Below are 55,193 nucleotides of genomic sequence, written 5' to 3' on the forward strand. Positions count from 1 at the left end.
CGATCAGCGAACCGAAGGTGATGACCAGGACGACGGCCGCGATGGCGATGCCGATGACCTCGGTGGCGCCCTCCTCGGGCACCGCCGACAGCGCGTCGCCGCCGATCTCGACGGTCAGCCCCGCGTCACGGGCCTCCTGGACGGTGTTCTGCAGGGTGTCCTTCGCGGTGTCGTCGAGCTCCATCGACGAGACCTTGTACTTCACCTGCGAATAGGCGATCGTCCCGTCCTTGCTCACCGTCTTCCCGGCGAACGGGTCGGCCGCGGAGTCCACCTGGGAGCCGTCGGCCAGCTCCTTGACGGTCTTCTCGACGACGGCCTTGTTGGCGGACGCCGTCACCTTCTGGCCGGAGGGGGCCTCGAAGACGACACGCGCGGTGGCGCCGTCGGCGGCCATACCGGGGAAACGATTCGCCAGCAGGTCGTAGGCCTTCTGGGCCTCCGTGCCGGGGATCGAGAAGGAACTGGAGGTCGCGGTGGAGGCACTGGCCGCGCCGAAGCCCGCCAGCGCCAGCAGGGCCACCCACAGCAGGGCGACGTAGCGCCGGCGCCTGAAGGCGAACCGGCCCAGCTTGTAGAGGATCGTTGCCACGAGGGCGTACTCCCGGTCAGGTCGTGGGGTGGTTCTGGCAGGGGTGATCAGCCCGGCGGGGAGGCACGGCTGACCGGCCCGACGACGTGAGCGGTGCGCGTCAGGTGGTGATGACCGAGGGGATGTCTCAGTCGGTCTGCACGCCGAGGGCGGGGAGCACCACGGCGTCCACGTACGAGGTGATGAAGGCCACGGTGGGCGGCTGGTCGTCGATGAGCGCGCGGGTGGCGAAGCCGCCGATCATCATGTGCACCACGAACTCCAGCGCCGGGTTGTCCGCACGGACCTCACCCCGGTCGATGGCGCGTTGCAGCACGCGATCGAACTCGGCCATCTCGGGCTCGACGAGCAGTTCCCTGAATGCCTTCAGGAGGTCCGGGTTGGTGTGCATCGCCATGGCCAGACCCCGCATCAGCGCGGAGTTCTGCTCCATCCGGCAGTCGTCCTCACGCGTCGCGAGGGCGTGGAAGTCGCCCCGGAGCGACCCGGTGTCGATGTCGGAGAAGCCGCCCGGCTTGCTGTGCCGCATGGCACGTACCACCAGCTCGGCCTTGCCGCCCCACTGGCGGTAGAGGGTGGCTTTGCTGGACCGGGTGCGTGCGGCGACGGCGTCCATGGTGAGAGCGTCGTAGCCGACTTCCCGGAGCAGGTCGAGCACGGCCTCGTAGAGCTCGGCCTCGCGCTCGGGGGTGATACGACTGCGACGCGCCGTTGCGACCTCAGTCATCCCGCTTCACCTTCCCGGACCGTCCCGCGCGGCGCCTCGGCCGCCCGGTCTCGTACACGTCGAATGTAGCGCACCCCCGAACGAAACGAAACCGTTTCGTACGTGTCGAGGATCACGCGGGACCCTGTCAGGCAACACGCCGGGGCGGCGTCACGAGTTGCCCGGCACCTCCGCGCGGAAAAGCATGAGGGGGTGAGCGACGTGAGCGAGGAGCGCGAAGAGCGCCGGGAGCACGAGGGGCACGGCGGCCGGACGGGACGGGAAGGGCGGGGAGAACCCCGGCGGGAACGGGAGGGCTATCTGCGCCTCCCGCACCTCAATGGCGACCGGCTGTGCTTCGTCGCCGAGGACGATCTGTGGCTGGCTCCCCTGAACGCGGCGGGCACCGGCACCGCGGGCCGCGCCTGGCGGCTGACCGTGGACCGCACCAAGACCGGCCACCCCCGCTTCTCGCCGGACGGCCGCCACATCGCCTGCACGAGCTGGCGCACCCTGGTCCCCGAGATCCACCTGATCCCCGTGGACGGCGGCCCCGGCCGGCAGCTCACCCACTGGGGCAGCGCGGACACCCGCGTGTGCGGCTGGACGCCCCCCGACGCGGACGGCCGCAGCGACGTCCTGGCCGTCGCCTCGCACGGCCAGCCCTTCTCCTACTTCACCTGGGCCTACCGGGTGCCCACCGACGGCGACCCGGGCGGGCGGCTGCCCTGGGGCCCGGTCAGCGACATCCAGACCGCCGACCTGGACGGCGAGCGCCGCAGCCTGCTGCTCACCGGTACCCCGCCGCACGAACCGGCCGCCTGGAAGCGCTACCGCGGCGGCGCCACCGGCAGGCTGTGGCTGCACGGGCACCGCCTGCTCGCGGGCATCGGCGGCCATCTCGACTCCCCGATGTTCGTCGGCGGGCGCATCGCGTTCCTCTCCGACCACGAGGGCGTCGGCAACCTGTACTCGTGCGCGTACGACGGCTCCGGCCTGCGCCGTCACACCGACCACGACGCGTTCTACGCCCGGCACGCCTCCAGCGACGGCGACCGGGTCGTCTACCAGTGCGCCGGTGAGCTGTGGATGGTCGACGACTTCTCCCCCGGTGGCCGGCCGCACCGCCTGGACGTGCGGCTGGGCGGGCAGCGGGCGGGCCGGCGCACCTACCAGGTGCCCGCCGCGCAGCACCTCGACGGCCTCTCCGTCGACGAGACGGGCCGGGCCGGGGCGGTCGTGGTGCGCGGCAGCCTGTACTGGCTCACCCACCGCGACGGTCCCGCCCGCACCATCGCCGACACCCCCGGCGTACGGGCCCGGCTCCCCGAGATGCTCGGCACCGGCGGCCGGGTCGCCTACGTGACGGACGCCGACGGCGAGGACGCGATCGAGATCGCCCACCTGCCGCGCGCCACCGGGGAACGCCCGACGCGCCGCCTGGCCTCCGGCGAGGTGGGCCGGGTCCTGGAGATGGTCTGCGACCCGCAGGGCGAACGCCTCGCCGTCGCCGCGCACGACGGCCGGCTGCTGCTGCTCGACGTGTCCGACGAGACGGACGTGCCGGACGTCTCCGCCGACGACACCGACGGCCCTGACGGCCCCGACGACACCGCCGGCCCCGCTCCGGCCGAGGTGCCGGACGGGGCCGGCGCCACGGAGGAGGCGGAGGAGGCAGAGGCGGCGGAGGAGCCGGAGGAGGCGGGTGCGGCCTCCGGCGGGGCGGCACCCGCCCCTGCCGTCACCGAGCTGGTGCGGTCCGCCAACGGGCCCGTGCGCGACCTCGCGTTCTCCCCGGACGGGGCGTGGCTGACCTGGTCCCACCCCGGGATCGGCCGGTCGCTGCGGCAGATCAGGATGGCGCGCATCTCCGGGCCGGGCGCACCGCTGGTCGTCGACGTCACCAACGGCCGCTTCGAGGACGAGAACCCGGTGTTCACGCGGGACGGCCGCTATCTCGCCTTCCTGTCCTGGCGCGGCTTCGACCCCGTGTACGACGTGCACACCGGGGACCTGTCCTTCCCGCTGGGCTGCCGCCCCTACCTGGTGCCGCTGTCGTCGGCGACCCCGTCCCCGTTCGCGCTGAGCCCCGACGGACGGCCCGCGGCCGGCGGACTCGACGCCGCCGAGGACGACTTCGGGGACGGCTCCGCCGTGACCGTGGAGGTGGAGGGGCTGGCGAACCGGGTCACGCCGTTCCCGGTGGCGGCGTCGAAGTACTCCGCGATGTACCCGGTGGCGGGCGGCGGTCTGGTGTGGCTGCGGTGGCCGATCTCGGGCGCGCTCGGCGAGACGTTCGCCAACCCCGCCGACACCAGCGGACGGCCCACCCTGGAGTACTTCAACATCAGCAAGGCGAAGAAGTCCGAACTCGTCGACCACCTGGACTGGTTCGCGCTCAGCGGCGACGGCACCCGGCTCGTGGTCGTCGACGACGACGAACTGCGCGCGGTGCCCTCCACCGAGGCCGGTGACGGCGACAGCACCGTGTGGATCGACCTGCGCCGCATCCTGCACGACGTCGACCCCGCCGCCGAGTGGCGGCAGTCGTACGCGGAGGCGGGCCGGCTGATCCGCGCGTACTTCTGGGACCCGGGCATGTGCGGCATCGACTGGGACGCCGTGCTCGACCAGTACCGGCCCCTGGTCGAACGGGTCTCCTCCCCCGACGACTTCGCCGACCTGCTGCGCGAGGTGCTCGGCGAGCTGGGCACCTCGCACGCGTACGTCTCCGCCGCCCGCCGCAACGAGGGCCCGCCCCACTACCGGCGCCGGCAGGGGCTGCTCGGCGCCAACCTGGCGCGCAGGGAAGGCGGTTGGACGGTGACCCGCATCCTGCCGGGCGACTCCTCCGACTCCCGGGCCCGTTCGCCGCTGGCCGGCACCGGCATCCGCGAGGGCGCGGTCCTCACCCACGTCGACGGCCGGCCCGTCGATCCGCTGACCGGGCCGTTCCCGCTGCTGGCGGGCGCGGGCGGCACCACGGTGGAACTCACCTTCACGCCCGCGGGCGGCACGGGCCGCTCCCGGCGCGTCGCGGTGATCCCGCTGGTCGACGAACGCCCCCTGCGCTACCAGGACTGGGTGGCCAAACGCCGCCAGGTGGTACGGGAGTTGAGCGGCGGGCGGTGCGGTTACCTGCACATCCCGGACCTCGGCGGCTCGGGCTGGGCGCAGTTCAACCGGGACCTGCGCATGGAGGTGTCCATGCCCGCGCTGATCGTCGACGTCCGCGGCAACGCCGGCGGCCACATCAGCGAACTCGTCGTCGAGCAGCTCACCCGCGTGATCCTCGGCTGGGACCTGACCCGGAACGCCCAGCCCGTCTCGTACGCGTCGAACGCCCCGCGCGGTCCGGTCGTCGCCCTCGCCGACGAGGCGACCTCGTCCGACGGCGACATGATCACGGCCGCCTTCAAGCTCCTGAAGCTGGGGCCCGTGGTCGGCCAGCGCACCTGGGGCGGCGTGGTCGGCATCACCGGGCGGCACCGGCTGGGCGACGGCACGGTGATCACCGTGCCGATGAACGCGGCCTGGTTCGACGCGTACGGCTGGTCCGTCGAGAACCACGGCGTCGCCCCCGACCTGGAGATCCTGCGCACTCCGCTGGACTGGGCCGAGGGCCGGCACGCGCAGCTCGACGACGCGGTCGACCTGGCGCTGAACCTGCTCGCGGCGAAACCGGCGGCGGTCCCCCCGGACTACCGCGACGTCCCGGACCGCTCCCGCCCGACGCTGCCGCCCCGGAGCTGACCCGGGCACGGGCACGCGGCGACACGTGCCCGGGGCCGCGGCCGCGCGCCTGCCCGCGAACGCGGAGAAGGGGTGCCCCCACGGGGGCACCCCTTCTCACCGGGCGCAGCGCGTCAGGCGTCGTGGTCCTGGTCGAACCGGTCCTGAAGCTCGTCCTGCGCGTCGTCCATGCGCTCGCGCACGGACGTGCCGCCGTGCTGCTGCTGGCCGCGCTCGGCGGGACGCTGCGCGCCGCGCTCGGCGGGACGCTGCTGCCGGCCGTGCTCGGGCGCCTGGTCCTTGCCCTGGCCGAGCTTCTCCTTGGCCTGGTCCTGCAGACGCTCGGCCTTGTCCTGGAACTGGTCCTTCATGCTGCTGCCCATGTGGGTTCACTCCCGTAGTGGGTGGAGTCGGCCGGTGCGGCCTCGACCAGGCTGACACGGGCCGTGACAGTGCGCATGTCGGTCAGTCACGCAGCGTGTTCCGCCGTTGTTCGTCGGCCTCTCCGCCCGCTCCCACCAGCCCCGTCCGCATGCCCTGGAGCCGGGGCGCGAACCGCCGCATCTCGCGCTGCCCCACGGTTCCGATGAGCGCGGGCAGGTAGCCCCGCACCCCCTGCATGCCGCGCAGCCACCACTGCCCGTAGACGTGGCTGGAGCGGCGCTCGATGCCGGCCACCATGCGGTCGACGGCCGGGCCCAGCGGATACGTCTTGTTCGAGGGCCAGGGCAGCCGCTGCCTCAACTCCCGCATGACGTCGTCCTGGTCGGCGCCGCGCACCATGTCGGTGTCGGTCCACGACAGGTAGGCGACACCGACCCGCACCCCCTGGTGGCCCACCTCCGCGCGCAGGCTGTGCGCGTACGCCTCGACGCCGGACTTGGAGGCGCAGTACGCCGTCATCATCGGGGCGGGCGTGATGGCGGCGAGGGAGGCGACCTGGAGGAGGTAGCCGCGGCTCTCGGCCAGCGCGGGCAGGAAGGCGCGCGCGGTGACCGCCGAGCCGATCAGGTTGACCTCGATGACGCGGCGCCAGGACACCGGGTCGGAGTCGGCGAACGGACCGCCGTTGGCCACACCGGCGTTGGCGATCACGATGTCGACCTTGCCGAAGCGCTCCTTGACCTCACGGGCGACCTCCGCCATCGCCTCGTGGTCGGTGACGTCGGCGTACCACTGGTCGGCCTCGCCGTGCAGCCGCTGCGCGACCTGCTTGAGCCCGTCCGGCTCCAGGCCGACCAGCGCGAGCGTGGCACCGCGCGCGGAGAGCTTGCGTGCGAGCAACTCGCCCACGCCGCGCGCCGCTCCGGTGACGACGACCACCTGGCCCTCGAGACTCACCCTGTTCATGCGCCCTCCTTGACGGTTGCGTACGTGGCGGCGAGTGCCCGTATCCGGGCGGTCACCAACTCCGGCGCCTCGACGGGCGTCATGTGTCCGAGCCCCAACAGCTCATGGCTGCCAATGCAGTTGGGAAGCGCGGCGACGAGCGCACGCGCGTGCACGGGCGGGGTCATCCGGTCGGCGGTGCCCACGATCACCTCGACCGGCATCCGCAATTCCCTTACGGCGTGGTCGAGTTCGAGCGTGTCGAGCACGCGCGACCAGGCGTGGCGCACGGCGCGCGGGCAGGTGTGCACGATCCGCGCGCAGGCCTCGACCATGGCGGGCGACGAACCGGGGCCCATCGTCGCGTACTTGAGGATGCGGCGGGCCACGGGCGTGACCGGTCCGAGCGGGGCGCGCGAGCCGAGGACGCGGCCAGTGAGCCCGGTGCGCAGACGTCCCGCGCGCAGCGGCACCACCGTCGACTCGGCGACCAGCCGCGAACTGCCCGTGCTGCACAGCAGGACAGCCGCGGCGTGCTCCTGGAAGGCGGGCCGGGAGGCGGCCGCGAAGACGGTCATGCCGCCCATGGAGTGCCCCGCGATCACGGCCTTCTCACCGGGCGCCAGGGTCGCGGCGAGCACGGCCTCCAGGTCGTCGGCGAGGGCGTCGGCGGAGCACAGCGGGTTCGCGGGACTGCGGCCGTGGCCGCGCTGGTCGTAGGCGACGACCCGGTGGTCGGCGGCCAGCGCGCGGATCTGCGCCGCCCAGAAGGCGGTCGAGCAGGTCCAGCCGTGCGCGAGGACGACGGTCGGCACGGGCGTGCCGTCGGCCGGCCCGTGCACCTCGACGTGCAGCCGGGCGCCGTCGGCGGAGACGGCGGTGAGTTCGCGTGCGGCCACCGGCGGGGCGTACGGGCCCGACGTCACGTGCAGGGGGACGCTCACGCCTCCACCTCCGCGGGGGTACCGGACGACGCGGCGCGCGGGGCGTCCGCGTCCGCGCGGACGCGCAGCACCTCGTACTCCCCCAGGTCCACGTGCCGGGTCGCGCGCCGGAACTCGGTCGTGGTGCCCGGCCAGATGGTGGTGTTGCGCCCGCTCGCGTCGAGGTACCAGCTGGTGCAGCCGCCGGTGTTCCACACGGTGCGGCGCATGCGCTCCTGGACGCGGTCGTTCCAGGCGTCGACGGCGGCGGGGCGGGCGTCGAGGGCGGTCCGGCCGCCGATGACGTTCAACTGGCGCAGGTAGTCGGCCATGTAGTTCAGCTGGGACTCGATCATGAGGATCATCGAGGAGTTCCCGAGCCCGGTGTTGGGCCCGATGATCGTCATCCAGTTGGGGAAGCCGGCCGCGGTGGCGCCGCGCAGCGCCTGCATGCCGCCCTTCCAGGTCTCGGCGAGGGTGCGTCCCTCGGCGCCCACGACGCGTTCGGCGATCGGCATGTCCGTGACGTGGAAGCCGGTGCCGAAGATGATCGCGTCCGCCTCGGTCTCGGTGCCGTCGGCGGCCACCAGGGTCGATCCGCGCACCTCGGTGAGGCCGCCGGTGACGACGTCCACGTTGGGCCGGGCGAGCGCCGGGTAGTACGCGTTGGACAGCAGGATGCGCTTGCAGCCGATGCGGTAGTCCGGGGTGAGTTTCGCGCGCAGCGCCGGGTCCTTGATCGCGCGGGCCATGTTGCGGCGGGCGATCTTCTCGACGAAGCCGAGTTCCTCGGGGTGCTTGGTGAACGCCTGGACCTGGAGTTCGCGGATGCCCCACAGCAGGCCGCGGCGCAGCCGGGTGGTGGCGGGCAGCGCGCGGTGCAGTCCGCGTTCCACGCCGCTGATGGGGCGGTCGACGCGGGGCATGACCCAGGCGGGGGTGCGCTGGAAGAGGCTGAGCCGGGCGACCTGCGGCTGGATCGCGGGCACGATCTGGATGGCGGAGGCGCCGGTCCCGATCATGGCGACGCGCTTGCCCGCGAGGTCGTAGTCGTGGTCCCAGCGCGCGGAGTGGAAGACCTTGCCGGGGAAGGTGCCGAGGCCGGGGACGTCGGGCACCTTGGGGTCGGACAGCGGCCCGGTGGCGGAGACGACGACGTCCGCGGAGAGCCTCCCGGAGGAGGTCTCGATGTCCCAGCGCAGCTTCTCCGTGTCCCAGGTCGCCCGCCGCACCTCGCTGTTGAAGCGGAGGTGCCCGCGGAGCCGGAAGACGTCGGCGACGTGCTCCAGGTAGGCGCGGATGTGCTCCTGCCCGGAGAAGGTGCGCGGCCAGTCCGGGTTGGGCGCGAAGGAGAACGAGTACAGGTGCGACGGCACGTCGCAGGCGCATCCCGGGTAGCTGTTGTCGCGCCAGGTGCCGCCGACCCCTCCGGCACGCTCCAGGACGACGAAGTCGGTGATCCCTTCGCGGCGCAGCCGCACGGCCGCCCCGAGTCCGCCGAACCCGGACCCGATCACCGCCACCCTCACGTGTTCGTGCTCGGCCATCCCGACGCCCCTCCATGCCTCGTCCGCCACACCCCGCGGGGTGTGCCGTGTGCGACGTTTCGTGACTCTGCCAGTGAACACTGGCGCAATTGGAGGGTAGAGCAGCCCCGTACTGATCGGTAGGGGTCTGCGCCAGGAAAGTTACCGGCGGTACAACATAGGCTGCCGACGTGGCAGACGACGCGGACGAGGGTGGACCCCACGAGTACCGGATGGCGGAGCTGGCCGACCGGGCCGGCATCACGGTGCGCACCCTGCGCTTCTACCGCGAACGCAAGCTGATCCCGCCGCCCCGCCGCGAGGGCCGCATCGCCTGGTACGACGACAGCCACCTGACCCGCCTGCGCACGATCTCGGCACTCCTGGAGCGCGGCCACACCCTCAACGGCATCGCCGAGCTGGCCGAGGCGTTCGACCACGGCCGCGGCGTCGGCGAACTCCTCGGCGTGGGCGCCCCGACGGAGGAGACCCCGGTCCGCCTGACCCCGGAGGAGCTCGCCGACCACTTCGCGGGCGAGGTCACCCCGGAGAACCTCGCCGCCGCGATGGACCTCGGCTACCTGGGCACGGACGGCGCCGAGATCGTGCACATCAGCCGCCGCCTGCTGGACGTCTCCGCCGCCCTGGTCCGCGAGGGCATCCCGCTCTCGTCCGTCCTGGAGGCGGGCAGGCGGGTCCGGGAGCACGCGGACGCCCTCGCCGGGCTGTTCGCCGGCATGGTCCTGGACCACGGCTCCGAGAGGGACGTGGACCGCCTGCGTCCGCTGGCGCGCAGCGTGGTGGAGGCGGAACTGTCCCTGGCCCTGGACCGCCGCCTCCGGAAGGAACCGCGTCGGCCCTGACGACGGCCGGAGCCGGGCCCCACGCCCCTACAGCTCGTAGGCCACGGTGACGGGCGCGTGGTCCGACCACCGCTCCGCGTGCGTGGCGGCGCGCTCGACGAGACCCTTGACCGCGCGGCCGGCGAGACCGGGCGTCGCCATCTGGTAGTCGATGCGCCAGCCCGTGTCGTTGTCGAAGGCCCGCCCGCGGTACGACCACCACGAGTACGGGCCCTCGGTGTCGGGGTGCAGGGCGCGCACCACGTCGACGTAGCCGCCGTCGGCGGGGTCGAGCACCCGGTCGAGCCAGGCGCGCTCCTCGGGCAGGAACCCGGAGCTCTTCTGGTTGCCGCGCCAGTTCTTCAGGTCGGCCGGCCGGTGCGCGATGTTCCAGTCGCCGCACACCACGACCTCGCGCCCGTCCGCCGCGGCCTTCTCGCGCAGCTCCCGCAGGTGCGCGAGGAACTCGTCCATGAACCGGACCTTCTCGTCCTGCCGCTCGGTGCCGACCTCCCCGGAGGGCAGGTAGAGGCTCACGACCGTGACTCCGGGCAGGTCCGCCTCGACGCAGCGCCCGGCGCCGTCGAACTCCGCGGAGCCGAACCCGACGCGCACGGCGTCCGGTTCGCGCCGGGTGAGGAGGGAGACGCCCGCGCGCCCCTTGGCGGCGGCCGGGGCGTGCACGACGTGCCAGCCCTCGGGGGCGCGCACGTGCCCGGGAAGCTGCTCCGGCTCGGCGCGCACCTCCTGGAGGCACACGACGTCGGCGGAGCTGCCGGCCAGCCACTCCACGAAGCCCTTCTTCGCGGCGGCCCGCAGCCCGTTCACATTCACACTGGTCACAATGAGCACGCGGGCACGATACGACACTCGGCCCTTCCGACCAGAAAAGCATTCATATACCATGTATCACATGAATATCCGCCGGGTCCCGTTCGACCACCCCGACGCAGTCAAGCTGAACGACCAGGTCCAGGCCGAGTACCACCGCCGCTACGGCGACGGCGGCGACGCCACGTACCTGGACCCGGCCATGTTCCTGCCGCCGACCGGCCTGTACCTCATCGCGTACGACGAGGCCGACGCACCGGTCGCCACCGGCGGCTGGCGCCTCCAGGACAAGAACGACGAGGGCTACTCGGACGGCGACGCCGAGCTCAAGCGCATGTACGTCATAGAGGAGGCACGCGGCCGGGGCATCGCCCGCCGGGTGCTGGCCGCCCTGGAGGAGGACGCCCGCGCCGCCGGCCGGGTCCGCATGGTCCTGGAGACCGGCGACCAGCAGCCGGAGGCCATCGGCCTGTACGCCTCCAGCGGCTACGAGCCGTGCGCCAAGTTCGGCCACTACCGCTTCCACGAGTCGAGCATCTGCTACGCGAAGCCGCTCTGACGCGGAGCCGACGGGCAGTCAGGAAGCCCGCATTCATGGTGCGGCGTGCCGGACGGGCACGCCGCACGCGCACACCCGGCGCCAACGCCCCGCGCGCACACGAAAGATCCCGCCCGATCTTGCGATCGGACGGGATCTCGTCACCGTCTCCGAGCGAACTCCGAGACCGTGCTGCGTGGACCTGAGGGGATTCGAACCCCTGACCCCCTCGATGCGAACGAGGTGCGCTACCGGACTGCGCCACAGGCCCTTGCAACGAGTGAAACTCTAGCATCCCGGTCCCGGTGCCTGGAAATCCGTTCCCGGCTGGTCAGGACCGGGGCCCCCGGGGGCCCTTGGCAGGAGCCCGGAGGCCCCTGCCGTACCCGCCTCACTCGTTGGCCGCGCGCGGCCGGCCCTCTTCGTCGTACTGGTCGAAGAGCGGCGTACGGCCGCGCTCGCGGGAGCGCCGGGCGGAGGCCGCGCGGCGGGCGTCGCTGCGCCCGTCCTCCGGCGCCCGGTCCGCCGCCCCGTCGTACTCGTCGTCCCCGGCGCCCGCCGCGTCCGCCCGCGCCGCGGCCGGTTCGGCGTCCGCGTCCCGTTCGGGGGCCACCGCGCTGGACCGGGCCGAGCTCCAGGCGTCCGGTGCGCCGAGGTCCACGTCGGACGTGGCGCGGGGGGCGACAGGGGCGGTCACGTACGTGGGCAGCGGGACGGGCACCGGGTCCCAGCTGTCGCCCTGCTCGGGACGGCGCTGCCGCTCGCGCTGCTGGTCGACCCATTCCGCGTGGTCGGTCTGCTCCACCAGGGCACGCCGGTCGGCCGCGAGCGCGGAGAGGCCGGCGTCACCCTCGGGCTCGGCGTCGGGGACGTCGTGCGCGGCGGTGTCCTCCGACGCGCGCCGGCGGGGCTGGCGCTCGCGCAGCCGCCGTGCCGCGTCCTCCGCCCTGCGACGGTCCATCTGGTAGGTGAAGCGCCGCCGTTCCTGCGAACGCAGGTGGGCGATGTAGCCGCTCAGCAGTACGGCGGGCGCGGCGGGCGCCCACAGGAACGCGAGACCGCCGACCGCCGCGACGATCGCGCCGAGCGTGAAGACGAGGAAGAGCACCACGGTCGTGCGCCGACGGCGGGCCAGCACCTTCGTGCGCCGCGCCCGCGCCGCCGCTGCCTCCGCCTCGGCCGCCCGCCGCGCGCCGCCGGGGCGCTCGCGGTCGGCCGGCGCGGACGGGGACCGGGGCGCGGGCTCGCGCTCCGCCGCCTCGCGTCCGGCGCCTTCGCGCGTGCCCTGTTCGCGCGCCGCGTGTTCGCGCGCACCGGACGGCCGCTCCGCCCGCACCTGGGCGCGCGCCTGCGGGCGGGCGTCCTGGGCGGCGGGGTGCGCGTCCTGTCTGCGGCGGGGCTCCTGGCGCCGGGAGCGGTCCTCCCGGGGGTGCGCGCGGGAGGCGTCGGACCGCGGGTGCTCCGGAGGCGCCGGGGTGCCGGCCGCGGTCGGGGGCGCGGCGAAGGACCGGACGTCCACCGAATCGGTGACCGCGTCCGGTTCGCCGGCGTCGCCCTCTCCTTCTTCGAAGGAGCGCGCCTGCAGGTCCTTGGCGTACCGGCGCTCCATTCCCGCCCGTCCGGACAGCAGCCGGATGGCGGTGCTGAAGCGTTCCGTCGGACGGGCCTCATTCAGCTCGTCCTGCCTACGGAGCCACATGGGCACCAGGTAGGCGGCCCAGGCCCCGACGATGACTGCGTAGATGAGGCCGCTGCTGCTCACGCCTCACACGGTAGAGGGGTTTCCTTGGGGCCATCCGCCAATTGAGCCGGTGTGTCGCACGATCCGGCTGATATTCCGACCTTTTTTTGTGATCGATGCGATCAGTGAGCCGCCGGAGGGGTGAATTCAGTACTCCAAGACGGTCGTTCGGCGATCATTTTCGAACAAGTATTCAATTCCAGGGGTCGGTCGGATTCCCCGGGGCGTTGGTCGAGTTCCGCGGCGGACGTGCCGCCCGCCCGGATTCGGGTGCGCTCGCGGCGCGCCTGCGGCGCCACCGGGCGAGGAGCCCGTCGGGCACCTCCTCGGCGGTCAGGGCGAACACCAGATGGTCGCGCCAGCCCCCGTCGATGTGCAGATAACGCGGGCGCAGCCCCTCCTCGCGGAATCCGAGTTTCTCCACGACCCGGCGGCTGGGCCGGTTCTCGGGGCGAATGCAGATCTCGATGCGGTGCAGGCCGACGTTGCGGAAACAGTGGTCCGTCACCAGCGCGACCGCCGTCGGCATGACCCCGCGGCCGGCCACCGACTCGTCGACCCAGTAGCCGATGTGGCCCGAGCACATGGAGCCCCAGGTGATCCCGGCGACCGTCAACTGCCCCACCAGGCGCCCCTGGTACTCGATGACGAACGGCAGCATCCGGCCGGCCTTCGCCTCGGAGCGCAGGTGACGCACCATCTGCCGGTAGGTGGGCCGGTGCGTCACGGGCCCGTGCGGCGTCGGGGGCGGAATGGTCGCCTCCCAGGGCCGCAGCCAGTCCCGGTTGCGCCGGTTGATGTCGCGCCACACGCTCTGGTCGCGCATTCTTATCGGCCGCAGGGAGACCTCACCGTCGCGCAGGACGGCGGGCCACGACGTGCTGTTCAGAGCGCACCCCCGGCATGTCTGGAGCGCTCGCCGCCCGCCGGGGCGTGCCCGCCCCCGGGCCGCGTGTGGTCGCCGCCCCCGATCTGGTCCACCGCGTGCGTCAACAGGGGCGCCAGAACGGCCAGTCCGTCCTTCACCCCACCGGTGGAACCCGGCAGGTTGACGACCAGGGTCCCGCCCGCGACGCCGGCCAGCCCACGCGAGAGCGCCGCGGTGGGCACCTTCTCCCGGCCGAAGGCGCGGATCGCCTCCGCGATGCCCGGCACCTCGCGGTCGAGCACGGCGCGGGTCGCCTCGGGCGTGCGGTCGGTGGGCGAGATGCCCGTGCCGCCGGTGGTGACGATGACGTCGTACCGGGCGGCGACGCCGTCCCGCAGCACCGCCTCCACCGGGTCCCCGTCGGCGACGACCCGCGGGCCGTCGACGGTGAAGCCGAGGTCGCGCAGCCCCTCCGCGACCAGGGGGCCGCCCCGGTCCTCGTAGACACCCGCGGCGGCCCGGTTGGAGGCGGTCACGACCAGGGCGCGGTACGGACCCGTGCTCATGCCCTGCTCCAGTCGCCCGAGCGCCCGCCCGACTTCTCCTCCACGCGCACGTCCGTGATGACCGCCTGCTTGTCGACGGCCTTCACCATGTCGACCACGGTGAGGGCGGCGACGGAGACCGCGGTGAGCGCCTCCATCTCCACGCCCGTGCGGTCCGTGGTCCGCACGGTGGCCACGATCTCCACGGCGTCGTCCGCGACCGACAGGTCCAGGCGCACGCCGGACAGGGACAGCGGGTGGCACAGCGGGACGAGGTCCGGGGTGCGCTTGGCGCCCATGATCCCCGCGATGCGCGCGGTGGCCAGGGCGTCGCCCTTGGGGACCCCCTCGCCGCGCAGCAGCTCGACCACCCGGGCGGACACCAGGACCCGTCCGCTGGCACGGGCGGCGCGCGCGGTCACGTCCTTGTCGGACACGTCGACCATGCGGGCGGCGCCCGCCTCGTCGATGTGCGTCAGTCGGTCCTGCGTACTCATGCTCGTGCGGCGCTCCCGGTCCGGGCCCCGCCGGGGCGTGGCCTGTTGTGCGCGACACGGTACCGCCAAGTCGGCGCGCGCAGCGGAGCAGGTACCCGCCGTCGCGCGCCGTGCGGAGGGTCAGCCGAGGAGGATCACGTCGACCTCGGTGCCGGGCTCGACGGACTCGACGTCCTCGGGGACGACGATCAGGGCGTCGGCCTGCGCGAGGGCGGCGACCAGGTGCGAGGACGCGCCGCCGACCGGGACCGCCGTGCCGTCCGCGCAGGTGCCCCGCAGGAACTGACGGCGGCCCTTCGGCGAGATCAGCGCCTTGTCGATGGCCAGCTTCGCGCGGACGGTGGGCCGGTGGACGTCGGCGAGCCCCATCATGGTGCGGATCGCGGGCCGCACGAACAGTTCGAACGAGACGTACGAGGACACCGGGTTGCCGGGCAGCGCCAGCAGCGGGGTGTGGTCCGGGCCGACGGAACCGAAGCCCTGGGGCTTGCCCGGCTGCATGGCGAGCTTGCGGAACTCGACACCCGCGCCGTCCTCGTCCGCGTCGCCGACGGACGACAGCGCCTCCTTGACGACGTCGTAGGCGCCGACGCTCACCCCGCCCGTGGTGACCATCAGGTCGGCCCGGACGAGCTGGTCCTCGATGGTGGAGCGCAGGGTCTCGGCGTCGTCGGCGACGGCACCGACCCGGTACGCGATGGCGCCGGCGTCGCGCGCGGCCGCGGTGAGGGCGAAGCTGTTGGAGTCGTAGATCTGACCCGCCGCCAACTCCTCGTCGGGCTGGACGAGTTCACTGCCGGTGGACAGGACGACCACGCGCGGGCGCGGGCGCACCCGTACCGTGCCGCGGCCGATGGCGGCGAGCAGCGCGATCTGCGGCGGGCCCAGGACGGTGCCCGCCGCCAGGGCGCGGTCACCGGCGCGTACGTCGCTGCCCAGCGCGCGTACGTGCGCGCGCTCCTGCGCCCCGCGGTGGACGAGCACCTGCCCCGCCGCGCCCTCCGGGCCGAGGCTGCGGGCGCGCATGCCGCTGACCGGGCCGCCGCCGAGTCCCCCGTCGGTCCACTCGACGGGGACGACGGTCTCCGCGCCGGGGGGCACGGGCGCGCCCGTCATGATCCGCGCCGCCTGGCCGGGTCCCACGTGCACGGTGTCGGCCGAGCCGGCCGCCACGTCCCCGACGACCTCCAGGGCGGCGGGGAACTCCTCGCTCGCGCCGGCGACGTCCGCGACCCGTACCGCGTAGCCGTCCATCGAGCTGTTGTCGAACGGCGGCAGGGAGAGCGGCACCGTGACGTCGTCGACCAGTACGCACCCCTGGGCGTCGAGCAGTTGGAGCTCGATGGGGTCCAGGGGGCGGACGGTCGCGAGGACGTCCTCCAGGTGCTCCTCCACCGACCAGGTGCGGTCCGGGTCGGCGGTACGGGTCACGGCGCTGCTCAAGACTGCTGCATCTCCTCGGCTACGTAACGGCGGAGCCAGGTCCGGAAGTCCGGGCCCAGGTCCTCACGTTCGCACGCGAGTCTGACAATGGCACGCAGATAGTCACCCCGGTCGCCGGTGTCGTAGCGGCGGCCCTTGAAGACGACACCGTGCACCGGGCCGCCGATCTTCTCGTCCTGCGCGAGCTGCTGGAGGGCGTCGGTGAGCTGGATCTCGCCGCCGCGGCCGGGCTCGGTCGTGCGCAGTATGTCGAAGATGTGGGGGTCGAGGACGTAGCGGCCGATGATGGCGTAGTTCGACGGCGCGTCCGCCGGTTCGGGCTTCTCGACCAGGCCGGTCACCTTGACGACGTCGCCGTCCGCGGTGGGTTCGACGGCGGCGCAGCCGTAGAGGTGGATCTGCTCCGGCTCGACCTCCATGAGCGCGACGACGCTGCCGCCGCTCTGCTCCCGCACCTCGACCATGCGCGCGAGAAGCGGGTCGCGGGGGTCGATCAGGTCGTCGCCGAGGAGGACGGCGAAGGGCTCCTGCCCGACGTGGGGGGCCGCGCACAGGACCGCGTGGCCGAGGCCCCGCGGGTCGCCCTGGCGGACGTAGTGCATGGTCGCGAGGTCGCTGGACTCCTGCACCTTGGCGAGGCGTGCCGCGTCGCCCTTCTTCTGAAGTGCCGACTCCAGCTCGTAGTTGCGGTCGAAGTGGTCCTCGAGCGGGCGCTTGTTGCGGCCCGTGATCATGAGGACGTCGCCGAGGCCGGCGGACACGGCCTCTTCCACCACGTACTGGATCGCCGGCTTGTCGACGACAGGCAGCATCTCCTTGGGAGTCGCCTTCGTCGCCGGCAGGAACCTGGTGCCGAGACCTGCGGCGGGGATGACAGCCTTGCTGATCCGGGGGTGCGACTGAGTCATGTCCGCAACCATATCCGGTGCCTTTGACTGGAATCCGTGGCTCCGGTTAATTCGTTCTCATATGAGCACATCAGGAAGGATGCGTGGATTACCCGTGGGTCACAGCGGACACAGGGCCGAGCCTGACAAGCGAATGTTGCGCCGGGAGTTCCTTTCGGTGAGGAACAGGTTGACAGCTCATGACGTGCGGGAGGCCGCAGAGGCCCTTGCCCGACGCGCCCTGGAACTGCCCGAACTGGCCGCGGCCCGCACGGTCGCGGGATACGTCTCCGTGGGCGCGGAGCCCGGTACCCGCGTCCTGCTCGACGCGCTGCGCGCACGGGGCGTCCGGGTCCTCCTCCCCGCGCTGCTGCCCGACAACGACCTGGACTGGGCCGAGTTCGACGGCGCGCAGAGCCTCGCACCCGTCCGGCACTCCGGGCGCATGGAACTCCTCGAACCCTCCGGCGCCCGGCTCGGTCCGGACGCCGTCGTCGCCGCCGACGCCGTGCTGCTGCCCGGCCTCGCGGTGGACGCGCGCGGGACGCGGCTGGGGCGCGGCGGGGGGTCGTACGACCGGGCGCTCGCGCGACTGGCGGACGCGGGCGCACAACCGGCGCTCGTGGTCCTGCTGTACGACGCCGAGGTGGTCGACGAGGTGCCCGCAGAGCCGCACGACCGCCCGGTGCACGCGGTGGTGACGCCCGGGGGCGTGCGCCGCTTCCGCGCCGGCGCCTGAACTCCCGTACGGCGCCCGCCGTGCACGCCGGGACGCCCGCGCACCCGCCGGTCGCCCGCGGACGCCGACGGCCCCTCCACGCGCGCGTGGAGGGGCCGTCGGGCTACCGGCTCACGGTTTCAGCGTGAGGGTGTCGCTGGTGCTCCCGTCGACCGCCTTCTTCGAGAAGGACCACGTCAGCAGTTCGCCCTTGACCCACTTGCCGGTCTGGTCGGTGTAGTGCGCGCTGAACGCGTGCCCGGAGGCGCCGGTGAGGTTGATCCACTTCGACTTGTCGAAGTCGGCGAGGTTGACGACCATCCGCATCGACGGCACCCACACCACGCCGTACCCGCCGGCCGCGTTCCAGCCGGTGGCGTCCACCGCCGCCTCGCCGCCGCCGAGCTTCCACGGGCCGCGGTTGAGGAGGTACTTGATGACCGTCGGGCCGTCGGTGCCGAGCGTCTGGTTCTTCAGGAACAGGCGGTGCAGCCTGCCCCAGCTCCAGCTGTCGATGTCCTTGCCGAGCTTGGAGGTCAGCTCCCACCGCGCGTCGATCATGGCGCGCTTGAACAGCTGGTCCTCGTTGCTCGCGCCGGGACGGGTGCCCGACGCCGGCGTCTTCCACCAGTCGCTGTTCGGATCGTCGAGGAGGTTGCGGACCACCTCGAACCAGCGGTCGCCGCCGTCCGGCTGCGCCTGGTCCGCGTCGCGCTCACCGCACTCGCGGACCTTCTTGTCCTCGTCGGCGGGACCGGTGTCGTCGGCCGGTTCGACCGTCAGGCACTGCCCCTTGACCCGCAGCTCCTTGGGCAGCTTGTTGCCGAAGGCGAGCTTGAGGACGTTCCTCCAGATCGCGTTGAAGTAGGCGGCGGCCGCCGAGTCGGCGTCCTGGGTGTAGTCCCAGCCCTCCAGCAGCTTCTGCGCCTGGCGCACGTCCGGGTCGTCGACGTCGATCTTCAGCAGCTTGGGCACGAGCAGCTTGGCGATCTCACTGCTGTTGTCCAGCTGCATCTGCCGCATGTCGTCGGTGGAGATCTTGCCGCCGCCCTTGATCTTCTGCTTGATCAGGTCGGTGATCCGCTGGCTTCTGGTGCCGTAGCCCCAGTCGGTGGTCAGCGTGAACGGGTAGTCCTTGTCGACCACCGCCTGGTTCGCGGTGACGATGTAGCCCTGTTTCGGGTTGTACTCGTTCGGCAGGGCGCTCTGCGGGATGTAGCCGGTCCAGTCGTACTTGGAGTCCCAGCCCGGGGCGGGGATCGATCCGTCGTCGCCGGAGGCGCGGGTGGGGATCTTGCCGGGCAGCGTGTAGCCGATGTTGTTCTTGGTGTCCGCGTAGATGAGGTTCTGCGACGGCACGTCGAACTTCGCCGCGGCGGCGCGGAACGAGTCCCAGTCGCTCGCCCTGTCCATGGCGAAGACGGCGTCCATGGAGGTGCCGGGCTCCAGCGCGGTCCATCTCAGCGCGATCCCGTAGCCGTCGGACCTGTCCGGCGCCGCGCTGTCGACGGTGGCCTTCTTGCCCACCTTCACGAGTTCGTCGTCGCGGTCGGAGAGCAGGGGCCCGTTGTTGGTCTCGCGGACGACGATGGTCTTCGTCGAGCCGCCGGCGACCTTGATCTTCTCCGTGCGGGTGGTGAAGGGCTTCACCTTGCCGTCGACCAGGTATCCGTCGCCGGTGAGCTTCTCCAGGTAGAGGTCGGTGACGTCGACCCCGGAGTTGGTCATGCCCCACGAGATGTTCTGGTTGTGGCCGATGATCACGCCCGGCATGCCCGCGAAGGTGTAGCCGGTGACGTCGTACTGGCAGGTGCTGGAGACGGTCCGGCAGTGCAGACCCATCTGGTACCAGACCGACGGCAGCGACGGCGACAGGTGCGGGTCGTTGGCCAGCAGAGGCTTGCCCGTGATCGTGTGCTCGCCGCCCACGACCCAGGAGTTGGAGCCGATGCCGTTGCCGTTCACCCCGACGGCGGTGGGCACGTCGTCCAGGACGTTGTAGAGGCTCGACAGCTGTGTCGTCAGCGCCGTGCCGGAGGAGTCCGACGTGGTGTCCGTCGTCCCGCCCGCCGGCGTGCCGTCCGTCGTGCCCGTGCTGTCGTCGTCCTGCTCGAACGTCTTGGTCAGCTCGTCGTACTGACCCTCCTGGACGATCGTCTGGTTGCGGCTGTAGGGGTACTCCGGGTAGAGGTCGGCGATCTGCTTCGGGCCGAGCCGGCTCGTCATCAGCGCGCGGTCGATCTCGTCCTGCATGTTGCCCCGCAGGTCCCAGGCCATCGCCTTCAGCCACGCGAGCGAGTCGACCGGGGTCCACTTCTGCGGCGCGTAGTCGTTGGTGAAGCCCAGGGCCGCGTACTCGACGGAGATGTCCTTGCCGTCCTTGCCCTTCAGGTACGCGTTGACACCCTTGGAGTAGGCCTGGAGGTACTTCTTCGTCGAGGCCGACAGCGTGGTGTCGTACTCCTTCTTGGCCACCCGGTCCCAGCCGAGGGTGCGCAGGAACTCGTCGTTCTTGACCTGGCTCTTGCCGAACATCTCCGACAGGCGCCCGGAGGTCATGTGGCGGCGCACGTCCATCTCGTAGAACCGGTCCTGGGCCTGGACGTATCCCTGCGCCATGAACAGGTCCTCGTCGGAGGACGCGTAGATCTGCGGAATGCCGTAGCTGTCGCGCTTCACGTCCACCGGGCCCGACAGCCCCTGGAGGGTGGCCGTGCCGGTGGTCTGCGGCAGCGAGGCGCGGACGGTGCTGATCGACCAGTACGCGCCGTAGGCGATGCCCCCGACGATGGCCAGCACCAGCACCAGCACGAGGAGTCGGGCTTTGCGCCCCTTCTTCCTGCCGGGCCTGCCGGGCTGCTGACCGGAAGAGGCGGTGGTGTTGGGGGGCATCGCTGTCCTTGCTGTCCTTACGCGAGCGGCAGGGCGGGCTGTGCTTTCTACTGAGCGCTGGAGCAACCATAGGCGCAGGGCCTGACGGCACTTGACGCGGAGTCGGCTTCAAACGCAGACAGATGTTCGATCTTGACGCGCTCCGCGTCAAGAAAGCGTCAAGAGTTAGGTAAGGTAATGAATTACTTGGGTGCGCTCGCCCGGCACCCTCGTTCCTGATGAACGCGGGTGCCGCGCGGCCCCGCGCGAGGCTCTAGGAAGGGAACGGCCGCTGACTGTCCACCACCTCAACCAGGTCCTGCTGCTCTGCTCGCTCGTGCTGCTCGTCGCCGTCGCGGCCGTCCGGATCTCCTCGCGCAGCGGGCTCCCCAGCCTGCTCGTCTACCTGGGCATCGGCATCGCCATGGGCCAGGACGGCATCGGCGACATCCAGTTCGACAACGCCGAGCTGACCCAGGTCATCGGATACGCGGCCCTTGTCGTGATCCTGACCGAGGGCGGCCTGGGCACGAAGTGGAAGGAGATCAAACCGGCCCTCCCCTCCGCCTCCGTGCTGGCGCTCGTCGGCGTCGCCGTGAGCGTCGGCGTGACGGCCGCGGGTGCGCACTACCTGGTCGGGCTGGAGTGGCGGCAGGCGCTGATCATCGGCGCGGTGGTGTCGTCCACGGACGCGGCGGCGGTCTTCTCCGTACTGCGCAGAATCCCGCTCCCCGCGCGCGTGACGGGCACGCTGGAGGCCGAGTCCGGCTTCAACGACGCCCCTGTCGTGATCCTGGTCGTCGCCTTCTCGACCGCGGGCCCGATCGAGCACTGGTACGTGCTGGTCGGCGAGATAGCCCTGGAACTGGCCATCGGCGCCGCCATCGGACTCGCGGTGGGCTGGCTGGGCGCCTGGGGACTGCGGCACGTGGCACTGCCCGCCTCCGGCCTCTACCCGATCGCCGTGATGGCCATCTCGGTCACCGCGTACGCGGCCGGCGCCCTCACCCACGGCAGCGGCTTCCTCGCCGTCTACCTGGCCTCCATGGTGCTCGGCAACGCCCGGCTGCCGCACTGGCCGGCCACCCGCGGCTTCGCCGAGGGCGTCGGCTGGATCGCGCAGATCGGCATGTTCGTACTGCTCGGCCTGCTGGTCAGCCCGCACGAATTGGGCGACGACGTCTGGCCCGCGCTGGTCATCGGCCTGGTGCTCACCATGGTGGCGCGACCGCTCAGCGTGCTGCTGAGCCTGGCGCCGTTCCGGGTGCCCTGGCAGGAGCAGACACTGATGTCCTGGGCGGGTCTGCGCGGCGCGGTCCCGATCATCCTGGCGACGATCCCCATGGTGAACGGGGTCGACGCCAGCCACCGGATCTTCAACATCGTCTTCGTGCTCGTCGTCGTCTACACCCTCGTGCAGGGGCCCACCCTGCCCTGGCTCGCGCGCACACTGCGGCTGGGCGGCGACGCGGGCGCGGCAGACCTGGGGATCGAGTCGGCGCCGCTGGAGCGGCTGCGCGGGCACCTGCTGTCCGTCGCCATCCCCGAGGGCTCGAAGATGCACGGCGTGGAGGTCGCCGAACTGCGGCTGCCCGCGGGCGCCGCCGTGACGCTCGTCGTGCGCGACGGCACCTCGTTCGTCCCGGCACCGACGACCGTGCTGAACCGCGGCGACGAACTCCTCGTGGTCGCCACCGACCCGGTCCGGGACGCGGCGGAACGGCGGCTGCGCGCCGTCGGCCACGGCGGCAAGCTCGCGGACTGGCTGGGCACGGACGGCACCGCCGGCCGCGACGGCGACGACGCGACCACACCCGCGCGCGTACGCAGATGACGACCGCCGTACGCGCGCGGGGCAGCACGCCCCACGCGCGTACGGCGCACGTTTCGCGGTCGTTTCGCACCGTTCACAAGGGTGCCGATCCCAGGCGGGCCGGGCCCCCTTGCCCCTTTTCACAGGCGGACCGTGCGGCTCCGCCTGTACGATGAAGGCGCACTTGATCGGACCAACTCTGCCTGACGCAGAGCTGGCGCGACCGTATGGCGGTCGGGCCGCCCGCACGACGGGCGCCGGCATCTACCGCAGTTCCGCGCGCGAGGACAGCTCTCGGCGCCCCCGCACGGGCGCGCTACCAGGCGGCAGAAAGGCACGGGCCGTGGTCTCCACGGACACCGTCACAGAGCCGTCGGCGGACCCGACGGCACCCGCCCGCCCCGGCTACGGAGCACTGCTGCGCACCCCCGGCGCCTGGCGGTTCCTGCTGCCAGGCTTCTCGGCACGCCAGCCGTTCGCGATGCTCACCATCTCCATCGTGCTGCTCGTGCAGCACACCACCGGCTCGTACGGGGCGGCGGGCGCCGCCGCGGCCGTCACCGGCGTCTCCATGGCGCTCTGCGCCCCCCTGGGCGGCCGTCTCGCCGACCGCTACGGCCAGCGCGCGGTCCTGATGCCCGGCGTCCTGCTGCACGTCCTGTCGGGCCTCGCGCTCACGGCGCTCGCGCTGGCGCACGCGCCGGTGTGGTCGCTGTTCGTGGCGGCCGTGCCCACCGGCGCCTCGGTGCCCCAGGTGGGGCCGATGGTGCGCGCCCGCTGGGGCGTGAAGCTCCAGGACTCGCCCCTGACGGCCACGGCCGCCGCCTTCGAGTCCGTCACGGACGAGCTCACGTTCGTCCTCGGCCCGCTGCTGGCGACCGCGCTGTGCACCGGCGTGAACCCGGCGGCCGGCCTGGTCACGGAGGCGGCGCTGACACTGGGCGGCGGCCTGCTGTTCGCCGCGCAGAAGGACACCCAGCCGCCCGTCGCCCCCGCCGGCCACACGCGCGTACGGGCGGCGTCCGCCCTGCGGGTGCCCGGCGTGCGCGTGCTCGCCATGGCGTTCCTCGGCATCGGTTCCGTCTTCGGCGGGATGCAGGTCTCGCTGGCCGCGTTCACGGAGTCCATCGGCGAGCCCGGACTCAACGGCGTCCTCTACGGGACGTTCGCGGCGGGCAACATGCTCTCCGGCATGGTCTGCGGCGCGCTCGCCTGGAAGGCCTCCCCGCAGCGGCGCCTGGTCGTCGGCTACACGGCACTCGCCCTGACGGCGTCCGCCCTGTGGACCGCGCACTCGGTGCTGCTGCTCGCCGCGCTCGGACTCCTGGTCGGGCTCTGCGTCGCGCCCGCGCTGATCACCGCGTACACGCTCGTCGACGGACTCGTCGCCCCCGGCGCCCGCACCGAGGCGTTCACCTGGCTGACCGGCGCGGTGGCGCTGGGCCAGGCGGCCGCCGTCACGGTGGCCGGGCAACTGGAGGACCGCTTCTGGGACGGGGCCGGTTTCCTGGTCCCGATGGCCGGCACCCTGCTGGCGCTGGCGACCCTGCTGACCTTGCGCTCACGCCTCGCGGGACCCCCGCGAAGCCGTACCGTCGCACGTGGCGTCGGTCACCGCGCAACGGTCACGGTGGACTGATCCCGCGGAATACGTCACTATGGACCGTCGTTAGCACTCATCGAGTCAGAGTGCCAGGAGGAAGACAGTGCCCACCTATCAGTACCAGTGCACCGAGTGCGGCGAGGGCCTCGAGGCGGTGCAGAAGTTCACCGACGACGCTCTGACCGAGTGCCCCAACTGCGGTGGCCGCCTGAAGAAGGTGTTCTCGGCGGTCGGCATTGTCTTCAAGGGTTCCGGCTTCTACCGGAACGACAGCCGCGGCTCCTCTTCGAGCAGCAGCCCGGCGTCGTCCTCCTCGAAGTCGTCGTCCGAGTCGTCGAAGTCGTCCTCCGACTCCTCCTCGGCGTCGTCGAAGCCCGCGTCCGACTCCTCGAAGGCGTCGAAGCCCTCCCCGAGTTCGGCCGGCAACTCCGCCGCCTGACCCACGCACCACAAGGCCCCACCGTCACCGGACGGCTGGGGTCTTCGGTGTGTCCGGGGCCAGCTAATCTGCTCGTCATGGCGAACGCAGACATCGGCGTGATCGGCGGTTCCGGCTTCTACTCGTTCCTGGAGGACGTGACCGAGGTCCAGGTCGACACCCCGTACGGGCCACCCAGCGACTCGCTCTTCCTCGGCGAGGTCGCCGGCCGCAGCGTCGCGTTCCTGCCCCGCCACGGACGCGGCCATCACCTGCCGCCGCACCGCATCAACTACCGGGCCAACCTCTGGGCGCTGCGCTCCGTGGGCGTGCGCCAGGTCTTCGGACCGTGCGCCGTGGGCGGGCTGCGCCAGGAGTACGGGCCTGGCACCCTGCTCGTGCCGGACCAGTTCGTCGACCGCACGAAGAACCGGGCCCAGTCCTACTTCGACGGCCTCCCGCTGCCCGACGGCTCCGTGCCGAACGTGGTGCACGTGTCCCTGGCGGACCCCTACTGCCCCGTCGGACGGGCGGCCGCGCTCAAGGCGGCGCGCGGACGGGACTGGGAACCGGTGGACGCCGGCACGCTGGTCGTGGTCGAGGGGCCGCGCTTCTCGACGCGCGCCGAATCGTTGTGGCACCAGGCCCAGGGCTGGTCCGTGGTGGGCATGACCGGCCACCCGGAGGCCGCGCTCGCCCGCGAACTGGAGCTCTGCTACACGTCGTTGACCCTGGTGACGGACCTCGACGCGGGCGCCGAGAGCGGGGAGGGCGTCTCGCACGACGACGTGCTGACGGTGTTCGCCGCCAACGTGGACCGGCTGCGGGGCGTGCTCTTCGACGCCGTCGCCGCCCTGCCCGCGTCCGGCGAGCGGGACTGCCTGTGCACGAAGGCGCTCGGAGGAATGGACCCCGGCTTCGAACTGCCCTGACGCGGGGCGGGGGTTGGCGGGCGGAGCGGCCGGGCGGGCGGCGAGAGGGCCTCGGCGGAGCGGCGGGGCATGGCGTGGGTGCGGCGGGCGGCGCCCCGGCCGGTCGGCAGAGTGGGCGGGACGGGCGGGCGGGCTTCGCGGTCGGAACGCCCCCTTCGGGTGAGCGAGTTGTCCACAACCGGTGGGCTGTCCACGGGCACCGACGGGGTCGGCTGAAAAGCCTCATCGTGAGATCACGAACCCGCCCTCCGACGCAGGTGGTGATCCCGTTGTCCGTCTTCCCGCTCCCCTCCCACTCCCCCTCCCCGGTCCCGCTTCCGCCTCGCTCCCCGGTCCCCACCCCGGCTCCGGCCCAGGGTCGGATCCCGGGCCGAACCCCGGACCCGGCCCAGCACCAACCCCTCCCCTCCGGACCGGTGCCGCACGATGCGGTGCCATACGGTCCGGTGGGACACGGCCGGGCGCCGGACGCCTCGGTGCGGCGTGTTCGGGTGGCGCACGGGCCGGTGCAGCCGCACGGCCCGGTGACGCGAGGCTCGGGTCCGCACGGCCCGGTGGCGCACGGCCCGAGGCCCGCTCCTCCGCTGCCGACTCCGTCCACGTCGGCGTTCTTCACGGCACCGGCAGCGGCTGCGGCGGCGGCGCCACCGCGGCCGCAGCACCGCCCTCCCCTGCCGCAGCCCGCGACCCCGCGGCCACCGGCGGCCGGTGCGCCGTGGCCGGGGCTCGCGCCGCCCGCGCCGCCGCCCGGTCCGCCGCGGGCACCCTCGTGCGCGGCCACGACGCCTCTGTCCGTGCCGCCGGGTGCACACGGCTCCGACGCACCTGCCACGCGTGAGGTGCCGCTCTTCGATCCGGTGCGGGTGGGCGGCGCCCGCGAGCAACTGCGACGACTCGTGCGGCACCGGAGGCGGGCGGTCGCGCTGGGCCTCGTCGTGACGGCCGCCGCACTCGTCGCGGCCGGCCACGGCACCTCCCAACAGCCCGGCGGGCAACGGGAGTCGGCGCCCCACGCCAGGACCGGCGCGGCACCGGGAGCCGCCCTGCGCGAACACCGCAGGGCGCGAACGGTGACGGCTCCGGTGCGCATCGCCGACGCCGCGACCGTGCGGCTGCTGCGCCCCGGCGACCGCGTGGACGTCATCGCGTCCGAGCCGTCGGCGGCGGGCGGTGCCGCCCGGGTGGTGGCTCACGGCGCCCGGGTCACCCGGGTACCCGAACTCCTGGACGGGACGGCCGGGTTGGGGGCCCTGGTGCTGCTGGCGGTGCCCCGGGCGGACGCCGCGGGCCTGGTCGGCGCGGGTGCGACGGCACGGCTGGCGGTGACGTTGTGCTGACGGAAATGATCCACTTCCGGGGCCCAACAGCCGGTGCTATCTTGTCAAGTCCCTCGTTCAAGCTGCCTAATTGGACACGGCCACCTCGCCCTGACGTAGGTTGCGGAACGACAGATTCCACGACCCGCGAGGAGAGGCTCCCAGGTGAGCGACAGCAAGGAAACCGGCGTTCTCCAAGGCTTCAAAACCTTCTTGATGCGCGGGAACGTCGTCGATCTGGCAGTCGCGGTGGTCATCGGCGCGGCCTTCACCAACATCGTCAACTCGGTGGTGAACGGCATCATCAACCCGCTGGTCGGCGCGTTCGGCACGAAGAACCTCGACCACTACAGCTCCTGCCTCAAGGCTCCCTGCACGGGCACCGGCGACGCGGCGACGGGCGTGCGCATCCTCTGGGGCTCGGTGCTGGGCGCGGCGCTCAGCTTCGTGATCACCGCGGCGGTCGTCTACTTCCTGATGGTCCTGCCCATGTCGAAGTACCTCGCCAGGGTCGCAGCGCGCAGGAAGGCGCAGGAGGACACGAAGGAGATCGTCCAGGTCAGCGAGCTGGAGGTGCTGAAGGAGATCCGCGACGAGCTGATCGCCCAGCGCGGCTCCGGCCCCGGCCCCGCCTCCGACCGTCCCGTCGAGCAGTAGCGGACAACAGCCCCGGGCACCTCGCGGGAAGCGGGACGCGCGCCCCGTCACGATCACCCGACGTTCGGCGCGGGCGGGGAGGGCGGTGCGAGAGGGCAGGGCGGCCGTCCCCGACCGGGGCCGGCACGCGCGTGGAGCCGTCGACTCAGATGTGGTGCGGCGGCTTCTCGTCGAGGAAGCGCTTGAGGTCCGCGGCGCTGTCGCGCTCGCGGTCGCCCCGCTCGCCCCAGCCGTGGTCGGTGTCGTCGGAGGACTGCTGGTCCAACGGATCGTCGAAGATGAGGGCGGCTCTGGGGTCGCGCGGCTCGGGAGCCGGGTCCGGGCTGGTGGTCATGGATCCAGGGTACGGCTCCGGCTCCGGCCACCGCCCCCGCGCGGGCCCCACCCGAGGACGGCCGCGCGGAGACACCCCCGCACCCGCCCACAGCCGCGGCGGCGCCACCTCGTCGAGGAGCCTCGCGGTCGGAGCCTGGGACCCCCTCCCCCCTTGTGAAACCATTCACAAGAATTTCCACGGGTTTTCTGATCTCCTTGGGCGCATGACGTCCGGCTCCTCACCGTCGCCCGCCGCTCCCGGCGCGCCCGACGGACACCGTCCTCTGCGCAGGCTCGCCGCTCGCGGGAGGCACGAGGCGCATCGCGTCTCCTCGCCCCTGGAACTGCTCTTCGACCTCTGCTTCGTCGTGGCGATCTCCCAGGCGGGCACGCAACTGGTGCACTTCGTCGCCGAGGGGCACGCGGGCGAGGGCATCCTCAACTACGCGATGATCTTCTTCGCGATCTGGTGGGCGTGGATGAACTTCACGTGGTTCGCCTCCGCCTACGACAACGACGACGTGCTGTACCGCGTCGTCACGCTGGCGCAGATCGCGGGCGTGCTCGTCCTGGCGGCCGGGGTGTCCCGGGCCTTCCAGGACCACGACTTCGTCGCTGTGTGGCTGGGTTACGTGATCATGCGGGTGGCGATGTCGGCGCAGTGGCTGCGCGCGGCGCGCAACAGTAGGGGCGCGGAGAGAACGACGGCCGTGCGCTACGCGGTCGGTGTGCTGCTGTGCCAGGTCGGCTGGCTGGGGCTGTTCCTGCCGGAGGGGGCCCGCCCGTGGGTCTTCCTGGTGATGGCCCCGCTCGAAATGTGCGTCCCCCTCTTCGCGGAGCACGGGCACACCACGTCCTGGCATCCGCATCACATCGCCGAGCGGTACGGGCTGTTCACGATCATCGTGCTCGGCGAGACGGTCGCCGCGGCCACGGTGGCGGTCAAGTCCGGCATCGACGAGCACGACGCGCTCGGAGAGCTGCTGCCCATCGCGGTGGGCGGGCTGCTGATCGTCTTCGCCGCCTGGTGGGTCTACTTCGTGGTGCCGGCCCACGACCACCTGCGCTCCAGCCGCCAGGCCTTCGTCTGGGGCTACGGCCACTACCTGATCTTCGCCTCGGCGGCCGCCGTGGGCGCGGGCCTCGAAGTCGCGGTCGAGCAGGCGACCGGTGAGTCCGACCTGACGGTGCTCGCCGCCTCGGCCGCGGTGACGCTGCCCACGGCGCTGTTCTTCCTCACGGTGTGGGCGCTGCACGCACGGCACTTCAAGGCGGGCATCGCACAGCAGTTGGTCCTGCCGTCCACGGCCCTTCTGATCATCCTGTGCACCTTCCTGGACGACTGGGCGGTCCTCGCGACCGGCATCGTGTCCGCGCTCTCCGTGGCGACCGGGGTGATCCTCACCGCGCGCGCGAACATCCGCGGGAGCACGACGCCGGCACCGGCCGCGGCGGACTCGACGGGGGGACGGGAATCCTGATCCACGGATCGCCCTGCCCGCCTCCTCGTCACGTTCGACGACGTGAATCCTGCACCTGACGCGGGCGGCAGCAGGGGTGGGGCTACGGCTACGGCTACGGCTACGGCTACGGCTACGGCTACGGCTACGGCTACGGCTACGGCTACGGCTACGGCTACGGGCGCGAACGCTTGTGGCCGGGCGGAGGGAGCGGGCGGAGACGGCCCGGACCGAGGAGGGGCGCCGAGGGGGCCGGAGCGAGTGGCTGCGGGTGCCGAGGCGGGCCGGGGTGAGCGGTGCGGGGTCCCGAGGCGAGGCGGAGCGAGCGGCTACGGGGTCCCGAGGTGGGCCGGACAGAACCGGGGCCTGGGGCAGATCGCAGTGGCGGCCGGGCGGAGCCGCCCGCGCGGGCCGTGGCGAGCCGAAGTGCGACCGGCCGGGCCAAGGCGGATCGGGGAGGGGTGGGGCGGGGTGGGGGCGGGGGGAGGGGGGAAGCCCCCCAGGTCGGCGCAAGCGGCCCGCCCCCGCCAGGCGCGAGACTGGGGCCATGACAGTTGACGCTCTGACGGACGTCGCCGGTCTCCGGGTCGGGCACGCAACGCTCCGCGGCGGCGGCCGGCTCACCGGAACCACGGTCGTGCTCGCCCCCGAGGGCGGGGCGGTGGCAGCCGTGGACGTGCGCGGCGGCGGTCCCGGCACCAGGGAGACGGACGCACTCGACCCGCGCAACGTCGTACGCGCGGTGGACGCGATCGTCCTGACGGGCGGCAGCGCCTACGGGCTGGACGCCGCGGCCGGTGTCATGGCCTGGCTGGAGGAGCGGGGGCGGGGTGTGTCCGTCGGGCCCGAGCCCGCGCAGGTCGTACCGGTGGTGCCGGGCGCCTGCGTCTTCGACCTCGGGCGCGGTGGCGACTTCCGCGCGCGGCCCGACGCTGCCACCGGCCGTGCGGCCGTGGAGGCGGCGGCCGCCGAACCCGCGGGGCACCCCGTCGTCCAGGGGTGCGTGGGCGCCGGCACCGGTGCCGCCGCCGGGGCGCTCAAGGGGGGCGTCGGCAGTGCGAGCGTGCTGCTCGCGTCGGGGATCACCGTGGCCGCGCTGGTGGTGGCGAACCCGTCGGGATCGGTGACGGATCCCGAAACAGGTGTCCTGTACGGGGAGTTGCTCCTGGAGCCGGGGAACGTCGCGTTCCCGGACGCGCGGGTGCACGAGCGGGCGCGCCGACGTCTCGCCGAGACCTCCGCGCGCAACGGCCCGCCTCCGCTGAACACGACGCTCGCGGTGGTGGCCACCGACGCCGCCCTGTCGAAGGCACAGGCACAGAAGGTGGCCGGGACGGCGCACGACGGCATCGCGCGCGCCGTGCGCCCGGTGCACCTGATGGGCGACGGGGACACCGTCTTCGCCCTGGCCACCGGGACGCGCGCGCTGGACGCGGAGGGCCCGCTCGCCCTGGACGAGATCCTCGCCGCGGGTGCGGACACGGTGACCCGCGCCGTCGTGCGGGCCGTGCGCGCCGCCGAGACGGTGGAGGGGCCGGGCGGAGCCTGGCCGTCGTACACGGAGCTCTACGGCAGCCCCTGGCGGGCGAGTTGACCGCGCACGCTCCCCGGCCCCCGCGAGCCCCGCGAACCGTCGGCCTGCCACACCGAGGAACGACCTGCGAGGTGCCCGGAACAAGGTCCGGTCCAAGACGTAATGATCTGCCCAAGTCGCCTCTGGGCTGCGATTTTTCACGGATCTTCCACGGTCGCCGGAACTGCTTGCGTCGGCCCGTCGTTTTTCCAGCGTACGTTTTCCCGGTTCCCGGACATGATGTCCGACCCAGGGGCTACGTTATGCACCCACAAGGTGACATGCAGCAACGCCGGGAGAAACCTTGAGCGTTCCGTACGAGACCGCAGCGTACGAACCACCCGAGTCGCCCGACTCCCCCGAGGAGCAGCTCGCGCGGCTTCTCGGGCGCAGCCTGAACTCCTTCGAATTGCCGGACGAGGCGATACAGCGGCTCGACTGCGCGCTGGCGTACGACAGTTCGCTGCACTCCGCCCACCACAGCGCGGGGCTGCACCGGGAGACGTACCGCCACACCTGGCTGCTCGCGGACGGCGGGGCGCTGACGCTGTGGGAGCTGGTCCACAACACCGCGCCGGACGGGCGCGTGCAGCACGAGGTGTACACCGACGCCGACGAACTCCACATCGCGACCGCCCGGTTGCCGCTGCCCGCCGACGCGCCGGACTTCGAGCTCTCGGTGAGCGTGCAGCTGTCCTTCCTTCCCGACCTCGGACATGCCTACCTGCCGGACGAATCCGCCGACCACGGGCGTCGGTTGCTGCGGCGGGCGGAGAACCAGGACCGGCCGGGCGCGGAGACCGCCGCGCTGCTGACGACGGCCTTCGCCCACCAGATCACGCAGTCCTTCGGCCGTCCCGGCCAGGCCGGGCGCGGGGTGCCGTTCTTCGCGCTCTACGAGCACGCGTTCCTGCTGCGTGACGGCGCGGAGGTCTCCCTGTGGGAGGTCGAGCACACGGCGACACCCGACGGCCGGCACATGTGCGAGGTGTACACGACGGAGAGCGCGGCGCGCGCCGCGATGGAACGCCGGGCGGGCCAACTCTCCTGAGAGCGCGGGCTCGAAGCCACAACCCGCCACGCCCTTCCCCGCCCCGCCACAACCCCGGCGCAGCCCACCCCGCACCGGTCCGCCCGACCCGCCCCCGACCCGCTCCCGCCCCGGCCGCGTCAGTGGCTGTCGCCGCTGAACTGCCGCACCAGGCCGGCGAAGGCGTCCTCCTCCGCCGGGGTCAGCTCGACGGACTCAAGTCGGGGACCGTAACGGCGTTGCTGCGGAAGTACGGGCAGAGGCGGCCCGGAGCGCCCCACGGCGGCCTCGAAGCGGCCTCGTCGCAGCAGACGCACCAGACCCACGCTCCAGACGACACTGGCCGCCACCAGGACGGCGACACCCGCCAGTTGGAGAATCGAGAACTGCTCAGGCATGCCCCCAGTAGACACCCGATCCTGGGACTTTGCCCCCGGACCGTGACGTATCTCGCAGGTCCAGCAGGCCTCGCAGGTACGGCAATTCAGGCAATGCGTACAGTTCACGCACAACCACCCCAAGTACCCGCCCGCGGGCACCCATTGGGTCGGGATTTCCCTGTTCGCCCGCCACCGCCCCCCGCCCTGGGCACAGAGGCCGACGGGCGTTCCGACGGACATGGACCCTGTGGCACAATCTGCCGTTTGGCGGGTCACCCCGGGGTTCAGGTGCGGGGTGCCCCGCCTTTTTCACGTCGCGCTCTTTCACGTCGCGGCCCGAGTGACGCTCACCCCCGCGTGACGTTCACCCCCGCGGCGCTCACCCCCGCAGCGCCCGGCCCCGACTCGGGCACGGCCGCTTCCGCCCGCGCACAAAAGAACCGGGCTCCGGCGCCCAGGGGGGAAGGGCGCCGAAGCCCGGCTCGGGGAGCGTCCCGGCGCCGGGGGGAGTGCGTCGGGACGTGGCTTCTGTGTGCGGGCCCGTGACCGGGGACCCCGGTTCGGTGACCGGTGGCTCGGCGGGCCCAGCGTTTGTTGTTGTTCTGCTTCACCCGCAACTACGGGGTGTTACTGCTTGATCTCTGTGCGAGGACCGCATCGCCGCCCCCGAACTCGTGTGCCCTGAAGTTTTGTTCCCACGCATCAGGGCGTTGAAGCGGCGTTACAGCGCCATGTTCGCACAGGCCTTCGCCATTCGGCGCCCGGTTGTACGGAAATACGTACGAGGGACAGGTGTGCCGACGCACGCCGCTGCGGGCCAGGTCAGCCCGGTCCGGACGGGACCGGGCAGGACCCGAAGCGACAGTCCGGTCACGCTCTGTCGCCGCCGTCTCGCGAGGCTCGATCACGCCACCGCGTCGAACCCGGTGTCGCGCGCCAGCTTCTTCAGTTCCAGCAGGGCGTGCTTCTCGATCTGCCGGATGCGCTCGCGCGTGAGGCCGTGCTCCTTGCCGACCTCGGTGAGCGTGCGCTCCCGGCCGTCGTCGATGCCGTACCGCATCTTGATGATCGACGCGGTGCGCTGGTCGAGGCGGCCGATGAGATCGTCCAGTTCCTCGCTGCGCAGCAGCGTCATCACGGACTGCTCCGGCGACACCGCCGAGGTGTCCTCCAGCAGGTCGCCGAACTGGGTCTCGCCCTGGTCGTCGACCGACATGTTCAGCGAGACCGGGTCGCGCGCCCAGTCGAGGACGTCCGTCACGCGCTCGGGGTTGGAGCCGAGCTCGGTGGCGATCTCGGCCGGCTCCGGGTCGCGCCCGTGCTCGCGGTTGAACTCGCGCTGAACGCGGCGGATGCGGCCCAGTTCCTCGACGAGGTGGACGGGCAGGCGGATGGTGCGGGACTGGTCGGCTATCGACCGGGTGATCGCCTGGCGGATCCACCAGGTCGCGTACGTGGAGAACTTGAAGCCCTTGCGGTAGTCGAACTTCTCGACCGCGCGCACCAGGCCCGCGTTCCCCTCCTGGACGAGGTCGAGCAGCGGCAGGCCGCTGCGCGGGTAGCGCCGGGCCACCGCGACGACCAGTCGCAGGTTGGACCGGATGAAGATGTCCTTCGCGCGTTCTCCGTCGGCGACGAGTGCTTCGAGTTCCTCGCGGCTGGCCTCGGCGGCGGTCTCCGTCTCGCCGTCGAGGACCTGTCGCGCGAACACGCCCGCCTCGATGACCTGGGACAGTTCGACCTCCCTGGCGGCGTCGAGCAGCGGTGTGCGCGCTATCTCGTCCAGGTACATGCCGACCAGGTCGCGATCGGCGATCTCGCCGCTCCGGGCGCGAACACTGCGTGCCGCGTCGCCGGTCTCGCCGGCGGCGGACTTACGACGGGCGACGGCACGGGTTGCCATGCTTGCTCCCTTGCGATGGTGGCTATCGGATGGTTCAGGCGGTTCGCCGGACACTCGGCACGTTCCTCGGGTGCCCTGCATTCGATGGAAACAACGACTGGAATCCGGACAGAATTCCCATCGCGCCCCCTGATTTTCCTGATCATGCAGTACCCTGTCCGGCCACCGAGGGAGGAACGATGTTGACAGGACGGCCGGAGGTGCAGGTCAGGCCGGGGTTCGAGGCGGATCTCACAGCCCTCACCGACATCTACAACCACTACGTGCGTGAGACGGCCATCACCTTCGACACCGTCCCGTTCACCCCTCTGGAGCGGCGGCCGTGGCTGCTCTCCCATCCGGAAGACGGCCCGCACCGCCTGAAGGTTGCCGTGCGCGCGGAGTCACAGGAGATTCTGGGGTACGCCACATCCAGCGCCTTCCGCGCGAAGCCCGCGTACTCCACCTCCGTGGAGGTATCGGCGTATCTCGCACCGCACGCGCGCGGGCGCGGCATCGGTACGGCTCTCTACCGCGCCCTCTTCGCGTCCCTCGCCGACGAGGACGTGCACCGGGCGTACGCGGGCGTCGCGCAGCCCAACGAGGCGTCCGCGCGGCTGCACGAACGCTTCGGGTTCCGGCACGTCGGCACGTACCGGGAGGTGGGGCGGAAGTTCGACCGCTACTGGGACGTGGCCTGGTACGAACGCGACCTCTGACGCCGGCGACACGGGACCGGACCCGACGACCCGACGGCGGGGCGAGACCCGGACCGGGCGGACGGGACCGAGAACCCGGCCGCCCGGCCGCCCGGCCCCCGGCCCCCGGCCCTCCGCCGACGGCGGGCCCCGGCCCGCGCCGGACCGGACCGCTCGCGCGTCAGCCGAACTGCACCGACCGCTTCGCCATCCCCATCCAGAACCCGTCGATCACGGACCGCTGCGCGTCCAGCGCGCCGTCGGCCTCGGCGGCGCCCATGGTGACGAAGAGCGGGGCGAAGTGCTCGGTGCGCGGGTGCGCGTAACGCCCGGCGGGCGCCTTGTCGAGGAAGTCGAGCAGGGCGTCCCAGTCGCGGGTCTCCAGCGCGTGCCGTCCCCAGTCGTCGAACTCGGACGACCAGGTCGGCACGCCCCCGCCCGTGTGCCGCAGCGCGGCGAGGTTGTGGGTGAAGAAGCCGGACCCGACGATCAGGACGCCCTCGTCGCGCAGGGGCGCCAGCCTGCGGCCGATCTCCATCAGGCGCACCGGGTCGAGGGTGGGCATGGAGATCTGGAGGACGGGGATGTCGGCGCCGGGGAACATCTCGACGAGCGGGACGTACGCGCCGTGGTCCAGTCCCCGGTCCGGGATGTCCTGCACGGGCGTGCCCGGGGCACGCAGCAGTTTGCGCACGGAGTCGGCGAGCTCCGGGGCGCCGGGGGCGTCGTAGCGGACGCGGTAGTAGTGCTCGGGGAAGCCCCAGAAGTCGTGGACGAGAGGGACGGTGGTGGTGGCGCCGAGGGCGAGCGGGGCCTCCTCCCAGTGCGCGGACACCATGAGGACGGCCTTGGGGCGGGGCAGCGTCGCGGACCAGGCGGCAAGTTCTCCGGGCCAGACCGGGTCGTCGGCCAGGGGCGGCGCACCGTGGCTGAGGTAGAGGGCGGGCATGCGCTCGGGGGCGGCGGCAGACACGAGAACGGCTCCCTCGGTGGGTGACCCGGTCGCCGTGCGGTGCGCGGCGGCCGGCTCCGGCGGCTACGGGTACGAGTACGGGTGCAGGTGCTGGTTCAGGTGCGTTGACATACTTGAACTCTCAAACGACCCGAGCAGCAGCGTACGCGGTTTTGTTTAATCTTCAAAGAGAGTCCTCGTACAGTGGAGGCATGAAGACGGCACCCGCGTCCGCGTCCCCTCCGGCGTCCTCCTGGCTGAGCGACGGGGAGCAGCGCGTCTGGCGCGCGTACCTGCACGCGACGACGCTCCTGGACGACCATCTCGACCGCCAGTTGCAGCGTGACGCGGGCATGCCGCACATCTACTACGGCTTCCTGGTGCAGTTGGCCGAGGCGCCCGGCCACCGGCTGCGGATGACCGAGCTGGCGCGGAACGCGAAGATCACCAGGTCGCGCCTCTCGCACGCCGTCGCCCGCCTGGAGAGCAACGGCTGGGTACGGCGCGAGGAGTGCCCGTCGGACCGGCGCGGCCAGTTCGCGGTGCTGACGGACGAGGGCCTCGCCGTGCTGCGCCGCAGCGCGCCGAGCCACGTGGCCGCCGTGCGGCAGGCACTGTTCGCGCGGCTCACCCCGGAACAGCAGAAGTCCCTCGGCGAGATCATGGAGATCGTCGCCGAGGGACTTCAGCCCGCGGAGGCGGGTGCGGATCTGCCCTGGCTGCGCTGAGGCGGTCCGCCCGGCGGCACGAAGCCGGCCGGGCCCCCGCCGCACGGAGCCGACCGGGCCCCCGCCGCGCGGAGCGCGTCCGCCCCGCCTGTGCCGGTGGCCGAGCGGTGCGGCCGAGTGGCCGAGCAACCGCGCGGCGGTGCGCACCGAGGCAGGCCCCCCTCCCCCGGTGCGCACCGCCGGTCGTTCCATCGCGCTCGATCAATGAGCGAACGCGGAGCGCTCAATGGGCGCCCAATGAGCACTCAATGGGCGATCAGTGGGCGATCACCGGAATCTGCACGTCCTCGACGGCGTCCTCGCCCTTGCCGTCACCGGCACCCGGGCCGCCGACGTGGGCGGCGGAGGGGTTGCCGGCGTTGATGAAGGTGAAGGCGATGGCGGACGCGACGACGAGGATGCCGACGGCGAACCAGATCGCGTTGCTGTAACCGTGCACCGCGGCCTGGACCTGGAGGAGCTGCTGCGCCGAGCCGGTCTTGGCCGAGGCGATGCGGTCGGCGACGTACGCCGTGGTGGCCGAGGCGGCGATCGTGTTCAGCAGGGCCGTACCGATCGCACCGCCCACCTGCTGCGAGGTGTTGACCATCGCGGAGGCGACACCGGCGTCACGTGCCTCGACGCCCTGCGTGGCGAGCGACATCGCCGGCATGAACGCCGAGCCCATGCCCAGACCGAGCAGGATCAGCCCCGGCATGATGAGCGACGCGTACGACGAGCCGACCTCCAGCTGCGCCATCAGGAACATGCCCACGGCGGCGAGCAGGAAGCCCGGCCCCATCAGCAGGCGCGGCTGGACCCGCGTCATCAGCCGGGCGCCGACCTGGGTGGAGCCCGTGATCATGGCGGCGACCATCGGCAGGAACGCGAAGCCGGTCTTGATCGGCGAGTAGCCCTTGACGCCCTGGAGGTAGTACGTCAGGAACAGGAACGTGCCGAACATCGCGATGATCGCGAGGCCGAGCGAGAGGTAGACGCCACCGCGGTTGCGGTCGGTCACCACGCGCAGCGGCAGCAGCGGGGCCTTGACGCGGGCCTCGGTGAGGACGAAGGCCACGAGCAGCACGGCGGATCCGACGAACAGCGACACGGTCAGCGCGTCGCTCCAGCCGTCGGACTCGGCGCGGGTGAAACCGTAGACCAGCGAGACCAGGCCGAGGGTGGAGAGGATGACGCCGGGGACGTCCAGCGCGGAGCGGTTGCGGCCACCCTGCGGCTCACGGATGACGAAGTACGCACCGGCCGCGGCGACGATGGCGAACGGGATGTTCACGAAGAACGTCCAGCGCCAGTCCAGGTACTCGGTCAGCACACCGCCGAGGATGAAGCCGACGGCACCGCCACCACCGGCGATGGCGCCGTAGATGCCGAACGCCTTGGCGCGCTCCTTGGCGTCCGTGAACATCACGGCGAGCAGGGAGAGCGCGGCGGGAGCGAGCAGCGCGCCGAAGACGCCCTGGAGGGCGCGCGCACCGAACATCATCGCGCCGCTCGTCGCGGCGCCACCGAGCGCGGAGGCGGCGGCGAAGCCGGTGAGGCCCACCACGAAGGCGCGCTTGCGGCCCCACAGGTCGGCGATACGGCCGCCGAAGAGCAGGAGGCCGCCGAAGGCGAGGGCGTAGGCCGTGACGACCCACTGCCGGTTGCCGTCGGAGATGCCCAGGTCCTGCTGGGCGGAGGGCAGCGCGATGTTCACGATGGTCGCGTCGAGCACGACCATCAGCTGGGCGAGCGCTATGAAGGTCAGCGCCTTCCAGCGGTTGGGATCGGGAGCGGAGACGGAAGCGCCGGTGACGGCGGCTCCCGGAGCGCTGCTGGTTGTTTCAGACATGGGGGCACCCATTTCGGAACTGCGTGACGGAAAAATCGGTGTACTGAGTACGGCTGCGCACAACTAGGTGCGAAAGCGCACGAATTGGCGCTTGCGGGTACGAGTCGAGGGAGGTGGGAACGTCAACACCCCTCCGGCGCGCGCGACATGGCGCCCGCTGCGGAGCGCGGGGTGTGAACGAGGAAGGCGAGGAGGAAGAAAAGAGGGACGGACGAGGGAACGGGGGCGGCGGCCGGCGTCGGCGGTGGCTGCCGCGGAACGCCCAAGTCGTGGGCGCGGGGAGGTCTTTCGGGGCTGAACCGGTCCAACTGTCCGCGGGCCCGCGGAACCGGCCGGGTCAGGCTTTGCGCAGATCCTCCATGGTCGCCGCCGTGCCCGGGAGTTGGGAGCGGGCCGGGGCCCGCAGACCGTCCAGGAACAGCTGCAGATGACGGTGTACGAAGGCGTCGGCACCGTGACAGCCGGTGCCGGCCGGGGGTCGGCTGAGTTGCGCCACGGCGACCATCAGGTCGCCGACCCCCACGTCGGAGCGGAGCAGTCCGGTGTTCCGGGCGCGCTCCATGACCTCCTCGATGGTCTGTTCCACCCGTTCGCGGGCGGCTTCCAGGTCGGGGTGGTGCTTGTCGAAGGTGGTGGCCACCATCGGGCACAGCGCGCCGATGCGTTCGTCGGCGGCCGCGTGCACGAAGCGCTCCAGGGCGTCGAACGCGTCGCCCGTGTCGTCGAGCGCGGTCTCGGCGGCCAGGGCCGTGCGGTCCATGACGGAACAGACGACCTCGCGGACCAGTGCGTCACGGTCCGGGAAGTTGCGGTACACCGTGGCGTTGCCGACGCCCGCTCGGCGGGCGATCTCGTCGAACGGCACCTCGGCGCCGAACTCGACGAACATCTCCCGGGCGGCGTTGACGATCCGCTCCCGGTTGCGCAGGGCGTCGGCACGGGGCCGGGTCACCTTGTGCCGCACGGGGGTTGCGGTCTGCACGGTGTCCTCCTCTGTCCTGTCGGCCGTTCGGCCGGCGTCCTGGCCGGCCCGCTCGGGCCGTGCCGTTCCGCCTCGGTCTGTGCTGCCTGTCGCCCGTCGGTCGGGCGGGGCCTGCCCGCCGGATCCGGGGAAGGACTCCCCGTTTCGCGCGGACACAGGTCTAAACGGGGAAACCGTCCCCGCTTATTTCCCGGCCGGCAGGAAATCCAATGTGACCTGAGTCACACACCTACTCGCGAGAAACCCACGTTCGGCGCCTCCAGCGCGCGCCCCCGACACCGGCGACACAGGGTGATCGAAAGGGTGCAGTCGGAGACCGGCGGCTGCCGTGGCGCGAGAGGTGCATGCATGCAGCCGTCCAGCCGCCGGATATGCACGCGCCGCGTGGCCGCCTTCGCCTCGGTGACGGTCCTGACCCTCGCCGCCGGTGCCGCGGCGAGCACGGGCCGCCACGCGGCGGGTTCCACGACGGCGGCGGGCCCGAAGGCACCGGCCCACTCCTCCGCGCTCGGCCCCTGCATGATCAGCGGCGACCAGGACGTGCAGATGTCCGAGGGCGTCCCGACCGCCCACGGCTACACCCACTCGACGGGCACCGTCCGCGCGCTCACCCTGATGATCGACTTCTCGGACGCCCCCGGCAGCGGCAAGGCGATGGACCGCTTCCACGAGTTCTTCCCGCAGACCTCCGACTGGTTCCGCACCAGTTCCTACGGCCGCCTCGACTACCGCGCCGAAACCCCGGTCACCCACTGGCTGCGGATGCCCAAGACGTTCAAGGCGTACGGGATAGAACGCGGCGCCCCCTTCGACCCCGGCTACCGCGACCTCGTGCAGGACATCGTCTCCGTGGCCGACCCGGAGGTCGACTTCAGCTCCTACGACCTGCTGAACGTGCTGGTCACCCCCAACGCGGGCCCGTCCGCGCTGGACACGGTCCTGTCGGTGACCTTCGCGGGCAACGCGGACGCCCCGACCGCGGACGGCGTTCCGGTGTCCAACGCGTCCTTCGTCTACTCCCGCCAGGACGACGGCTCGGGCTCCTACGACAAGACCGGCTACCGGGTGCTGCCCCACGAGAACGGCCACGTCTTCGGGCTGCCCGACCTGTACACGCAGGAGGGCGGGGGCGCGGTCGGCCACTGGGACATCATGAGCGAGGACTGGGGCGCCAACAACGACCTGCTCGGCTGGCACAAGTGGAAGCTGGGCTGGCTGAAGCCGTCGCAGGTGAGCTGCGCGGTGGCGCCGGGCACCAGGACGTACACGCTGACGCCGATGGCGCGGCGGGGCGGCTCGAAGCTCCTGTTCGTCCCGCTCGACGGGGACACCGGCTACGCGGTCGAACTGCGCACCCGGGCCGGCAACGACGCCGCGGTGTGCCGGCCGGGCGTGCTGGTCTACAAGGTCGACGCCGACGTGGACACCGGCCGCGGCCCGGTCAAGGTGTACGACTCCCAGGACGACTCGGGCGGCTGCACCCGCAGCCCGAACGTCCAGGCGGAACTCTCCGACGCCACCTTCACGCCCGGCGAGACCTTCAAGGACCCGAAGCAGCACATCAGCATCACGGTGAAGTCGGTGAACCCGAGGGGCGGCTACCGGGTCGCGGTAACCCGCGACTGAACCCCCGGAGCACGGCCCACCGCCCCCACGGCGGAGCCCCCGGGCGCCGCACCCCACCCCGCCGCCGAACCCCCGGACGTCACAGACCGCCTCCGCGGCGGAGCCCCCGGATCCCTTGCGCCGCCCCGCCCCCGAGCCGCGGGGCGGGCCGTCACCGCGCCCCTTGATCAACCCCCGCACCTCCACCGAAGCAATCCGGTACCCTGACGCCTGAGGCCGCCACGACCGGGCCCACCCCGCCTTCGTAGCTCAGGGGATAGAGCACCGCTCTCCTAAAGCGGGTGTCGCAGGTTCGAATCCTGCCGGGGGCACAACACCAAGGGCCAGTTCAGAGGCTTGATCCTCTCGAACTGGCCCTTCGTCATGATCCCGCCCGTGCCACTCACGTGCCAGAAATGCCACTACGGTGCCACATCCCCGCGCTCCTTCCGGATCATCGAGCCGAGCCGGTCAGCGATCTCACGGTCTCGACCGTCGACCATGTGCTGATAGATCAGCGCAGCGCGAGACGTGCTGTGCCCCATCCTGGTCATCAGCTCACGCAGACTCGCACCGGACGCGGCGAGGGTGTTCCCCGTGTGCCGAAGATCGTGGAAGTGCACCTCCCCGGTGATGGCCGCCTTCTTCCTGGCTGCGATCCAGTCGTCCCGGAAGTTGCTCCGCCGCAGCCGGCCGCCCTGAGGGCCGAGGAACACGTGTCCGTCCCGACCGGGCCCCGCGTAGTTGTCCAAGTGCCGCTTCACGTCCGGCAGGAGTTCAGTCGGGAAAGCCACCGGCCGAATGCCCGCATCCGACTTCGGTGCCTTGTCCAGGAGAGCACCTGTCTGCATCTCCGCCTGTGAACGCCGGACCATAACCGCCGCATTGTCCGCGTCGACGTCCCGCCGGCGGAGCGACGCCAGCTCCCCGAAGCGAAGACCGGTGAAGGCCGCCAGGAGGACCAGCAGCCGGTACCGCGGAGCGATCGCATCGGCCACGGCGAACACCTCGGCCACCGCGAGAACGGGACGCTCCGGGACGTCGTAGCGGTCGGCACCCTTGATCCGACAGGGGTTCCGGCGGATCAACTCATCGTCCACCGCCGTGTTCAGGATCGCGCGCAGGATCTGGTACGCCTTGACCACGGTGGGCTCACCGGTCCGGGCCAGACATGCTGTGCGCCAGGCCCGAACCTGAACGGTCGTGATCGAGGACAGAGGTCGGCTCCCGAAGGTCGGCACGAGGTGCAGCCGGATCACGGACTCATGCCGTTCGCGCGAACGGGCAGCCAGCTTGCGGTCCTTGAGCCAGGCCGACGCGTACTCGCCGAAGTGGACCTTGCCCGCGTCAGGGTCGCTCCACTGCCCGCGCGTGATGTCAGCTTCGATGTGGGTCAGCGCAACCTCGGCGTCCGTCTTGGTCGCGTAGGTCTCTTCGGCACCGCGAAGCTGTCCCGTAGCCGGATCACGGTAACGGGCCTGCCACCGACCGGACTTGAGCTGTCGGACCGAGCCGAAGCGGCGCCGGCGACCCTGACTGTTGGCCATCAGGCAACCCTCCGGAACGCAACGCGCCGCACTGTCACGGGCTCAACCGTGTGTTCAGCGACGTAGGCGGAGAGGGCGCTCTCGGGGATGCGAACGTGTCGACCGACCTTGACGAAGCTGATCCGTCGTTCCTCGATGAGGCGCCGGGGGAAGCGAACGCCCGTCCCGAGCACCTCGGCGACTTGCTGCACGGTGAGCAGTCGATCCATGGTCACCACTCCCCCTCGATCTCACGGTCCGGCATGTCAGCCAGGGCCTCGCGTGCTGTGTCTCGGTTCAGTCGGATCTCCTTCGCGATGGTTGCGGCGAGCCAGGATTCGCCGGGGGTGTGGCCCTGTCCGGCGTAGATCCAGTGGGCGAGGGTCAGCGTGCTGCCCTCCGAGTCGTCGAGGTTCTCGGAGAGCCCGCGCTCACGGCGTTCCTGCCGGGCCCGGTAGTCGGCACGGACCTGGCGCAGGGCGCCCAGGGTGGTCGAGTAGCGCTGTGACTTGGTGGAGAAGTGCCCGCGAAAGCCCAGCATGTGGGCCCACCGCGCGAGCATCCGTTCCGGGTAGGCGCCGTCCAGGTCCCAGCAGGCTTCGAGCAGGCGCCGGGTGTGGGCGGGCAGGGCGAGCTTGTCGAGTTCGGCCCGCTCTCCGATTCGGTGGTCCACGGTCCCGGTGGTCTCGGCCGCCTTCGTGGCGTACTTGGCGACGTAGGAGGCGACCGCCTGTTCCGTCAGTTCCTCACGGCCCAGGGCGCCGATGGCCTGGACGTCAACCTGTGCCCCCCAGCGCAGAGTGCGGGCGGGCAGGTCACCGGAGGCGGAGACCGGGACGCAGACGCGTGCTGCAGCAGCCCGGATCGCGTCGTCCAGGAGCGCGACCGTGGCCCAGGCCGGCGGGGCGGTGTCCGGGCCGTCCGGTCCGTCGAGGCGGATCACGGCGTGGAAGTGCACGGCCCCGCGCTTCTGGAACTCGGCGACCTTGCCGAAGGAGACCCGGCACACCTCCTTCAACTCCGCCTGTGTCACCCCGGCACGGTGGGCGACCTCGCGGCGCAGGTAGATCGTGAACCGCCGCCACAGGTCCCCGGCATAGTTGTTGAAGAGGACCGCGCCCGCGTAGTCGTAGCGGTCCGGGGCCAGGGCCGTACCGAGCGTGGGATCACCCTCCGCGTGGGAGGCGCCGCAGCGGCAGCGCCCGGAGTCGGGCCGGTTGTGGACCGCACCGAACGACGGGGCCGTGAGCGTTGCGAAGACGCGCGGGTGCTCCCGGACCACGGTGGAGACGCCCTTGTTGACGTCACCGGTGATCCCGGCACGGATCAGGTGATAGGTGTCCCCGGCGTAGGTCCAGGCGCAGGACGGGCAGCGCGAGGCACGGCGGTTGCCGCACGCCACCCGCAGCATGCCGCCCGGCTCCGACGTGGTGCTGTAGGAGTACAGGACCGCACCGGAGGCCCGGTCGTGGGTGACGGTCTGCCCCGTCAGGCGGATCGGGTGGGAACAGCCACCTGTCCGGCGGACCTGTTCCTGCCAGCGCTCGAACCCGGGCGCGTTCGCCACCCTCAGCAGGTCCGCCATCGTCACCGGGTCCACACCCACCGCAGCCGCCTGCGGACCCAACTCACCCGGAGGAACGGGGAAGACGCTCACGCGGCGACCCCCAGACCAGCCGGGGACGGGGTGGCCGGCGCGGGGGCCAGGAGCAGCCAGACCAGCGGCCAGGGCAGCAGGTCACCCTTGTCCTGGTTGCAGTCCAGGCAGCACGGCACCAGGTTGAAGGTCTTCCAGCCGGGCCACATCACGTAGGGCACGTAGTGATCCAGGGTCGCGTCAGCAGGAGCGGCGAACGGGGTCCGGCAGTAGAAGCAGCGGGACCCGTGACGCTTCAACAGCCGGGCCTTGATCCGGCGACGGGCGTTCGAGCCGGGGCGGTGGCGGTTCACTCGTCACCCGCGTCCCGGCACAGCCAGCAGAGGGCGAAGCCTTCCTCGTACCAGCCCGACGCGTCGTCGATGACCCAGTTGCCCCACAGCTTCCCCGCGCCGTCGCACTTCGGGCACGGGCCGTCGATGACCTCCGGGAGGTCACGGGCGTCAGGCGCCACACCGGTCAGCATGATGGTGACGGAGGCCATCCGCTCCGCCATGTCCAGGCGACGGGCGAGCGGGAAGCGCGCACGGTGGCGACGGTCGATCTCCGGAGTCAGGAGGTCCCGCAGCCACAGCTTCCGGTGCCCGGCGAAGAACGAAGCCTGGCGGCGGACTTCCTCCCTGCCCAGCCTGTCGACACCCTGGCCAATCCAGGCGAGCAAGGCCGGTTCCAGATCCCGCCGGAAGCGGAACCGGGACGGCATGTCCGAGGCGTACAGCGCGACCGCCCGTTCCATACCGCACAGGTTCTTGGTGAGCGAGTCGATCGATAGACCGGGAGCGGCGAGAGCAAGGTGCTCAGCGACCAAAGTTGCGGGCATGATGGGATCTCCCCTTGAGGGATAGGCCCCTGGCTGCGTTGTGATCTTGGCGGATGGCACGCAGCCGGGGGCTCACTCATTCCGACCCTTCGAAGCTACTCGCAGTTTTTCTGCGGGTCAACAGTTTTCCTGCGACTAGCAGGAATGCGGCGGCCCTGCGACACTGGAGACACTTCCAAGGAGGAGATATGGGGAACTTTGGCCTTCTTGTCCGATTCACGTTGCGTGACGGCATGGGCGATGCGTTTGACCAACTGGTGAAGGAGACGGAGACCGGTATCCGGGAGAGGGAGCCGGGAACTCTTGTCTATGCCTGTCACCACGTGAAGGACGCACCGAATGAGCGGGTCTTCTTCGAGATCTACGAAGACAGGGCAGCGTTCGACGCTCACGAGCAGGAACAGCACACGCTGCGCTTCTTGCGCGAGCGAACCCAGTACATCGAGAAGACCGAAGTTGACTGGCTCACCTCGTTTGCTGGCAAGTACCCGCAGGGAGGCCCCGAGTGAGTCCGGCGGAATTCGTCACCGGGCAACGCATCAAGGAGCTACGCCGAAGCGCCGGCATGTCCCAGGCCGAGTTGGCCACTGCCGTCGACCGGTCCGAGAGCTGGGTGTCCCAGGTTGAACGCGGAGTTCAGCCGGTCGAGCGGCTATCGATCCTTCAGGTCCTGGCCGACGCTCTCGGAGTCGCAGTCAGGGACATCCGACCCGATGCCGACGCGGTGGAACCTCCCGCACCCGAAACCTCGGTCGACACCGAAAGCAACGACTTGGATGGGCTCCGCGTCGCCCTCACCGGGCATCCTGCGCTTGAGAGCCTGTTTACCTCCGAGTCCCATCGCCAGCTCCCGTCGATCGAAGATTTCCGGCGCGACGTCGCCACTGCGTGGGAGTACGCCCATGCATCGAGCTTTGCCGCCCTCAGCGACCACCTGGCAACGTTGCTCCCGAGTATCGAAGTGGCAGTGCGTCACGCCCCCGCGAGAGAACAGGCCGAACTGCACGCATTGCGCGCCCGGACCTACCAGGTAGCAGCAGCGAGCTTCACACGCCAGGACCAGGCCGATGCAGCATGGGTAGCAGCCGACCGGGCCTTGCAAGCGGCCGAGTTGGCCGGCGAACCACTGGAGGTAGTGGCCAGCCTCTTCCGCATGTCCCACGCCTTCATGCGACAACGGCAGATGGACCAAGCGGAACAGGCCGCCCAGTCCGCCGTGCGCGTGCTTGAGCCACGGTCGACCCGACCGGCCTGCCCTCCTGAAGAACTGTCTCTTCTAGGCGCCATGAACCTTGTTCTTGCCGTGGTCAACGCCCGCGAGGGAAACCGAGCGCAGACTCGCGCCTACATCGACAGGGCCGAGGCCATCGCCGCCCGACTTGGAGAAGATCGGAACGACTTCGATACCGAGTTCGGCCCGACCAACGTGAAGATTCACTCCGTGAGCACGGCGGTTGAACTCGGGGACGCAGGCATGGCACTTGAAGTGGCAGCCACGGTCGATGCCCAGGGTCTTTCCGCAGAGCGGCAAGCCCGCTTCCTACTGGACGTAGCCCGTGCCCATGCTCAGAGGCGGCATGTCGGGGACGCCACGGCAGCTTTACTGAGCGCTGAGGCACTGGCACCCGAGCAGATCCACGACCACCGACTAGCCCGCGAAACGGTGCGCGAACTCATCCAGGTCTCTGGCCCGAGGGTGCCCGCTACGTTGCGCAGCCTTGCCGACCGATGCGGCGTGAGCTGAGCTGTAACAGGTTTCCCTACCTCATCAAGCCCCGGCTGCGCTCCGCTCCGCCGGGCGCGCTCCCGGCTCCGCCGCGGGCGCCGCTCCTGCCTTCGGCCCGCTCCGCCCGCGCTGCGCCGACGCGCGCCCACGTGTGGATAGGACCGAGGTCACGAGTCGAGAACCGCATAGAGCAAGCCACGGTCAGAACGAGCCTCCGGCGGGGGGCGCTCAGGCTCCGAGATGGCGGGGGCGTCGTCCGCGAGTGCCGGCAGTCAGTGGCGTGTGTGGGGTGCTCCCATCCCGTCTGCCATCGACCCAGGCAGAGCCGAGCAGACGCGGCCCAGGGCGTCCAGGTCGTTCGTACAGTGGCGCGCTCCACCTGGACGCCCTGAACCACGCCCGCTCCACGGTGTGTGGGTCGACGGCAGACGGGATGGGAGCCGGGGCGAGTGGTGGGTTGGGAAGGCCGGGCCGGTGACAGCCCAGGACGCGACTGGGGATGATCCGCTCATGCGAATACGACGAGAGGCCCGCTGGGCTTTGTGGGGGCTGTGGCTTGCATGTCTGGTGTTCTCCATCTGGTTCTTCGCGAAGGTGATCATGCTGTTCCTGTACGGGCCCTGATGACGCCGCAAGGCGTCGTGCCACTCCCGTGCCAGAACGGACGGAGACTCACGGGGAATCGGGGTTCGCCGGGTGCGCACTGCACCACGCCCCCCAAGGCAGGGAATCCCCAGGCCGCGCCCGTGATCGCCCATCCTCGCTCCTAAAGCGGGTGTCGCAGGTTCGAATCCTGCCGGGGGCACAGCGAGATGGCAGGCCGGCTCGGAGATTCCTTCCGGGCCGGCCTTCGCCGTGATCCGTGCCGGGTGGCCGGCAGCAAGGTGCTTCGCGGAGGGAATGGCCGTCCGGGCGGCGCCGGGTACGCGCGTCAGTCGGTCCTGGTCCTGTATCGCGAATGGCGTTATTGGTTGAGACCTTTGGAATCAGGTACGCCCGTCGGCCGTTCTCTGCCTCTGCGCGCCAATACGTCCGCACGCCACGCGCATTCGGTCTACGAAATCGCCGGCGCTGTCAACCTCGGCCAACTCTCGCTCGTGTCGTCAACTGAGCCGGAGTGAAAGGCTGTTGGTGAAAGGGAACAACGGCGGGCGGGGGCAGGCATCACCCTCACCCGTGCCCCCTTTCGCCGCCGCCGCACCTCCCTCGACCTCCCGCTCGGCGCCCGGACCGCCGCTCCGGCCGCTCCTCCCGTGGCCCTCAACTCCGTTTTGCGGCAGCCCGGTTCCCGGCCCGGCGGACCGGGAACCGAACGTCGGTTCTCAGGGGCGCGCCTGCTCTTCGGCTCCCGGCGCGGCCCCCGGCATGGCGGTGCCGGGGACCGTGCCGGGAGCGCCGCGCAGCTGCTCCGTGATCTGGACGAACGCGCTCCGCAGATGCTCGGGGATGCCGAGTGCCGCGGCGGCCTGTTCGGCGGAGAGGTGCTCGGGACCGGGCGCAACCCGGCCGACGGGGGGCGCCGGCGCCTGGGGCAGGTCGTCCTCCGTGAGTTTGCCGGAGCGGATCAGGACCTCGCGGACCGGTACGTCCAGCGCTCTCGACAGGCCGCGCATGGTGTCCAGGTCGGGCATGCTCTGCCGTTGCAGCAGGCGGGTCACGGCCGCGCGGTGCACACCCGCGTCCTCCGCCAGCTTCGACTTGCCCCCGCCTCGCGGGCTGTCGATCTCGTAGCCGCGGTCCCGCATGACGCTCTCGATCCAGGCGGCGAATTCCTCGATGTGGTCGGCGTCGTTCTTCATGTTCGGGTTCTCCCCTGTCTGGCTGACCCCTACAGCCTAGCGGTCGTGCGCGCACGAAATATTTGATTGCGCGCACGCACGAGTAGTCATCCCGTCAAATATCCCGAGGCCGAACCCTCGCGCCGCTCGCGATTGTGCTTTTTCGGTGAGGGCGGGACCGGCGAGACCCAGGAGGCTTCCCGCGAGCCCAGCGACGCGAGCCCAGCGGCGCGAGCCAGGCATATGCGCATTGCGTGCGCCGCCGCAACATGCCAAGCTACGTGCGACCTCGCAACAACCGCGGCGCCCGTCCGCGCGCATCCCGTCCGCGCGTGCCCCGTCCGCGCCCCGCCCCGACCTCGATCGGAGAGCCGCACCATGACCACCATCGACTCCACCCCCGCAGGCCAGGAGGACGCGCTGCGCGCCGCCCGCTGGATCGGCATCCTTCAGCTCGGGTTCCCCGAGTTGCTCACCGAACTGGCGCCCGGCCGGCGAACCGGGCCGGGCCTCTCCCGCAACCGGTCGGGCTCCGGGGCCGGTTCCGCCCCCGTGCGCATCCATGTCTCCGACGCCCTGCGGGACATCACCGACGGAGTGGTCGAACTGGAAGAGGCCGTATGGGAGAGGCTCGGTCTCGGCCGGCCCACCCGGGCCTCCGTTCCCGAGCGGCTGCGGCGCATCGACACGCTGCTCGACCGCGTCGCCGGCAACCCCCTGCTCGCCCGGCACGTGCTTGACGAATGCCGCCGTATGGCCCGTCGGTGCAGCCGCACACTGGGCACCCCCGAGACATTCGTCCGGGTCGACGGCCGCTGCCCCTGGTGCGACTCGGTCTCCCTGCGCGCGCTGCCCGCGGCCCGTGCCGTGATCTGCGTCAACCCGGGCTGCCGCTGCTCCGACCCCGCGTGCGACTGCCACGGCAGCGCGGGGCATCGGCACGAGTGGGCCGAGTCCCGGTGGGACGACCTGGCCGCCGCCGGCGTCGACGTCCACACCCTCTCCGGCCTCGCCGACGACGTGCGGACCGCCCGCGAAGCCGCCGGGCACGACGGCACCGCGCCGGGCGCCCGCGGACGGGGCGGCCGGTGAGCGGCGGTCGGCCGCGCGGCCTGCCCGCGTTCGGTCCCACCCTCGTCACCGGTGCCACCGCCGCATCCGAGGCGGGCGTCGCCCCCGCCACCATCCGCAAGTGGGTGCAACTGGGGCGGCTCGGCGCCCCCGGACGCCAGGGGCGTACGCACCTCTACCGACTGGAGGACGTCTTCGCCGCCGAACGCGCCGCCAGTGGACGCCCACCACGCCCCTGATCGGCGGGCCACCACCGGGCCAACCGGCACCGGGCCGTCGAGCACCGCTCTCCATCGACCCGGCCCCGGCCCCGGCGCCGTGGCCCCAGGCGCGACCCGACCATGGGCCGCCGGCGCACCCCCTTCCGCCCGCCACCTCGCCGCACCGGCAGCCCCCGCACCCCTCTCCGCATCCCCCTCCGCGCCTCTCCCGGCTCACCCGGCTCCGCCCAGCCCCGCCCCGCGCCCAGCGCGAGGCGGGGTTTCCGTGTTCGTGGGGGCGTCGCCGCAGGGTCTTCCGCGGCAACGCCTCCGGCCCTCACCCGAGACATGTTGCGCTCGCGCTCGCAACGTGTCACAGTTGGTGCAGCGGCGGAGCTGTGCCCACCCCTGGGAAACCCGGACTCGACCCCCGGGCACGGCTTCGCCGCCGCTCGTTCCGCCAACGTCCCGCCGAGAAGGGAGGCCACCCCGTGGCCGAACCGACGGTCACCTTCCCCGACGTCGAGCGACTCGTCGTCGACCTGCTGACCGACCGTGCCGAACTCGCCGCAGTCACCGTGGACAACGTCCCGCCGTCCGGCTTCGACGGCACCCAGCCGGTCGTCCTCGTCTCCCGCTCCGGCGGCGCCTGGATCGACGACCAGCACCTCGATCTGCCCCTGGTCGATCTGGAGGTCTACGGTCCCGACAAGACCGCGGCCCACACCCTCGCCCTGCTGGTCCGCTCCGCGCTCCTCGCGGTTCGCGGCACGGTCTACGGCACGACGCGCGTCACCGACGTCGTCGAGGCCGACGGGCCGCGCTGGCTGCCCGACTGGAACCGGTCGGCCGCCAACCGCTACTACTCCACGGTGCGGCTCAGTCTCCACCTCGCCTGAGTTCCGGCCCAGGGGCCCTGCGCCCCCAGCACCCCCACGGCGTCCACCGCGCACCGCGCCGCGCACCGCGCCGGCATCGCGCACCGCGCACCGCGCACCGCGCCGGCGACGCTCCCCCCGATCCGGCCCTGCCCCCGCCTACGGCAGGGCCGTCGTCATGTCCAGGCACCGTCACAGCACATCCACTTCTTCCAAGGAGTCACGCATGGCAGGCACGAACGCCAACGAGATCCGCGTCGCCGGCACCGGACGCATCCTGGTCGCCCCGGTCGGCGCCACCGCCCCGGCCGACGTCACCACCGCTTGGGCGGCCGAGTGGAGGGACCTCGGTTACACCTCGCAGGACGGCATCAAGCTCGCCAAGAAGGACAAGCTGGACCCGGTCGAGACCTGGCAGTCGGTCTCCCCGGCGCGCTTCATCTACTCCGACCGCGACCTGACCGTGAAGTTCCAGCTGCTCCAGCTCAACGAGGACACCCTGCCGTTCTTCATGGGCGGTGACGCCGTCGCCGAGACGGCAGCCAACTCCGGCGTCTACAAGTACGACCTGTCCGCCGACCCGAAGTTCAACGAGAAGGCGCTCGGCATCGAGTTCAAGGACGGCGGCGACGTCACCTACCGGTTCCTCGTCGCCCGCGGCCAGGTCACCGAGACCGAGGAGCTGTCGCTGACCCGCACCGCCTCCATCAAGCTCGGCGTCACCTTCACGGCCCTGGCCGTGGACAACACCAAGCCGCTGGCGACGTTCCTGATGAAGGACCCGTCGTACTCGGCCGTCGCCTCCTGATCACTCCCCTCAGCGTGGGCGGGCCGGGCCGGGTCACCCCCCGGCCGGGCCCGGCCCGCCCACCCGCGTCAGCCACCTCACATCAGCCACCTCACGTCACCCCGCACCACCTTCAGAACCTTCAACTCCCCATGAACAGGAGCCCCTTGATGGCGAGTTTCGACGTCGGCGCCGCCCGCGCCCAGCGCCTGGAGGCGCTCGGCCGGACCTGGTCCTTCACCATCGACGGCGACACCTTCACCCTGCCCACCGAACTGGACCGCAGGACCGCCCGCACCCTCCGCGGCCTCGACGACAACGACGTCGACGGCCTGCTGCGCGCCCTGCTCGGCGAGAAGCAGTACGCCGCCTTCGACGCGCACGACATCACCCTTCAGGACATCGGCGCGATTCTCGAGGCCTACGGCAAGGAGACGGGGCTGGGCCTGGGGGAAGGCTGAGCCTCGGCGAGTTCGTCGACGAACACGCCGAGGCCCTGGAGGCGGACCTGCTCCGCCACTACGGCGTGGATCTGCTCGACTGGCACCGCGGACGGCTCACCTCGCGCCGGCTCGCGGTGCTGGTCCAGCACCTGCCCCGGGACAGCTCCACCCTGAGGGAGATCCACGGCGAGGCGGCCGACTGGTCCGCCGCCGAACACCTGCTCGCCGCCGCCGTCGACCGGCTGTCCGAGGCCAACTGGATGTTCGCCACGGTCAACCGGGACGAGGACGCGGAGGCGTTGGACTACCCCGAGCCCGTACCGCGCCCCACCCCCTCCGCATCGACGGATCACGACGACGACGACGACGGCGGCAACGAGACCGGGGACGCGAACGGACGCAGGGACCTGCGCGAGAACGGGAGCGGAAACCGGAGCCGGGGCGGGAGCGGAGGCGGTGACGCGGGCGGACGTCTTGGCGCGGTTCCGGACATCGCTCCCGGCACTGACCCCGGCGGGCTGGAGAACGCCGCCGCGCGACTGCCCTCCGCCGCGGAACTCGCACGGTTCTTCGCCTGAGCCCGAAGCCCGACCCCGCCGCCCTCCGCGCGCCGGTCCCGCCGCCCTCCGGCCCCTCCCCCTGCCCCTTCTCGTCCCGTCCCCCCTCCCCCTCCCCGCCCCTCCCCGCCCGCATCGAGTTCCTTCGTCACCGCTGGAGTGATCCGCCATGACCCAGACCACCCCGCTCGGCAAGCTCACCTACCCGATCTCCACCGACGCCGCCGACCTGCCGCTGCACCTGCGGTCGCTGGCCGAGAGCATCGACAACCGGACCGTCCTGCGCTTCTCCAGCGTCTCCGACCTGACCACGACCGTCACGACCCCGGTGGCCGGCATGGTCGCCTGGGTGAACGCCACCGGCACCATGCACTACTACACGGGCTCGGCCTGGGTGCCCCAGGGCGCCTGGAACGCGTACACGCCGACCTGGACCGCCGCCACGACCGCACCGGCCATCGGCGACGGTTCGCTGACGGGCAAGTACGCGATCGTCGGGAAGGTCTGCCACTTCACCACCCTGGTGACGTTCGGCGCCTCCACGACCTACGGCAGCGGGGTCTACACCTTCGGGCTGCCGGCCACCAGCGGGACGCTCGGCGGCCTCGTGCAGTTCTCGGGCACCGCGATCAGCGGCGCGGGCCGTGCCGCGGTAGCCGGCCAGACCTCCGCGACGTCCGCCTCCACGACGTTCACGCTCTGGGGGCCTCCCACGACCACGGCCTCGACACTCAGTCAGATCGGCAACACCGGCCTCATGGGATCCGCCTTCGCCAACGGCCACTTCATCCGGATCAGCGGCACGTACGAGGTCGCCTGACCCGCTTCCCGCGCAGGTCGGACCCCCCGAACGATGCGAGTTCGTCGCCCCGGGTCGTTATCAAGCCAAGATCGCCGGTCGGCCGACGGATACCTCGTGGCGCACGAGGGTCGGTCGGGTATTCTCGAACGGAATCGCTCAAGTGTTCTATAAGGGAGCCGGGCGGTACGGAGGGACGGGGGCCGAGTGACAACGAACGAGGGTGCGGTGGAGGCGAGGGCCGCCCAGGCGGCGGCCCGAAGTGCCTACACCGAGGCCGCGGCGGAGGTGCGACGCGTACTCGCGGGGCGCCTCAAGGGCCCCGTCCCGGCCGACCTGGTCATCACCACGCGCCGGGAGATCGAGCAGCGCGAGTTCCGGGCGTACGCCCAGGGCTGGCGCGACCGCGGCGAGCACGAGGAGCACCGGCGGGCGGAGGCAGCGCCAGGTCCCTCCCGATCATCCAACTCTCCTTTCGCGGAAGCGCCGTTGGCGTCCACCGGGACGCCCGCGCCGCCCGGCTCCCGTCGCGAGGGCAAGGTCCTGCCCTTTCCCCAGCACTCGCCCCACGCCGAGCGCCCGCCCCACCCCTCGGGCCCGGCGGGCGGTGCCCGCCCGCACCCGCACGACGACCCCTCTTGAGCCGTTCACCGGCACCCCGCCCGGCGGCAGGCCGGCCCCCGGTAACTCCGCGACCCTCACCTCCCGTGCTGCGTAAGGACCTTCACTCCACGCTCAGTGGTCAAAAAAGTCCCGGCGGTCCTTCCGCCGGGACTGCTCTCGTTCTATCCGCGGCACGGTGGGTGACTTCGAGCGGGCGTTCTTCTCCACGAAGCGAGGGCCGGTATCGAGGTCGGGACCGGAGTTGGAGTCGGCATCCACGTCGGCACCCACATCGGCATCGGCGTCGGAGTCGGGGCCGGAGTCGGAGTCGGTTCGCGGTGGGGCCGCGGGCCCAGTGTCCACCGGCGGCGCAGCCGTCCCGCCGCCGCCCGGCGGCACGCCCTCGAACGATGTCCGCGGGAACGGAATCACCAACCCGCCCTCCAGCAGCGTCAGATCGGCCCGGCGGATCTGCGGCGGCAGGGCGGCCAGGGCGTCGCGCCAGCCGACGGCGTAGGCGGCGAACTCCCGCCCCTCGACCTCGTCGGCGCTGTACAGCCGAATCCCGAGATCCTCGAACTTGCGCACCAGGGCGCCGAGTTCGGCAACCAGAACCGCCAGGTCCGCGCCCGAAGCGGCACCCCGACTCTCGTTCACCCCCGCGCCCTTACCCCCGTGTGCGCCGTCACGCGGCGCCTGGGCACCGTCGTCCCGAACCCGTGGAGAATACATGATCAAAAAGTGGCGGCGAGGTGTGCTCACCACGATGCGTCCCGATCCCAACACCGGTTCTGTGCACGCCCCTTGGCGCTCACGCGCCTGCGGGGTGCCACGGCCGGCCGGCAGGTCCGCTGCCCGGCCGGGGCCCGGCCCCCCTCCGGCGTCCGCCTCGTTCACCGGCCGTACATCCAGGTTTTCCTCGACGGGGCCGATCACTGCCGTCACGATGGATCGCCGCGTCCGGCCGGGTCGCGGCCGAGCGGCCCCGAACGGCCCACCGGAGAGCGGGAGTAGCACGATGGGTGTTGTTCTGTTCTGCCTCGTCGTACCGGCGGTCTGCTGTGCGCTGTTCGGAGCCATCGGTGTCCATCTGCTTCGCGGCCACCGGGCCGTCCGGCGCCTGATCACCTCGGGTGTCCGCACCGAGGCGGTGTGCGAAGGCCTGTCGTGGCACGACGACGAGGTGTCGGTGCGGTTCTCCTACACGCTGCCCGACGGAACCACCCACGAGGCGGACTCCTACGCCACGGGGCACACGGGCATCGCGCCGCGTGACGGCGTCACCGCCGTCTACGACCCCGAGGCGCCCACCGTCGCCGAGTTGGAGGAGCACCTGGAATCCGCGCGGTCCGGGCGCTTCCGCGCGCTGGTCGTCCTGACTCCGGCACTCGCCTTCTTCGTCGTCTGGCTCGTCATCGGCATCGGGGTCGTGGCCTTCGCCTGACCCCCGCGGTCGCGGCCCGGCCCAGCACCCTGCCTCCGCGGCCGCGTTCGCGTTCGCGCTGCGGCTCCCACCACCGTCCGTCCGTCCCTTTCCCCGCCCTGTCCTTTCGAGGGGACGGGGCTTTCGTCGTCCGCCCGCAC

The 55,193-nt window shown here is 71.8% G+C and carries 53 protein-coding genes, 2 tRNA genes and 1 pseudogene (1 of these 56 only partly in view); 28 read left to right on the forward strand and 28 right to left on the reverse strand.

Annotated features, from left to right (window positions below; all coding sequences use genetic code 11):
• On the reverse strand, positions 1–592 hold the 5' portion of the coding sequence (locus tag ACFZA0_RS12475; RefSeq protein ID WP_391014689.1) for an MMPL family transporter. The gene continues 1,634 nt to the left of window position 1, outside the view; only the first 592 of its 2,226 coding nucleotides appear in the window; the start codon lies at positions 590–592; the stop codon falls past the left edge of the window.
• 127 nt (positions 593–719) lie between these two features.
• Positions 720–1,319 carry a TetR/AcrR family transcriptional regulator C-terminal ligand-binding domain-containing protein gene (locus tag ACFZA0_RS12480; RefSeq protein ID WP_391014691.1) on the reverse strand — a complete coding sequence of 200 codons (600 nt, stop codon included), beginning with the start codon at positions 1,317–1,319 and terminating at the stop codon, positions 720–722.
• 300 nt (positions 1,320–1,619) lie between these two features.
• Here ACFZA0_RS12480 and ACFZA0_RS12485 point away from each other — a divergent pair, with 300 nt between their 5' ends.
• Complete coding sequence (locus tag ACFZA0_RS12485; protein WP_391015343.1) at positions 1,620–5,051, forward strand: S41 family peptidase; 3,432 nt, start codon at positions 1,620–1,622, stop codon at positions 5,049–5,051.
• 113 nt (positions 5,052–5,164) lie between these two features.
• Here the strand turns inward: ACFZA0_RS12485 and ACFZA0_RS12490 are convergent, their stop codons facing one another.
• The 4 genes from ACFZA0_RS12490 to ACFZA0_RS12505 form a co-directional block, all read right to left on the reverse strand.
• A complete protein-coding gene (locus tag ACFZA0_RS12490) occupies positions 5,165–5,413 on the reverse strand; it encodes a hypothetical protein (RefSeq protein WP_391014693.1) in 249 nt (82 codons plus the stop codon).
• An 82-nt stretch (positions 5,414–5,495) separates the two neighbouring features.
• A complete protein-coding gene (locus ACFZA0_RS12495; protein ID WP_391014695.1) occupies positions 5,496–6,380 on the reverse strand; it encodes a short-chain dehydrogenase/reductase in 885 nt (294 codons plus the stop codon).
• Positions 6,377–7,303 carry an alpha/beta fold hydrolase gene (locus ACFZA0_RS12500; protein WP_391014697.1) on the reverse strand — a complete coding sequence of 309 codons (927 nt, stop codon included), beginning with the start codon at positions 7,301–7,303 and terminating at the stop codon, positions 6,377–6,379. The genes ACFZA0_RS12495 and ACFZA0_RS12500 overlap by 4 nt, the downstream gene beginning before the upstream one ends.
• A complete protein-coding gene (locus ACFZA0_RS12505; RefSeq protein ID WP_391014699.1) occupies positions 7,300–8,829 on the reverse strand; it encodes an NAD(P)-binding domain-containing protein in 1,530 nt (509 codons plus the stop codon). Before ACFZA0_RS12505 ends, ACFZA0_RS12500 begins: the two co-directional genes overlap by 4 nt.
• A gap of 212 nt (positions 8,830–9,041) precedes the next feature.
• Between ACFZA0_RS12505 and ACFZA0_RS12510 the strand changes: the two genes are divergently transcribed.
• Positions 9,042–9,671: a MerR family transcriptional regulator gene (locus tag ACFZA0_RS12510; protein WP_391015346.1), complete on the forward strand. Its 630-nt coding sequence runs from the start codon at positions 9,042–9,044 to the stop codon at positions 9,669–9,671.
• A 27-nt stretch (positions 9,672–9,698) separates the two neighbouring features.
• Here ACFZA0_RS12510 and ACFZA0_RS12515 read toward each other — a convergent pair whose 3' ends face one another.
• The gene (locus tag ACFZA0_RS12515; RefSeq protein WP_391014701.1) at positions 9,699–10,502 is read right to left on the reverse strand and encodes an exodeoxyribonuclease III; all 804 of its coding nucleotides are present in this window, start codon (positions 10,500–10,502) and stop codon (positions 9,699–9,701) included.
• Positions 10,503–10,563: 61 nt separating this feature from the next.
• On the opposite strand from ACFZA0_RS12515, the gene ACFZA0_RS12520 reads away from it, so the two are divergent.
• Positions 10,564–11,040 carry a GNAT family N-acetyltransferase gene (locus tag ACFZA0_RS12520; RefSeq protein WP_391014703.1) on the forward strand — a complete coding sequence of 159 codons (477 nt, stop codon included), beginning with the start codon at positions 10,564–10,566 and terminating at the stop codon, positions 11,038–11,040.
• A 176-nt stretch (positions 11,041–11,216) separates the two neighbouring features.
• Here ACFZA0_RS12520 and ACFZA0_RS12525 read toward each other — a convergent pair.
• From ACFZA0_RS12525 to galU, 7 genes are all read right to left on the reverse strand, one after another.
• A tRNA-Ala gene (locus ACFZA0_RS12525) sits at positions 11,217–11,290 on the reverse strand.
• Between the two features lie 120 nt (positions 11,291–11,410).
• A complete protein-coding gene (glpR, locus tag ACFZA0_RS12530; RefSeq protein WP_391014705.1) occupies positions 11,411–12,781 on the reverse strand; it encodes a gephyrin-like molybdotransferase receptor GlpR in 1,371 nt (456 codons plus the stop codon).
• A gap of 172 nt (positions 12,782–12,953) precedes the next feature.
• Positions 12,954–13,586, reverse strand: coding sequence for a GNAT family N-acetyltransferase (locus tag ACFZA0_RS12535; RefSeq protein ID WP_391014707.1), 633 nt, complete (start codon positions 13,584–13,586; stop codon positions 12,954–12,956).
• A 59-nt stretch (positions 13,587–13,645) separates the two neighbouring features.
• Complete coding sequence (locus ACFZA0_RS12540) at positions 13,646–14,194, reverse strand: molybdenum cofactor synthesis domain-containing protein (protein ID WP_391014709.1); 549 nt, start codon at positions 14,192–14,194, stop codon at positions 13,646–13,648.
• The gene (moaC, locus tag ACFZA0_RS12545) at positions 14,191–14,670 is read right to left on the reverse strand and encodes a cyclic pyranopterin monophosphate synthase MoaC (RefSeq protein WP_391014711.1); all 480 of its coding nucleotides are present in this window, start codon (positions 14,668–14,670) and stop codon (positions 14,191–14,193) included. Before moaC ends, ACFZA0_RS12540 begins: the two co-directional genes overlap by 4 nt.
• Before the next feature lie 120 nt (positions 14,671–14,790).
• On the reverse strand, positions 14,791–16,113 hold the full coding sequence (gene glp, locus ACFZA0_RS12550) for a gephyrin-like molybdotransferase Glp (RefSeq protein WP_391014713.1): 1,323 nt from the start codon (positions 16,111–16,113) through the stop codon (positions 14,791–14,793).
• The gene (gene galU / locus ACFZA0_RS12555) at positions 16,110–17,021 is read right to left on the reverse strand and encodes a UTP--glucose-1-phosphate uridylyltransferase GalU (protein ID WP_391014715.1); all 912 of its coding nucleotides are present in this window, start codon (positions 17,019–17,021) and stop codon (positions 16,110–16,112) included. The genes glp and galU overlap by 4 nt, the downstream gene beginning before the upstream one ends.
• A gap of 79 nt (positions 17,022–17,100) precedes the next feature.
• On the opposite strand from galU, the gene ACFZA0_RS12560 reads away from it, so the two are divergent.
• Positions 17,101–17,739, forward strand: a complete 639-nt coding sequence (locus ACFZA0_RS12560; protein ID WP_391014716.1) for a 5-formyltetrahydrofolate cyclo-ligase — start codon at positions 17,101–17,103, stop codon at positions 17,737–17,739.
• 111 nt (positions 17,740–17,850) lie between these two features.
• On the opposite strand, the gene ACFZA0_RS12565 is transcribed toward ACFZA0_RS12560, so the two are convergent.
• The gene (locus tag ACFZA0_RS12565; RefSeq protein ID WP_391014718.1) at positions 17,851–20,610 is read right to left on the reverse strand and encodes a penicillin acylase family protein; all 2,760 of its coding nucleotides are present in this window, start codon (positions 20,608–20,610) and stop codon (positions 17,851–17,853) included.
• Between the two features lie 190 nt (positions 20,611–20,800).
• Here ACFZA0_RS12565 and ACFZA0_RS12570 point away from each other — a divergent pair, with 190 nt between their 5' ends.
• The 6 genes from ACFZA0_RS12570 to mscL all read left to right on the forward strand — a co-directional run bounded on the left by ACFZA0_RS12570 (position 20,801) and on the right by mscL (position 27,328).
• Positions 20,801–22,423 (forward strand): potassium/proton antiporter, encoded by a 1,623-nt coding sequence (locus tag ACFZA0_RS12570; protein WP_391014720.1) that lies wholly within the window; start codon positions 20,801–20,803, stop codon positions 22,421–22,423.
• A gap of 322 nt (positions 22,424–22,745) precedes the next feature.
• On the forward strand, positions 22,746–24,041 hold the full coding sequence (locus tag ACFZA0_RS12575; RefSeq protein WP_391014722.1) for an MFS transporter: 1,296 nt from the start codon (positions 22,746–22,748) through the stop codon (positions 24,039–24,041).
• A 67-nt stretch (positions 24,042–24,108) separates the two neighbouring features.
• The gene (locus tag ACFZA0_RS12580; protein ID WP_391014724.1) at positions 24,109–24,444 is read left to right on the forward strand and encodes an FmdB family zinc ribbon protein; all 336 of its coding nucleotides are present in this window, start codon (positions 24,109–24,111) and stop codon (positions 24,442–24,444) included.
• A gap of 77 nt (positions 24,445–24,521) precedes the next feature.
• Positions 24,522–25,355: an S-methyl-5'-thioadenosine phosphorylase gene (locus ACFZA0_RS12585; protein WP_391014726.1), complete on the forward strand. Its 834-nt coding sequence runs from the start codon at positions 24,522–24,524 to the stop codon at positions 25,353–25,355.
• A gap of 788 nt (positions 25,356–26,143) precedes the next feature.
• Complete coding sequence (locus ACFZA0_RS12590; protein WP_391015349.1) at positions 26,144–26,692, forward strand: hypothetical protein; 549 nt, start codon at positions 26,144–26,146, stop codon at positions 26,690–26,692.
• 144 nt (positions 26,693–26,836) lie between these two features.
• Complete coding sequence (gene mscL, locus ACFZA0_RS12595; RefSeq protein ID WP_391014728.1) at positions 26,837–27,328, forward strand: large conductance mechanosensitive channel protein MscL; 492 nt, start codon at positions 26,837–26,839, stop codon at positions 27,326–27,328.
• Between the two features lie 145 nt (positions 27,329–27,473).
• Here the strand turns inward: mscL and ACFZA0_RS12600 are convergent, their stop codons facing one another.
• On the reverse strand, positions 27,474–27,662 hold the full coding sequence (locus ACFZA0_RS12600; protein WP_391014730.1) for a hypothetical protein: 189 nt from the start codon (positions 27,660–27,662) through the stop codon (positions 27,474–27,476).
• Positions 27,663–27,867: 205 nt separating this feature from the next.
• Between ACFZA0_RS12600 and ACFZA0_RS12605 the strand changes: the two genes are divergently transcribed.
• The 3 genes from ACFZA0_RS12605 (at position 27,868) to ACFZA0_RS12615 (ending at position 31,727) form a co-directional block, all read left to right on the forward strand.
• The gene (locus ACFZA0_RS12605) at positions 27,868–29,124 is read left to right on the forward strand and encodes a low temperature requirement protein A (RefSeq protein ID WP_391014732.1); all 1,257 of its coding nucleotides are present in this window, start codon (positions 27,868–27,870) and stop codon (positions 29,122–29,124) included.
• 526 nt (positions 29,125–29,650) lie between these two features.
• Complete coding sequence (locus tag ACFZA0_RS12610; RefSeq protein ID WP_391014733.1) at positions 29,651–30,697, forward strand: P1 family peptidase; 1,047 nt, start codon at positions 29,651–29,653, stop codon at positions 30,695–30,697.
• 283 nt (positions 30,698–30,980) lie between these two features.
• Positions 30,981–31,727, forward strand: a complete 747-nt coding sequence (locus ACFZA0_RS12615) for a DUF6227 family protein (RefSeq protein WP_391014735.1) — start codon at positions 30,981–30,983, stop codon at positions 31,725–31,727.
• A gap of 119 nt (positions 31,728–31,846) precedes the next feature.
• On the opposite strand, the gene ACFZA0_RS12620 is transcribed toward ACFZA0_RS12615, so the two are convergent.
• Together ACFZA0_RS12620 and ACFZA0_RS12625 are read right to left on the reverse strand one after the other, a co-directional pair.
• Positions 31,847–32,104 carry a hypothetical protein gene (locus ACFZA0_RS12620; RefSeq protein WP_391014737.1) on the reverse strand — a complete coding sequence of 86 codons (258 nt, stop codon included), beginning with the start codon at positions 32,102–32,104 and terminating at the stop codon, positions 31,847–31,849.
• 886 nt (positions 32,105–32,990) lie between these two features.
• Positions 32,991–33,989 carry a sigma-70 family RNA polymerase sigma factor gene (locus ACFZA0_RS12625; protein ID WP_391014739.1) on the reverse strand — a complete coding sequence of 333 codons (999 nt, stop codon included), beginning with the start codon at positions 33,987–33,989 and terminating at the stop codon, positions 32,991–32,993.
• Between the two features lie 182 nt (positions 33,990–34,171).
• Here ACFZA0_RS12625 and ACFZA0_RS12630 point away from each other — a divergent pair, with 182 nt between their 5' ends.
• On the forward strand, positions 34,172–34,687 hold the full coding sequence (locus tag ACFZA0_RS12630) for a GNAT family N-acetyltransferase (RefSeq protein WP_391015351.1): 516 nt from the start codon (positions 34,172–34,174) through the stop codon (positions 34,685–34,687).
• Positions 34,688–34,847: 160 nt separating this feature from the next.
• Here ACFZA0_RS12630 and ACFZA0_RS12635 read toward each other — a convergent pair whose 3' ends face one another.
• Entirely contained in the window at positions 34,848–35,639 is a 792-nt protein-coding gene (locus ACFZA0_RS12635) for a dioxygenase (RefSeq protein ID WP_391014741.1), read from the reverse strand.
• Between the two features lie 191 nt (positions 35,640–35,830).
• Between ACFZA0_RS12635 and ACFZA0_RS12640 the strand changes: the two genes are divergently transcribed.
• Positions 35,831–36,346 carry a MarR family transcriptional regulator gene (locus ACFZA0_RS12640; protein WP_391014743.1) on the forward strand — a complete coding sequence of 172 codons (516 nt, stop codon included), beginning with the start codon at positions 35,831–35,833 and terminating at the stop codon, positions 36,344–36,346.
• Positions 36,347–36,602: 256 nt separating this feature from the next.
• On the opposite strand, the gene ACFZA0_RS12645 is transcribed toward ACFZA0_RS12640, so the two are convergent.
• Both ACFZA0_RS12645 and ACFZA0_RS12650 read right to left on the reverse strand, forming a co-directional pair.
• A complete protein-coding gene (locus tag ACFZA0_RS12645; RefSeq protein WP_391014745.1) occupies positions 36,603–38,177 on the reverse strand; it encodes a DHA2 family efflux MFS transporter permease subunit in 1,575 nt (524 codons plus the stop codon).
• Positions 38,178–38,514: 337 nt separating this feature from the next.
• Positions 38,515–39,159, reverse strand: a complete 645-nt coding sequence (locus tag ACFZA0_RS12650) for a TetR family transcriptional regulator (RefSeq protein WP_391014747.1) — start codon at positions 39,157–39,159, stop codon at positions 38,515–38,517.
• A gap of 348 nt (positions 39,160–39,507) precedes the next feature.
• Between ACFZA0_RS12650 and ACFZA0_RS12655 the strand changes: the two genes are divergently transcribed.
• Both ACFZA0_RS12655 and ACFZA0_RS12660 read left to right on the forward strand, forming a co-directional pair.
• Positions 39,508–40,785: a M6 family metalloprotease domain-containing protein gene (locus ACFZA0_RS12655; protein ID WP_391014749.1), complete on the forward strand. Its 1,278-nt coding sequence runs from the start codon at positions 39,508–39,510 to the stop codon at positions 40,783–40,785.
• A 238-nt stretch (positions 40,786–41,023) separates the two neighbouring features.
• Positions 41,024–41,096, forward strand: a tRNA-Arg gene (locus ACFZA0_RS12660).
• Between the two features lie 90 nt (positions 41,097–41,186).
• Here the strand turns inward: ACFZA0_RS12660 and ACFZA0_RS12665 are convergent.
• From ACFZA0_RS12665 to ACFZA0_RS12685, 5 genes are read right to left on the reverse strand one after another with little or no spacing between them, the layout of a single operon-like run.
• Positions 41,187–42,311 carry a tyrosine-type recombinase/integrase gene (locus ACFZA0_RS12665; protein WP_391014751.1) on the reverse strand — a complete coding sequence of 375 codons (1,125 nt, stop codon included), beginning with the start codon at positions 42,309–42,311 and terminating at the stop codon, positions 41,187–41,189.
• Entirely contained in the window at positions 42,311–42,520 is a 210-nt protein-coding gene (locus ACFZA0_RS12670; RefSeq protein WP_391014753.1) for an excisionase family DNA-binding protein, read from the reverse strand. The genes ACFZA0_RS12665 and ACFZA0_RS12670 overlap by 1 nt, the downstream gene beginning before the upstream one ends.
• Before the next feature lie 2 nt (positions 42,521–42,522).
• Positions 42,523–43,947 carry a replication initiator protein RepSA gene (gene repSA, locus ACFZA0_RS12675; protein WP_391014755.1) on the reverse strand — a complete coding sequence of 475 codons (1,425 nt, stop codon included), beginning with the start codon at positions 43,945–43,947 and terminating at the stop codon, positions 42,523–42,525.
• Entirely contained in the window at positions 43,944–44,240 is a 297-nt protein-coding gene (locus tag ACFZA0_RS12680; protein ID WP_391014757.1) for an HNH endonuclease, read from the reverse strand. Before ACFZA0_RS12680 ends, repSA begins: the two co-directional genes overlap by 4 nt.
• The gene (locus tag ACFZA0_RS12685; RefSeq protein ID WP_391014758.1) at positions 44,237–44,767 is read right to left on the reverse strand and encodes a hypothetical protein; all 531 of its coding nucleotides are present in this window, start codon (positions 44,765–44,767) and stop codon (positions 44,237–44,239) included. The genes ACFZA0_RS12680 and ACFZA0_RS12685 overlap by 4 nt, the downstream gene beginning before the upstream one ends.
• 188 nt (positions 44,768–44,955) lie before the next feature.
• On the opposite strand from ACFZA0_RS12685, the gene ACFZA0_RS12690 reads away from it, so the two are divergent.
• Positions 44,956–45,276 (forward strand): antibiotic biosynthesis monooxygenase, encoded by a 321-nt coding sequence (locus ACFZA0_RS12690; RefSeq protein WP_391014760.1) that lies wholly within the window; start codon positions 44,956–44,958, stop codon positions 45,274–45,276.
• Positions 45,273–46,511 (forward strand): helix-turn-helix domain-containing protein, encoded by a 1,239-nt coding sequence (locus ACFZA0_RS12695; RefSeq protein ID WP_391014762.1) that lies wholly within the window; start codon positions 45,273–45,275, stop codon positions 46,509–46,511. Before ACFZA0_RS12690 ends, ACFZA0_RS12695 begins: the two co-directional genes overlap by 4 nt.
• Before the next feature lie 1,304 nt (positions 46,512–47,815).
• Here the strand turns inward: ACFZA0_RS12695 and ACFZA0_RS12700 are convergent.
• Positions 47,816–48,292, reverse strand: a complete 477-nt coding sequence (locus ACFZA0_RS12700; RefSeq protein WP_391014764.1) for a helix-turn-helix domain-containing protein — start codon at positions 48,290–48,292, stop codon at positions 47,816–47,818.
• 357 nt (positions 48,293–48,649) lie between these two features.
• Between ACFZA0_RS12700 and ACFZA0_RS12705 the strand changes: the two genes are divergently transcribed.
• From ACFZA0_RS12705 to ACFZA0_RS12740, 8 genes and pseudogenes are all read left to right on the forward strand, one after another.
• Complete coding sequence (locus ACFZA0_RS12705) at positions 48,650–49,363, forward strand: hypothetical protein (protein ID WP_391014766.1); 714 nt, start codon at positions 48,650–48,652, stop codon at positions 49,361–49,363.
• On the forward strand, positions 49,360–49,581 hold the full coding sequence (locus ACFZA0_RS12710) for a hypothetical protein (protein WP_391014768.1): 222 nt from the start codon (positions 49,360–49,362) through the stop codon (positions 49,579–49,581). Before ACFZA0_RS12705 ends, ACFZA0_RS12710 begins: the two co-directional genes overlap by 4 nt.
• A 452-nt stretch (positions 49,582–50,033) precedes the next feature.
• Positions 50,034–50,441: a hypothetical protein gene (locus ACFZA0_RS12715; protein ID WP_391014769.1), complete on the forward strand. Its 408-nt coding sequence runs from the start codon at positions 50,034–50,036 to the stop codon at positions 50,439–50,441.
• Positions 50,442–50,646: 205 nt separating this feature from the next.
• Positions 50,647–51,228 (forward strand): phage tail protein, encoded by a 582-nt coding sequence (locus ACFZA0_RS12720; RefSeq protein ID WP_391014771.1) that lies wholly within the window; start codon positions 50,647–50,649, stop codon positions 51,226–51,228.
• 149 nt (positions 51,229–51,377) lie between these two features.
• Positions 51,378–51,668, forward strand: coding sequence for a hypothetical protein (locus ACFZA0_RS12725; protein ID WP_391014773.1), 291 nt, complete (start codon positions 51,378–51,380; stop codon positions 51,666–51,668).
• A 65-nt stretch (positions 51,669–51,733) separates the two neighbouring features.
• Positions 51,734–52,000, forward strand: a pseudogene (locus tag ACFZA0_RS12730) (hypothetical protein); the annotation flags it as partial.
• Positions 52,001–52,376: 376 nt separating this feature from the next.
• The gene (locus ACFZA0_RS12735) at positions 52,377–53,027 is read left to right on the forward strand and encodes a hypothetical protein (RefSeq protein WP_391014775.1); all 651 of its coding nucleotides are present in this window, start codon (positions 52,377–52,379) and stop codon (positions 53,025–53,027) included.
• A 186-nt stretch (positions 53,028–53,213) separates the two neighbouring features.
• Positions 53,214–53,648 carry a hypothetical protein gene (locus ACFZA0_RS12740; RefSeq protein WP_391014777.1) on the forward strand — a complete coding sequence of 145 codons (435 nt, stop codon included), beginning with the start codon at positions 53,214–53,216 and terminating at the stop codon, positions 53,646–53,648.
• A gap of 93 nt (positions 53,649–53,741) precedes the next feature.
• Here ACFZA0_RS12740 and ACFZA0_RS12745 read toward each other — a convergent pair whose 3' ends face one another.
• Entirely contained in the window at positions 53,742–54,266 is a 525-nt protein-coding gene (locus ACFZA0_RS12745) for a hypothetical protein (RefSeq protein ID WP_391014779.1), read from the reverse strand.
• A gap of 361 nt (positions 54,267–54,627) precedes the next feature.
• On the opposite strand from ACFZA0_RS12745, the gene ACFZA0_RS12750 reads away from it, so the two are divergent.
• Positions 54,628–55,053: a DUF3592 domain-containing protein gene (locus tag ACFZA0_RS12750; RefSeq protein WP_391014781.1), complete on the forward strand. Its 426-nt coding sequence runs from the start codon at positions 54,628–54,630 to the stop codon at positions 55,051–55,053.
• The last annotated feature ends 140 nt before the right edge of the window (positions 55,054–55,193 follow it).

The sequence above is a fragment of the Streptomyces sp. NPDC008150 genome (genome assembly GCF_042956945.1).
In the GTDB taxonomy this organism is placed as follows: domain Bacteria; phylum Actinomycetota; class Actinomycetes; order Streptomycetales; family Streptomycetaceae; genus Streptomyces.

What these genes read in the sequence shown, in the direction of transcription:
- ACFZA0_RS12480 (WP_391014691.1), bottom strand. Translation starts at nt 1,319, where the DNA reads ATGACTGAGGTCGCAACGGCGCGTCGCAGTCGTATCACCCCCGAGCGC.
- ACFZA0_RS12490 (WP_391014693.1), bottom strand. Translation starts at nt 5,413, where the DNA reads ATGGGCAGCAGCATGAAGGACCAGTTCCAGGACAAGGCCGAGCGTCTG.
- ACFZA0_RS12495 (WP_391014695.1), bottom strand. Translation starts at nt 6,380, where the DNA reads ATGAACAGGGTGAGTCTCGAGGGCCAGGTGGTCGTCGTCACCGGAGCG.
- ACFZA0_RS12505 (WP_391014699.1), bottom strand. Translation starts at nt 8,829, where the DNA reads ATGGCCGAGCACGAACACGTGAGGGTGGCGGTGATCGGGTCCGGGTTC.
- ACFZA0_RS12510 (WP_391015346.1), top strand. Translation starts at nt 9,042, where the DNA reads ATGGCGGAGCTGGCCGACCGGGCCGGCATCACGGTGCGCACCCTGCGC.
- ACFZA0_RS12520 (WP_391014703.1), top strand. Translation starts at nt 10,564, where the DNA reads ATGAATATCCGCCGGGTCCCGTTCGACCACCCCGACGCAGTCAAGCTG.
- ACFZA0_RS12535 (WP_391014707.1), bottom strand. Translation starts at nt 13,586, where the DNA reads ATGCGCGACCAGAGCGTGTGGCGCGACATCAACCGGCGCAACCGGGAC.
- ACFZA0_RS12540 (WP_391014709.1), bottom strand. Translation starts at nt 14,194, where the DNA reads ATGAGCACGGGTCCGTACCGCGCCCTGGTCGTGACCGCCTCCAACCGG.
- moaC (WP_391014711.1), bottom strand. Translation starts at nt 14,670, where the DNA reads ATGAGTACGCAGGACCGACTGACGCACATCGACGAGGCGGGCGCCGCC.
- galU (WP_391014715.1), bottom strand. Translation starts at nt 17,021, where the DNA reads ATGACTCAGTCGCACCCCCGGATCAGCAAGGCTGTCATCCCCGCCGCA.
- ACFZA0_RS12560 (WP_391014716.1), top strand. Translation starts at nt 17,101, where the DNA reads ATGCGTGGATTACCCGTGGGTCACAGCGGACACAGGGCCGAGCCTGAC.
- ACFZA0_RS12565 (WP_391014718.1), bottom strand. Translation starts at nt 20,610, where the DNA reads ATGCCCCCCAACACCACCGCCTCTTCCGGTCAGCAGCCCGGCAGGCCC.
- ACFZA0_RS12585 (WP_391014726.1), top strand. Translation starts at nt 24,522, where the DNA reads ATGGCGAACGCAGACATCGGCGTGATCGGCGGTTCCGGCTTCTACTCG.
- ACFZA0_RS12600 (WP_391014730.1), bottom strand. Translation starts at nt 27,662, where the DNA reads ATGACCACCAGCCCGGACCCGGCTCCCGAGCCGCGCGACCCCAGAGCC.
- ACFZA0_RS12605 (WP_391014732.1), top strand. Translation starts at nt 27,868, where the DNA reads ATGACGTCCGGCTCCTCACCGTCGCCCGCCGCTCCCGGCGCGCCCGAC.
- ACFZA0_RS12610 (WP_391014733.1), top strand. Translation starts at nt 29,651, where the DNA reads ATGACAGTTGACGCTCTGACGGACGTCGCCGGTCTCCGGGTCGGGCAC.
- ACFZA0_RS12620 (WP_391014737.1), bottom strand. Translation starts at nt 32,104, where the DNA reads ATGCCTGAGCAGTTCTCGATTCTCCAACTGGCGGGTGTCGCCGTCCTG.
- ACFZA0_RS12625 (WP_391014739.1), bottom strand. Translation starts at nt 33,989, where the DNA reads ATGGCAACCCGTGCCGTCGCCCGTCGTAAGTCCGCCGCCGGCGAGACC.
- ACFZA0_RS12640 (WP_391014743.1), top strand. Translation starts at nt 35,831, where the DNA reads ATGAAGACGGCACCCGCGTCCGCGTCCCCTCCGGCGTCCTCCTGGCTG.
- ACFZA0_RS12645 (WP_391014745.1), bottom strand. Translation starts at nt 38,177, where the DNA reads ATGTCTGAAACAACCAGCAGCGCTCCGGGAGCCGCCGTCACCGGCGCT.
- ACFZA0_RS12655 (WP_391014749.1), top strand. Translation starts at nt 39,508, where the DNA reads ATGCAGCCGTCCAGCCGCCGGATATGCACGCGCCGCGTGGCCGCCTTC.
- ACFZA0_RS12665 (WP_391014751.1), bottom strand. Translation starts at nt 42,311, where the DNA reads ATGGCCAACAGTCAGGGTCGCCGGCGCCGCTTCGGCTCGGTCCGACAG.
- ACFZA0_RS12670 (WP_391014753.1), bottom strand. Translation starts at nt 42,520, where the DNA reads ATGGATCGACTGCTCACCGTGCAGCAAGTCGCCGAGGTGCTCGGGACG.
- ACFZA0_RS12685 (WP_391014758.1), bottom strand. Translation starts at nt 44,767, where the DNA reads ATGCCCGCAACTTTGGTCGCTGAGCACCTTGCTCTCGCCGCTCCCGGT.
- ACFZA0_RS12690 (WP_391014760.1), top strand. Translation starts at nt 44,956, where the DNA reads ATGGGGAACTTTGGCCTTCTTGTCCGATTCACGTTGCGTGACGGCATG.
- ACFZA0_RS12700 (WP_391014764.1), bottom strand. Translation starts at nt 48,292, where the DNA reads ATGAAGAACGACGCCGACCACATCGAGGAATTCGCCGCCTGGATCGAG.
- ACFZA0_RS12705 (WP_391014766.1), top strand. Translation starts at nt 48,650, where the DNA reads ATGACCACCATCGACTCCACCCCCGCAGGCCAGGAGGACGCGCTGCGC.
- ACFZA0_RS12720 (WP_391014771.1), top strand. Translation starts at nt 50,647, where the DNA reads ATGGCAGGCACGAACGCCAACGAGATCCGCGTCGCCGGCACCGGACGC.
- ACFZA0_RS12725 (WP_391014773.1), top strand. Translation starts at nt 51,378, where the DNA reads ATGGCGAGTTTCGACGTCGGCGCCGCCCGCGCCCAGCGCCTGGAGGCG.
- ACFZA0_RS12735 (WP_391014775.1), top strand. Translation starts at nt 52,377, where the DNA reads ATGACCCAGACCACCCCGCTCGGCAAGCTCACCTACCCGATCTCCACC.
- ACFZA0_RS12750 (WP_391014781.1), top strand. Translation starts at nt 54,628, where the DNA reads ATGGGTGTTGTTCTGTTCTGCCTCGTCGTACCGGCGGTCTGCTGTGCG.